The sequence below is a fragment of the Streptomyces sp. NPDC005784 genome (assembly GCF_042871525.1).
Lineage (GTDB): Bacteria > Actinomycetota > Actinomycetes > Streptomycetales > Streptomycetaceae > Streptomyces.
The window spans coordinates 1-57,671 of sequence record NZ_JBIAIQ010000041.1 but is presented as its reverse complement, the minus strand read 5'-3'; the positions used below and the strand labels follow the sequence as shown (position 1 = coordinate 57,671).

Below are 57,671 nucleotides of genomic sequence, written 5' to 3'. Positions count from 1 at the left end.
CCAGCACGTCGCGCTGCGCCGCGGAGATGCAGAAGAAGCGCTCCACGCCGCGCCACCAGCGCTGCCGGTTGACCGACAGGCTGACCGCGAGCGGCACCGTCGCCAGCCGGGAGTTCCGGTAGCAGCCGTGCCGGACGGCGGGCAGCGGCGCGGACCCGACGCACTCGGTGCACGGCAGGCCGTCCCGCTGCAGCGTGCCGGGCGGGCAGACCTGGGTGTAGTTGTGCAGGGTGGCGACGGCGGGCACGCCGGCGTCGGTGCAGGCGGCCAGCACCGCGGGCGACAGGAGCGGGAAGACGTTGTGGACATGCACCACGTCCGGCCGCTCCGTGTGCAGCCTGGCGGCGAGCTCCGCGCGGACCGCCGGGTTCCACGGTACGAGAAGGGGTATCGCGGCCTTGCCCAGCAGGGACCGGGCGGCGATGTCGTCGCTGCGCCGTTCGAACACCTCGACCCGGTGGCCGGCTCCGCGCAGCAGCTCCACCTCCTGGTCGACGACCTTGTTCTCCCCGCTCGGCTGCGCCGAGGCGTAGCGGTTGTGCACCACGAGAACGTGCATGCTCAGGTCACCTCCGATCTCTGGGCCCATCGCGGGACGCGTCTTCGGGGGACTTCGGGCGCCGGGAGGGGAGTGGCCGCGACAGGCGCCGCCAACAGCGAGGCGGCCAGGGCCAGATGCAGCAGATACGGCGAGGCGTCGCCCAGCCCGGCCTCGGTGTACGACGCGATCGCGCAGTAGCTGATCAGGAAGATCGCGCAGGCCCTCGACAGCGACGGTGGCCGCAGCAACGCGACGCCGCCCAGCACGATGATGATCGCCGCCACCAGGGCGACGCCGGTCACACCCTGCTCGTTGTAGACGGCCAGCCAGCTGTTGTCGATCGGCAGCCCGCCGAACGACTTGTCGCCCAGGCCCGCGCCGAACAGGTACTCCGAGGTGGTCCGGGGTGCCGCCAGCAGGGCGGCCCAGACCTTGGCCCGACCGGTGAGGCTGGAGAAGTTCTCCTGGCTCTGCCCGCGCAGGAACCACGCCTGCAGCGCGGAGGCGAATCCCACCGCGGCCACGGCGGCGATCAGCACCGCCCAGACGAAGAACCGGCGGGCGGCGGCGCTGGTCAGGATGAGCGAGCCGATCGCCAGCGCCAGCCCGATGAGCAGGCCGAGGGTGGCCGTCCGGGTATGGGTCAGCGCGAGCAGGACGAGTGACGGCACGATGATCACCGCCGCACTGGCCCGGTCGGTCCGGCGCCCCAGTACGAGCAGCACGGTGAGCCCGATGATCACCGCCGCGTACTGTCCGATCTGCGGCGGGGTGAGCGGCCACAACGCGCCGACCAGCCGCCCGCCGTAGAGGTCGGGCAGGGCCGCGCCCGGTGAGATGACCAGCCCGGCGGCCACCGACCCGAGCACCGCGAAGTACATCCGGATGTGATGCCGGACGAACGTCAGGCCGCCGTCCCACCAGCGGCTGAGCAGCCACAGCGTGCCGACGAAGAGAGACAGCCGGGCGCAGCGGAACAGCGCGCCGAACCCGGATTCCAGGTTCGCGCTGGAGATCACGCTCAGCACCAGGAGCAGGGTGAGCAGGAAGACGAAGGAGCTGGCCCGGATGCGCAGCCGGACGTTGACCGCGAGCGCCAGCGCGAACGCGGCGACCAGCGCGCCCATGGTGACCATCTGGATGAGGGAGCGGGGCAGCGGGACGATGGTCTTCGCCCCGGCGGAGCCGAGCGTGTTGAGGATCAGCAGCCCCCAGACGATCCCGACGATCTTCGGTGTGCCGCCAGGGCGCGGTTCGGCGCCTGGCCGCGTGTCCGCCGGGTCCGTCCCGCCCGTCGGCCCGCCGCGCAGCGTGTTTCCGTCCATCTCAACCACCGTCCCGGGGGTCGAGGGTGCTGCCGGCGTCCTGCTTCTCGGGCGTTGACTGCCACTGCCCGAAGTCGAGCACCCGGCTCGGGTCGTGGCCGACGAACCTCCATGGTCCGACGTAGACGTTGTCGTGCCAGCGGTTGTGCTGCTTGTAGGTGATCGCGTCGGCCACCCGCTTGCCCTGGTACGGCGACCAGTCCGGATAGGTGCCGTAGTTGGCCAGCAGCGCCATTCGGTCGCACTTCACCGTGCAATCGACGACGGACTTGTCCAGCACGAAGCGGTTGTCGTGGATGTCCACCCGCTGCGTCTTCCACCGGCAGTCGGAGTAGAGGGGTGATGTGGCGATCGCCGGCTTCGCGCAGCGGTGGGTGTCCCGCACCAGCAACGTGCAGTCACCGGACGAGGTGTTGGCCGGACTGTTGCAGAACCGGTCGGCGTTCTCCCACAGGGTGATCCCGGACCAGTTGTTCTCCAGCACGTTCCGAGAGATCTCGATCTTGTCGGTGCGGGCCCGGATCCGTGGTTCGCCGCCGGACTCGGACAAGTAGATGGTCGCGTACGGGAAGGTGTCGCCGCGGTCGGCTTCCCTGCGGCCCTCGACCCAGTTGTTCCGCCGGATCAGGTTGTTGCGGATGACCGCGTTGTAGCTGGTCTCGTAGATCAGCGCGGCACCGTCGTTGGCCTCCAGCACGTTGTTCTCGATGCGGAAGTCGTTGTTGTCGGTGTCCGCCCACAGCCCGGTTCCGCGGTTGTCGTGCACCCAGTTGCCGCTCACGTCGGCGCCGTCGACGGCCCAGAACTTGATGCCTCCGGTGCAGCCGCAGCCCTCCCGCCGCCGCTCCCAGTCGCCGGTGTTGTTGCCCACGATCTCGTTGCCCTCGACCACCAGGCCGGTGATGCGGCCGGTGCCCTTGTACGCGTTCATGCCGTACTGGCCGTTGTCGCGCAGGCAACTGGCGCGGACCTGCTGGCGGGCACCGGCCATCAGCCCGGCGCCGGAGTTGTCCTGGATGGTCGCGTGCTCGATCAGCCACCCGTCGGCCGAGTCATGGTTGACCACGCCCTCGTCGGGCGGTGCCACGAAACGTTGCACGGTCAGGTAGCGGATGGTGACGTCGCGGGCGCTGCCTCCGAACGCGTACTGGTTCTTCTTCCGGCCGTCGAGCACCGCTCCCGGCGCACCGAGGTAGCGGTCCCCCTTCTTGGGGATGACCTGGGCGTAGCGGTCCGGTTCGAGCCGGTGCTTGCCCGGTCGAAGCCAGAACGTGGTGTTCGGGGGGCTGTTCTTCGTCTTCGCCGCCAGGTCACCGACCACCTTGGGGTCGACCGTCACCGCGCCCGCCGGTGCCTTCGCCGGTCCTGCCGCGGGTTCGGCGCACACCCGGGCCACGGACCGGGCCGCGGTCGTGGATGGCGCGGCCTTCGGCTCCGCCCCGGCGCCCGACGTGCTCTCACAGCCGGTCGCCGTCAGCAGGGCCAGCGCCAGCGGTGCCGCCGCCAACGCCCAGTGCCGCCTCTTGATCCCCACCCGCCCCCCTAGCCGCGGAACCTGAGTACGGTGGTGAACCCCTCCGCGCCGTCGGCGAAGCCGGTGCCGACCAGCGTCGTGGCGGGTTCCTTGCGCCCGAAGCCGGCGGAGTACCAGCCGAGCGGCGGGTCACTCTCGCCGCGATGCGCCCGCCAGCTCAGCTGCCCCGGCAGGTCGAGCACCGCGGAACGGTCCTCGCCGTCCCGGGTCCAGGTGAGCAGAGCCCGGTCGCCCGTCAGGTCCGCGCCGATCGCGGGTCCGAGGTGGAACGCCAACTGCACGGCCCGGCGCGGCCCGCGCACCTCGTCGACCACCCGCAGCTCCTGGCTCGCGGCCGTCAGCTCCACCCGGCGGCGGTGCACGGAGCGCTGGTAACCGTCGTGCTCGGCACACCAGCGGGCCGTCCCCCCGCCGGAGGCGTCGGTTGTGTCCGCGGCCAGGACGCGGCTGCGGGCATGCCGGGTCCACAGGAACGGGCCGCCGGAGACGGACTGGTCACTGCCGTCCAGCCGTAGGGTGTTGTGGCCGAGGGTCGACCGGAAGTACTGCCGCCACTCGGGTTGCCCGTGGTAGCAGTACGTCCCCGGGTCGGCGAGCACGTCGACACCGTCGTGCCGTACCTCCACGGACAGCGCGTCCGCGTGGCCGTGCGCGGCGATGGAGAGGAAGCCGTGCGGACCGCCGTCGCAGCGGCACCAGATCTCCGCCGGACCGCGCAGGATGGTCATGCCGGCGTCGGCGAAATGGGCCGGTCGGCTTGCCGGGCGGGACACGGCCGGTGCGGTTTCATCGTTCGGGTACGGCCGGATGAGCGCGGCCAGCAGCGGGGTGCGCACATCGGTGCCGTTCACCGTGGGCCACCAGGCCAGCCGGCCGAACACGGCGTCCCCGGTGGCCAGCAGCGAGCCCCAGCGGTCGGTGCCCGCGCCGTCGACGACCAGGCCGTGCCCGTCGTCCGCGTCCCCCTGGCGCGGCGGCCGTAACCGGTTGTCCACGACCGCCGCGAGCGCGTCGGTCATCCGCAGCAGTACCAGGCGGATCGACGCGGGGACCGGCACTCCGGCCGCATCCGCCTCGGCCACCGCGGCCAGGCCGAGCTCCAGCACCAGTCCGTGGTACTCGGTGGCCAGCTCGCGGTTGAGGCCGGAGTCGAAGGTGTTGCCGCGCAGATGCCGCTCCAGCGACCGCAGCGCGCCGGCTCGCCAGCGCGCCGAGGAGGGGAACCACCCGAACGCGCAGGCCGCGGCGAACTGCCCGGCGGCCTCGGCGATGACGTGGTTGTTCGCCGAGGAGCCCCGGCTGGGGAAGGCGGCCAGCCAGCGCTGGTGGTGCCAGATCTGGTTCAGCGCCACCGGGTTGCCCTCGAACAGCCCGGCCGCTCCGGGCCAGCCGTCGAGCAGCCGGCGGATCCACACCCAGGACAGCAGCCGGATGCCCAGCTCGATGCCGCTGATCCAGTGCACGCCGCGCAGCGGTGGGTTGGCCGTCCACCATGACCGCAGGTGGCCGGCCACTCGCTCGGCGTACCGCTCCTCCCCGGTGATCGCGTAGGCGGCTGCGAGCACGGTGAGGTACTGGTGCCGGGACAGCTCCCAGATCTGCTTGATGTCCCCGACCGCGTCCTCGTTCCGGTAGGGCACGTCGAAGGCGTAGCCCCACGGAGCCCGGCGCCCGGTCTTCGGGTCGCACCACCAGTCGGGGTCGTCCAGGTCGTCGCGGACCACCCCGAAATACTCGGCGTGCCCGTACATCAGCCGGTCCGCCTCGGCGATGAGACGTTTCGCGGCGTCCGGAGGTATCGCGGCGATCGTCCCGGCGGGCAGTACCGAGGTGAACCGGGCGCCGGTCACGCCCGGGCAGTGCGGCCGCGCCGACCGCCACCGCCGTCTGCGCACCGTGTCGCCCACCCGGCCGCCGATCTCCCGCGGCCCCATCCGGGACAGCCGCCGCAGGTACCAGCCCGCGCTCATGGTCATCGAGCGCTCGCCAACGTCACCGGCGCGCCGCCGACCAGGCCGGCCTGCACGGCGAGCGTGGCCGACGTCGTGGCGACCAGCGACTCCAGCGGCACCGGCATCGGTCCTCCGGTCCGTACGGCCTTGATGAACGCGGCGAGTTCGGCGGACTGGCCCTTGTCCCGGGCCTTGGGCAGCCGCGAACTGACCCACCGCTTGCGGCCGGCCCCGCCGTCGGAATACACGGAGGCGCGGACGAAGTCGTCGAGCCGCAGCACCTTGCCGTCCGCGACCAGGTCCAGCGTCTCCTTGGGGAATCCGGCCGCGCCGTTGGTGACGTAGCTGATGGCGGCGGTGGATCCGTCCGGGTAGCGCAGCACGACCTGCAGGTCCTCGTTGCCGGACGGGGCGACCGCGTACACCGATACCGGGTCGGCATCGAGCAGCCAGCTCGCCGTGTCGACGAAGTGTCCGCCCTCGCCGGCGAACCGCGAGCCCTCGGTGCCCTGTTGGAGGTACCAGCTGCCGTGTCCGAGGCGGCCCGCGTTGACCAGGTAGCGCAGGCTCGCCGGCCCGGTCCGGTTGCCGAACCGCTTCCTGGCCTCCTGCAGCAGCGGCGCGAAGCGGCGGTTGAAGCCCACCTGCAGCCGGTCGTTGCCGGACTCCTCCACCGCCGCGAGCACACCGGCCAGCTCGTCCTCGGTGAGCGCCAGCGGTTTCTCCACGAACACCGTCTTGCCGGCCAGCAGTGCCCTGCGGGTCAGTTCGGCGTGCGAGCTGTGCCGGGTGACGACGAACACCGCGTCGATGGACTTGTCGCCGAGCACGGCGTCGAGATCGGTGGTCGCCTCGGCGAAGCCGAACTTCCGCTGCGCGTTGGCCGCGGACAGCGCCGTCGTGGTGACGACCGTGGACAACTCGACACCGTCGCGCTGTGTCAGATGCGGAAGCAGCATCGACGTCGCGTAGTTTCCCGCGCCGACGAACGCCAGCCGTACCGGCGCGTGGGCGGACCGGGCCGGGGTGGACGTTCCGCCGCCGCGCCGCACCGCGGGCACGGCCATCGCCGGGGCCTCCGTTTCCCCCGCGTCCTCCGAGCCCTCTTTCTGTTCGGGGTACCGGAACAGCACGGTCACGGCCTTCAGATCCCCGTCCTTCAGGCGCCGGTACGTCTCGACGGCGTCATCGAAGTCGGCGATGTGGGAGACCAACGGCTCCACATCGACGTTGCCGCGGGCGAGGAGATCGAGGAAGCACGCCAGGTTGCGGCGCTCGGTCCAGCGCACGTAGCCGATCGGGTAGTCCCGGCCTTCGAGCTCGTACTGCGGGTCGTAGCGCCCAGGTCCGTACGAGCGGGAGAACCGGACGTCGAGCTCCTTCTCGTAGTACGCGTTCCACGGCAGGTCCAGGCGGCACTTGCCGATGTCGACGACCCGGCCGCGGTCCCGGCAGAGCCTGGCGGCCAGTTCGACGGGCTGGTTGCTGCCGCCGCCGGCGGCCAGGTACACCTGGTCCACGCCGTGACCGCCGGTGAGTTCGGCGACGGCGGCTTCCACGGCCGCGGAGGCGGGATCGCCGCAGGCCGTGGCGCCCAGGCGCTCGGAGAGTTCGCAGCGCGCCGGGTCGGGGTCGACCCCGACGACACGGACCCCCGAGGCGGTGAGGAGCTGGACCACGAGCTGCCCGATCAGCCCGAGGCCGATGACCAGCGCCACCTCGCCGAGCTGCGGCTCGCCCTGGCGAACGCCCTGCATCGCGATCGACCCGACGGTGCCGAAGGCCGCGTGCCGCGGCGCGAGGCTCTCCGGCACCGGGGCGTAGAGGTTCTTCGGCACCCAGTTCAGCTCGGCGTGCAGCGCGTGCTCGTTGCCGGCGCAGGCCACGAGATCGCCGACCTTCACGTCGTCGATCCCGGTGCCGACCTGCTCGACCACCCCGCACAGGGAGTAGCCCAGCGGCGTGTAGGAGTCCAGCTTGCCCATCACCTTGCGGTAGGTGGCGGGCACCCCGTTTGTGGCCACGCTCTGCATGACCTTGGCCACCTGGTCCGGCCGGGAGCGGGCCTTGCCCAGCATCGACATCCCGGCCTCGGAAACCTTCATGAGCTCGGTCCCGGTGGAGATCAGCGAGTAGGCGCTGCGGACCAGCACGCCGCCCGGCTTGCACCCCGGCACCGGGACGTCGAGTACCGCCAGCTCGCCGCTCTTGTAGTTCTGTACAACCTGCTTCACCCGAAGTCTCCTTGTTTCTATGCCGTCTTCTACGCCGCCGAGCGAGTGTTCCGGCCGGACCCGGAGGTCGCGTCGCGGTACCAGTACTCGAGGGTCAGCACATGCCACAGATGCTTGGAGAAGTCCCGTTGTCCGGCGGCGTCCTCGGCGACCATGCGCGCCAGGGCGTCGCGGCGCAGGAATCCTGAACTGACGAGCACGCCGTCGTTGACCACCTCGCGCACCAGCGGTGCCAGATCCCGGCTCATCCAGGCCCGCAGCGGGGCGCTGAACAGGCCCTTGGGCCGGTAGACGATCTCCCGGGGCAGGACCGAGGCGGCCGCCTCCTTGAGGACGGCCTTGCCCTGCCGTCCGACGATCTTGCGATCGCCGGGCACGGCGAACGCCGCCTTGACCACCTCGACGTCCACGTACGGCACCCGCACCTCGGTCGAGGCGGCCATGCTCGACCGGTCCGTGTAGGCGAGGTTCAGGCCAGGCAGGAACATCCGGGCGTCGCCCAGGCACATGCGGTTGACGAAGTCGTCGAGGTCGTTGTCCAGGTAGATGTCCGCGTGCTCGGTCAGCACGTCCTCGACCGTCCCGGCCAGATCCGGATTGACCAGGGCGAGCAGCTGGTCCTGGTCGTACATGGTGTAGCTGCGCCGGAACGCGGTCTCCTCCGGCAGATCGGCGAAGGAGAGGAACCGCTTCGCGAAGCGCACCGACCGGTACCCCCGGCGGGCCGTGGCGACCGGCAGCCGGTCCACGGCCCTGGACAGGCCGCGCCGCAGGGGTCGAGGGATGCGCTGGTAGCGCAGCGCGATCAGGTTGGCCAGGTGCTTGCGGTAGCCGGCGAACAGCTCGTCGGCGCCCATCCCGGAGAGCATCACCTTGACCCCGGCATCCCGGGCGGCCGAGCAGATCAGGAACGTGTTGATCGCGGCGGGGTCGCCGATCGGCTCGTCCAGGTGGTACGTCATCTGCGGCAGCAGGTCGAGCACGTTCGGAGCGATCTCGATCTCGTGCAGGTCGACGCCGAACCGCTCGGCCACCTGCCGGGCATAGCGCAGGTCGTCCGGCATCGCCTCGAACCTGGCGTCCTCGGCGCGGAACCCGATCGTGTAAGCCGAGATCCCGGGTCGGTCGCGGGCCGCCAGTGCGGTCAGGTAGCTGGAGTCGAGTCCGCCGGAGAGGAAGGTCGCCACGGGTACGTCCGAGAGCAGGTGGCGCCGGGTCGACTCCTCGACGATCGCGGCCAGGTCCGGCTGCTCGCCGTCCCGGGCGCGCTCCCGGCCCTCGGCGGCGACGTCCCTCAGGTTCCAGTACCGGCCTCGCTCCACCCGGCCGTCGGGCCGGCACCGGAGCCAGCTCCCCGGCGGCAGCTTCTCCGCCTCGCGGAACGCGCACCGTGAGTCCGGCACCCAGTAGTACAGCAGCGAGGCCACCAGCGCGGCGTGGTCCACCTCCAGCGTCCCGCCGGTCACGGCGGCCAGCGCCTTGAGCTCGGAGGCGAACACCAGACCCTCGCCGCGCCGGAGCAGGAACAGCGGCTTGATGCCCAACTGGTCCCGGGCGAGCACCAGTTCACCGGTCCGCTCGTCGAATATCCCGAACGCGAACATGCCGCGCAGCCGGGGCAGGCAGTCCGTGCCCCAGCGCCGCCAGGCCTCCAGCAGCACCTCCGTGTCGGAGGTACCGCGGAAGCGCACCCCGGTGGCGGCCAGCTCGGCTCGCAGTTCGGGCGCGTTGTACAGCTCGCCGTTGTACGTCAGGACGAGGCCGCCCGAGACCATCGGCTGGGCGCCGGTCTCGGACAGGTCGACGATGGCCAGCCGACGGTGCCCGAGGTGAATCTCGCCGTCACCGAGGGGGTGGCTGTACCGGCCGGACCCGTCCGGACCGCGGTGGGCGAGGGTGTCGGTGAGCCGGTCGGTCACGGCCTTCCCGTCCGGCCATCGGTAGGTGCCTGCGATGCCACACATGTCTACCGCGCCTCCTGGTCACTGTCCGGGACGCGTGCCGCCCACATCGGCAGCCGCTCGTTCGGGCGGCGGCCCGTCCCGTTCTGCTGGGCCGGCGGCTCGCCGCGGCCGCGCAGCGCGGTGTACGGCCCGTCCCACAGCGTGCCGTCGGTCCGGTCACGCGGATCGGGGTCGATCAGCACCACACCGATCACCGCGATGCGCTGGTCCGCGAGCTGCCGCGCCACGGTGTGCAGCCATGCGGCGCTGCCGTGCCCGGCCCGTACGACGAGCACGGTCCGGGTGCCGAGGTACCGGAGGTCGGTCCACGCCGTACCGGGCGCCACCGAGCCGACGCCGAGCCGGCGCTCCTGGTGGGACACGGCCGCGGCACGTTCGCCGCTGACCACGGTCGGGTCTCCCGGTCTCGGGCGGCGCCTGGTGAGCTGCAGGCCGGGCAGATCATCGACGACGACCACCGGCTCGTCCGCCGCAAGTGCCCTGGCGAGGTCCAGGGCGATCACGCTCGTGCTGCGCGCACAGCCCAGTTCCAGCAGCGACACCGGTTCCGTGGAGCCGTGCAGCCGGGCCAGTGACGTGGTGAGCCGTTCGCGTGCCGTCCGGAACCGTCGGCGCTTCCACAACCTGGGCGACCGGCTGGGCAGTTCAGCGATGACCGAGGTGGCGAGGTTCGCCGCGATGTCCCGGCGGAGCACGGGGCGGTCCGCCACCACCGTGCCGACCGCGGCCACCGCGAGCCCGAGTGCGAGTCCGAGGACGAACCCGATCGCGGCGTTGGTGGCGGCGGCTTTGGGCAGGGAGGTTCGCACCGCGCGTGGTGCGTCCACGACCTGTGTGCCGGCGACGAGTTGGGGCGTGCCGATGCGCGCCTCCGCGGCGCGCTGGCTGAAATCGGTGATCCGTGAGGTGAGTTCGGCCCGGCTGGCGAAGAGCGACTCCAGGTTCGCCGACGCCTTCGGCCCGCCCTGCGACGACCCGTCTCCGATCGCCTTGTTGACCTGGGCGAGTTCGCCCTGCATCCGGTCACGCTGGTCGAGCAGGGCCTTGGCCTCGGCGTCGGCGGCGTCCTTGATCCGTGTCACATGGTCCGCGACGAACGCGTCGGCCAGCGCCTTGGCGCGGGCCACCGCCTGCGCGTCGGTGTCAGCCGTCACGGTGATCTGCAGCAGGTTGTTGGTCAGGCCGACAGCCCCGTAGTCCCGCATGAAGTCCTCCGGTCTTTCCGGGGACCCGAGGGACCGCAGGGCCTTGGCGGCGATCCGCGTGGTCTGCAGCAGCCCCACGTCGGTGCGGATCAGCGTTCCGGGATCGTTCGGCTGGTCCTCCTGATGCGCGACCAGCACCTTGGCCACGGCGGTCGGCGGTGGCGGCAGCAGGACCGCCACCGCCGTGCCGGCGAGCAGCCCCAGCAGCGCCATGGAGCACCAGAGGCGGCGCCGCCTGCGCACCGCCACCACCAGCGCCTGCAGGTCGAGCAGCGGAGCGGCGGCCGGCGACTCCGACGTCGTACTCGTCGTCACCCTGAACTTCCCTTCACGTCGTTGCCCACCGCGAGCACCGGCGTGGCGGCATCCCGAGTACGGCCGGCGGATTGCGTGGCACGGGCCCGGACCGCGCCGGCGAGGACGATGCCGACGACCTCGTGCTTGGCGTCCGCACAGGCCTCGGCGATACCGGCGAGCTCGGCCGCGGTCCAGGCGCCCGCGCCGAGCACGACCAGGGCACCGGACTCGTTGTCGCGGTCCGGCACCAGTGGCTGGGACGCCGATACCCCCACCACCCGCAGCATCGGATCGTTCCCGGCCTCGGCGACGAGCTGCCCGGCGGCCCGGCGGGCGATCTCGTCGCCGTCCGGGACGACGACCAACAGCCTTCGGGGGGACGGCAGTTGGTCTCGGAGACGGGAGCACACCCGTCGGTAGCGGATCTGCCGGCTCGCCTCGTCGCCGGACGTCTGCGGGGTCGGCACGTCCCACCGGATGTCGACACCCAGCAGTCGCCGGATCAGGGTCCGGGTGCCACGGCCTTCCGGCCGGTGCGCGGAGCGTCCACCAGGTACGTCGACGGTGCCCAGCAGCGTCGAGCCCAGCGCCGCGGAGATCTCCGGTTCGGTCCGCAGCCGGCGGCTCATCCGTACGGCGGTGAGATGGCCGATGACGGCGAGCAGGAAGAAGAGCAGCGCCCCGCCGGCGATGAGCTGCGTCCTCGTCGGCGGTGCCTCGCCGGTCGGCCGGGCGGCCGACCCCATGACGACCATGTTGGCCTTGTTGGCGGCCGGGCCGGCCTGGTCCAGCTTGGTGATGGCCTCCTGCAGCGAGGTGCGCAGCTTCTCGAGCTCGGTGCGGGTCTGCACGCCCTCCACGGTCCGCCCCGGATCGGCCGCGTCGGCCAGGTCGGTGATGCGGCGGTTCGTCTGCACCACCATCTGCTGCAGTGCCTCGAGCTGCCCCGCCGCTTCGGGGTCGGTGTTGTCGTCCACGATCCGCGCTGCGAATGCGACGAACTGCCGGGCCACCTCGTCGGAGAGCTGCTGTGCGCGCTCCGGGGTGTCGGCCGTGCCCGAGATCTTGATGATGTTCGCGTCGGCGGCCTTGGCGCTCACCCGATCCCGCAGCTCGCTGCCGCTGACCCCATGCCAGTGAAGCGTGGCGGCCGCGCGGTCGACCACCACGGAACTGGTCGCGATCTCCGCCTGGGTCAGCAGCTCGCGCTCCTCCCACGCACCCGGCAGCAGTACCGATGCCGACGTCGTGTAGCGCGGCGGAAACAGCAGAGAGGTGCCGTACCCGACGAGCGCACCCACCAAGGCGAGGATGGTGAGAAGCCGCCAGCGCCGACGGATAATCCGCCCGATCGTGGCCAGGCGTATCGTGTCATCGCTCAACGGTGCGGCCTCCGTCTTGCACGGTCCGGGTCGCCCGCCGACGCCGGAGCGTCGTCACGGCAGGCAGCGGCGTAGGCGGCGAGCAGCGATCGCTGGGAGTTCCGCCAGGAGAGCGCCCCGCTGATCCGCTCCTGGCCGATCTTGCCCATCAGAGCCCGCTTCTCCGGATCGTCCAGCAGCAGCGCGATGAGCCCCGCGAACTCGGCCTCGTCGTTGGCGGGTGCGTAGAGGGCGGCGTCACCGGCCGAGACTCGCGCCTCCCGGAGGTCGAACGAGACGATCGGCCGGCCCATCACCATGTACTCCAGGACCTTGTTCATGGTCGACACGTCGTTGAGGGGATTGTGCGGGTCGGGGGAGAGGCACACGTCCGCGGTGGACAGGTAGCGCACCAGATCGGCGTCCGGAATCCGCCCCGTGAACTGCACCTGCTCCGAGAGCCCGAGCTCCCGGGACAGCTCCACCATCGCGTCGAAGGTGTCGCCGGCGCCGACGAACACCGCGTGCCAGTCGGTCCGCCCGAGCTCGTCGCGAAGCTTGGCGAGCGCCCGCAAGGCGTAGTCGACGCCGTCCTGTGGGCCCATGACTCCGAGGTAACACAGCAGATGAGGCTTGCCGCGCTTCAGTTCCGGCTCGGGCGGTACGGGGTGGAACCGGTCGATGTCGGGCGCGCTGCGCACCACGAACACGTCCTCCGGCCGCCGCCCGCCACGGCGCACCGCGACATCCCGGTAGCTTTCGTTCGTGGCGAGCACGACGTCCGCGGCCCGGTAGGTCCGCCGTTCGAGCGCGCACACGGCGCGGTAGAGCAGATCCTTGCCGCGGCCGAAGCGGGAAAGGTACAGCTCGGGTACCAGGTCGTGCTGGTCGAAGACGAACCGCGCTCCCCGCCGCTTCAGCCACAGCGCCGGCAGGAACAGCAGGTCGGGCGGGTTGCAGGCGTGGACCACGTCCACCGGCCCGACCTTCCGGGCCAGGCGGACCGTATGCCACAGCGCCGATCCGTACTCCCGCAGGTAGCCGGCCGGCCCTCCCGTGGCCGCACGTAACCGGTAGCGGTGGATCCGCACCCCGTCGATCTCCGCCTCCGGCTCCATGTCCCGCTTACTGCCCTGGGGGCAGATGACGTGCACCTCCCAGCCCGCGTCGCGCAGTGTCGTGCACTCCTGCCACACCCGCCGGTCGAACGGCACCGACAGGTTCTCCACCAGGATCAGCGCGCGCCGGTCGTGCCGGTCGCCGCTGGTCGTGTTACCAAGCAAGGCCCATGTATCCCGGTTCGGCCCGGCGCGCGTCGGCGTCGGGAAGGTGGATGAGGTCGACAATCATCGGGCCGTCGTCGCCATGGGGCAGGGCCGACAGCACGGCCGGATCCCTGGTCCCGACCAGGCACACCTCGGCGTGTTCGAGCACCTCGTCGACGGAATCCGCGAGGAGCTGCGCGAGGTGCGGCAGCCGGGTCTCGACGTACTCGCGGTTCGCGCCGAGCAGCCGGGAGAGGCTCACGTTGGCGTCGTGGATCCGCAGGTCGTAACCCTTGCCGAAGAGCCTCTCCGCCAGCTCGACGAGCGGGCTCTCGCGGAGGTCGTCGGTGCCGGGCTTGAAGGACAGCCCGAACAGACCCACCCGGCGCTTGCCGGTGCGCTCGACCAGCTCCACCGCGCGCTGCAGATGGTCGGAGTTGGAGGGGAGCACATGGGCGAGGATGGGTACCGAGACATCGGCCCGCTGCGCCGCGTAGACGAGGCTGCGCAGGTCCTTGGGCAGGCAGGAACCACCGAAGGCGAAGCCGGGCCGCAGATAGGCGGGACTGATGTTCAGCTTGCGGTCGGCCAGGAACACGTCCATCACCTGGTGCGAGTCCACCCCGAGCGCCTGGCACACCGCGCCCAACTCGTTCGCGAAGCCGATCTTGAGGCCGTGGAACGCGTTGTCCGCGTATTTGATGGCCTCGGCCGTCGGGACCGGCACCCGGAACACCTCGCCGGGCAAGCCGTCGTACAACGCCATCACCGCGTCGCCGCTCGCCGGATCGAGCTCGCCGATGACGGTCTTGGGCGGGTCGAAGAAGTCCCGCACGCTCGTGCCCTCGCGCAGGAACTCGGGGTTGACCGCGACCCCGATGTCCACCCCGGCCATGCCGCCGACGTGCTTCTCCAGGATCGGCACCAGCAGGTTCAGACAGGTGCCCGGGAGCATGGTGCTGCGGAACACGATGGTGTGCCGCCCACCCCGCTCGGCCAGCGCGGCGCCGATCTGCTCGGTGACCCGCTCCAAGTACGTGGTGCACAGGCTGCCGTTGGGTTCCGACGGGGTGCCGACGCAGACCAGCGACACCTCGCTGCCCATGACCGCCTCGCGGACGTCGTCGGTGGCGCGTAACGCTCCGGTCCGCACGACCTCGGCGATGAGCTCGCCGATACGCTCCTCGACCACCGGGGCCTTGCCGTCGTTGACCAGGTCGACCTTCACCTGGTTCACGTCCACCCCGATGACCTCGTGACCCATGCTGGCCAGGCACGCGGCCGACACGCAGCCCACGTAGCCGAGCCCGAAAACGCTGACTCTCATGACCCGTTCCTCCCCCCAGGCAGGCCCTTTCGGCCTGCGGTCCGCGCGCCGGCCGGACGGCGACTCCCGCGCATCAGTAGGCCCCCTGCCCGTAGAGCACCGCACGCAGCGTCTTCCACAAGATCACCGTGTCCAGGGCGAGCGACCAGTCCTCCACGTACCGCAGGTCCAGCCGGACCGCCTCCTCCCACGACAGGTCGCTGCGTCCGCTGATCTGCCACAGGCCGGTGAGTCCGGGCTTGACCAGCAGTCGCCGACGGATCTCCGGGCCGTACGCGGCGGACTCCTCCGGTAAAGGAGGCCGCGGACCGACGAGCGACATCGAGCCGGTCAGCACGTTGAAAAGCTGCGGGAGCTCATCGATCGAGTACCGGCGCAGCACTGCTCCCACCCGGGTCACCCGCGGATCCCGGCGGAGCTTGAACAGCAGGCCGGCGCCCTCGTTGCGGTCGGCCAGCTCGGCACGTGCCCCGTCGGCCCCGGCGACCATGGTGCGGAACTTGAGAATGGTGAACTCACGGCCGTCCTTGCCGACCCTGCGCTGGCGATAGAACACCCCACCCCGGCTGTCCAGCAGCACGAGCAGTCCGACGAACACCATCAGCGGCGCGAACAGCATCAGCAGAATCGTTGCGCCTATGCGGTCGACGACCTCTTTGATCGCCCGGCGGCCCCCGGTGAAGGTCGGCATGCTGACCCGCAGCAGCGGGATCCCGAGCACCGCGTCGATGTGCAGCCGCGGGCCGGCCACCTCCATCAGCACGGGGGCCACGATCATCTCGGCATCGCTGCCTTCGAGGTTCCAGGCCAGCCGCTGCAGCCGGTCCGGTGACCAGTGCGGGTCCGGTGTGACAGCGACGACGCGGTACCCCTCGCGGTGCACGTGACCCGCGACGTCCGTCAGTCGGCCGACGACCGGCACTCCGTCCAGGTGGTCACCGTCGAGCCCGAGACCGTCCGTCGTGCACACCGCGTCCACCCGCCAGCCGAGGTGCGGGAACTTACGGGTTCGGGTGATCAGGTCGCGCACGGTGGCCAGGCTTCCGGCAGCGAGCACAGGTCTCAGGCACCGGCCCTCGTTCCGCTGCTTGTGCAGCCGGAGGCGCAGCAGATACCGCGCGGTCATGGTGGTGAGCGCGATCGCGGGGATCGCGACGAAGATCCAGAGCTTGATGTTGCGCGAGGTGAGGGCGATCCCGCCGAGCGCCAGTACGACGGTCGCCGCGAACAGTGAGCGCCCGAGTCGGCGGAATTCCTCGGCGCCCTGGCCGAGCACGGCCGGAGCCCACGACCGGCTCACCGCGAGTGCGCCCAGCACCAGCAGTTCGGTGCCGAACGCGAGAATTCCCCATTTCTCGTGCCAGTTGGCCGCGTCACGGGCCCCGAAGAAGTTGCCGATCGCCGCCACCACGAAGGCGGTCGCCACCGTATCGCTGGTGATCACGGCACGGCGGTACCGCTGCTCCCACTCGATCGCGGGCTGGTTGATCGCCCCGCTCGCCAGACGCTCGCGCGCAGACGGAATCGGGCTGACTAGTCCCCCTTGCCGCACAGAACCCCCCAGGTTCCCAGTGGTTCGACGTGTTCGCCTAACACTGTTCCGGGAGGTCCCCGCCTCCCGCGCCGCGCTGTTCCTCCCCCGGAAGGCCCCGCCTCCCGCGCATGGCATATCGGCTATTTCAGAGCAACTCGAACAACCCAACCTGGCGACAGCGGACTCGAATGCCCTGCCAGACTCTCGAAGTGCGCGGGAACCCGTCGAAACCTCGGGTGCTCCCCGCGCCCAGGGCCACTCTCGGAGTCCAGGAACTGATCACCCCCACGTCTGGCGCCGGGAACGTGAAACGGCGGCTTCCCACGGCGCTGGACTTATAGATCATTAACGGTCGCCTCATGTCCGAACAGCTGAAGCACGGTCAATCTAGACCATCGGGGCCAGTATGAAGAGAGGGATGTGTGTAATTTGTGATCGAGCTTTGAGGCTGGATGCACCGATCGGTGACCGCCTCCGGATACTTCACGCCACGGCGCGCTCCAGCGGCGCGCCCGGTCCCCCGGGTACGGCTTCGACGCCGCAGGGATCGGCGAGCCGCAGCGGGCCTTCCGCGGCACCCGGTTCGGCAACGGCTCCCCGCTGTTCGTGCACCCTGGCGTGCCGCTGTGGGTGCCCGAGGCGGGCGGGGCCATCGACCCGGACAACACTGCGTACGGCTTGATCGTGTCGGTGCTCGGCGGCATGTCCAAGGGCGGGCGCAACCGCCTCAAGAACCGGGCGCATGCCGCGAAGTCGGCCCAGGTGCTGATGGAGGGGGCGCGGACAGGAACACTCGGTGTTCGAAGAGCGGGGGGGGGGTGAGCCTGATCGATATCCGTGACGCTCATCAACTCACGGAGCCTGGCTGGAAGGCCCGAAGACAGGACCTCACCCGGGGGTTTGTTCCGCGGGGATCGGTTGCGCGTTTTCCCGAAGCCCCATCACGCGGATGGCAGTCGCCTACGCCTGAGGACCCGGCTCCGCCGGGGTGCCGATCACACTCGACACGGGTGGGTCGTCAGGGCAGATGGAGTGGCCGGCCGAGCCGCGGAGGGCAGCCGGGTTCCCCGCCGTGCCGGTGGACCACCACGGCAACAACTTCGTGGACGGCTGTCTCCCGCAGGGTTTCGCCTTCGAGTGGGAACGGCCGCGGGTGTGGGCGCGGGGAGCTTCAGGCGGATGCCGCGACGGGAAACCGGTCCTCCTGCCCCCTGATCGAGACCGATCTCCGCCTTGACCGTCCCAGCCTCGGACTTGGTGCCCTGCACCAGCACGACGAAGCCGTCGGCGTATCGCACCAGACGGTAGTTCGGCAGCCCTTTGCGCCGTCGGGCCCGCCGAGTTGCTCCAGGGTTCCTCGGTGTTCCAGATCCGCCGGAATGCCGGTCCGGACAGAGAGTGCGGAGTGTGGGAACCGCCGCCGAAATGGTCCGACGAGTGGGAGATTCTCACCTCTCTCCGTTCCGGAATCGCACCTAAGGTGGCGTTCGGCCCGTAGCGGATGCCGGGTCGACGCGACACTCATGAACACGCATCCATCAGCTGTCACTCGAAGGTTTCCCTTTCCCCGAAAGGGGCCGGCGCGACCATGGCCGGCTTTGGTTCTCCGATACGCACACCAGCCAGGTCCTCCGCGTCGGTGCGAGGCACGAACGAGGCGCCGGAGACGGTCATGCGTAGCGACGGCCAAGGCGATCCGAATCGAAATTCCCGGCCCGCGCCGCCCGCCGGCCCGGACCCTTCGCACGCCTCTCGACCTGGGCCCGTCTTCTGGGGCCCGGACCCGACGACCGAAGGAGAAGGCACATGTCTGATCAGTCCGGCGTCCCGACCGTGGGCGGAGCCGCTGGTGGCAAGCGGTCGGACCCTGTACGCGGAGAGGGACTTCCGGGGCGGGGCATGGCCGGGGCCGTCGACGTCATGGACGGGCTGATGCAGCCCCGGCCGCTCACCATCGCCCACATTCTGGAGCGTGCCGAGCGTCTCCACGCGCACAAGCACGTCACAACGGCCGGTGCCGAGCGCCTCACTTACGCTGACGTGGCCGACCAGGTTCGGCGCCTCGCCACCGCGCTGGACCGCCTCGGCGTCCCGGCAGGCGCCCGTGTCGGAACGTTCGCCGGCAACAACCGGCGCCATCTCGCGCTCTGTCTCGCGGTCCCGGCCACCAAGAGGGTGCTGCACACGATCAACATCAGGCTCTCCTCGGAGCACCTCGAATACATCGTCAACCACGCTGAGGACGATGTGGTGTTCGTCGATCGCGGGCTGCTCCCGCGGATCTGGCCCAGCGTCGACCGGCTGCCGCGGGTGCGGAACTGGGTCGTGCTGCCGGACGGGAGTGACGCGGCGATCCCCGCGGACGACCGCATCCTGGACCACGACGAGCTGATCTCCAGTGGTGAACCGTTCGCGGGCTCGTTCGAGGACGCGTTCACGCAGGCGGACGAGAACCTGGCTTCCGGACTGTGCTACACGTCCGGGACGACCGGGCCGCCCAAGGGGGTGCTTTACAGTCACCGGTCGACGGTCCTGCACTGCCTGGGAACACTGGCGGCCGGCCTCATCGGCCTCGGTGAGAGCGATGTCGTGATGCCGATCGTGCCCCTGTTCCACGCCACCGCCTGGGGCCTTCCCTACGGTGCGATGATGGCGGGCGCCTCCTTGGTCCTCCCCGGCAGCTCCGCGGAACCGGCTCACCTGCTGCGGTTGATGGAAACCGAGCGGGTGACGGTTGCCGGAGCGGTTCCCACGGTGTGGACGAGCCTGGTTCCCGAGTTGGGGTCCTACGACCTGAGCGCCACGCGGATCCTGCTCGGAGGCGGCTCCGCCGTTCCCCCGACGCTGTCCGAGGCCTACCGCGCGGCGATCGGTGTACCCATCACCCATTCATGGGGGATGACGGAGGTCAGCCCCGTCGGAGCCATCGGCGGCACGCGGACCCGGCACCGGGCGGCAACCGCGGAGCAGCAGGTCGCGGTGCGGGCCGCCCAGGGCCAGCCCATGCCGCTGGTGAACGTGCGGATCGCCGATGTCGAGACAGGCCGGGAGCTGCCGCGCGACGGACACGCCGTCGGCGAGCTGCAGGTGGCGGGCCCATGGGTGGCGGGTGGCTACTTCCGGGACGAGGGGAGGGACAGCTTCACCGGCGACGGCTGGCTGCGCACCGGCGACCTGGCCACCATCGACGCCGACGGCTACCTGCGGCTGGTGGACCGTATGAAGGACCTGATCAAGTCGGGGGGCGAGTGGATCTCCTCGATCGAGCTCGAGGCCGTCATCGCCTCACACCCCGATGTCGTCGAAGTCGCCGTGATCGCCCGCCCCGACCCGCGATGGGCGGAGCGTCCTGTCGCCTACGTCGTCCTGTGTGACGGCAGTGCCACCACGGCGGAAGAGCTCCTGCGGCACATCACGCCGATGGTCGCCAAGTGGTGGGTTCCCGACGAGTTCGTCTTGATGACCGCACTGCCCAGGACGGGCACCGGCAAGCTCTCGAAGAGCGCCCTGCGGGACTCGACGCGTACCGCCTGAGCCACGATCCGGGGCGCGCTACGCCGGGCCGCCTTCGAGACCGCGGTCACCTGCGACACCCGTACCCCGTGAGCGGCGCCACGCGGAAGGTGACCCAAACGGTGAAGCACCCCACATGACCCACGTCACCTACTAGGAGCGACAGTAGGAACATAAGGGACATGTTGCCGCGCGCGTATCGCCTCTGACCTGGGGTTTGAGATCCGGATCACAGAGAGTGCCGGGCCGCTCGATGCGACCACAACTAGTAAAAGGGGTCATTGCGGACGCTGTTTCGGCCTGTTTGTCTTGGGGACGTCGCCAGGCACCGCACCCCCCGGGGTGTCGGTGCCCACGTATGCCGGACCCGGCACCGCACGGTTCCCGGCAGGCAAGCGGCTCCCTGTCCCCGAAGAATGAGGCTCTCCGTGTCCGTCTCCGTCATTCGCCGCATCGCCAGCCCGAAGAAGGCCCTCACCGCCGCCGCCGTGGCCGCCGCCACCGCGGGCCTGGCTCTGGCCGCAGCCCCGGCCCAGGCCGCCGACGGTGCCTCCTCCTCGCCCCAGGCGATCGCGCACCAGATGATCCCGGACGCCACGCAGTACAACGCCTTCAGCAAGATCGTCGAGCACGAGAGCGGCTGGAACATCAGCGCCACGAACTCTTCTTCCGGCGCGTACGGCCTGGTCCAGGCCCTGCCCGGTTCCAAGATGGCGTCCGCCGGCTCCGACTGGAAGACCAACCCCAAGACGCAGATCAAGTGGGGTCTGGACTACATGAACTCCCGCTACGGCAGCCCGGCCGGCGCTTGGAACTTCTGGCAGGCCAACGGCTGGTACTAAAAGAGGGTCCGTCGGCGCGGAGAAAGATCGTTCCAGCGCCGAAACGGATTCCGGCGCTTGCCGGGGAACCCGGCACCCGCTGCCGGCCGACAGCGCTTCGGCGGCAGCGGACGGGGCAGCCGGACACGGTGGGCGCGGTGCCTCACGGCGAGGCGTTCGTGATCGCCCTGAGCTGGTGCAGCCTGAGTCCGAGCTGCAGTTCCAGGTCGTTCTCGCGGCGCCGGTCGAGGCCGAGGACGGTGTCGGCGCGGTCCAGTCGTTTGAGCAGTGTGTTGACGTGTACGAACAGCGCCCGCGCGGTCGCCGCGACGTTGGAGCGGTTGACGTAGTAGGCGCTGAGGGTGTCCACGAGATCGGTTCCACGCCGCTGGTCGTATGCAAGCAGCGGGCCTATGGAGTCGGAGATGAAACGGTCCAGCTCACAGACCCGTTCGGTGTCGAAGAGTAGGGCGTAGAGCGCGTATCGGCCCGTCGTGGCACCCAGGTCGGTGTGCCCGATGGCTCGCATCACAGCGCCGCAGCGGCTGGCCAGGGAGAAGGCGCGTGACCAGTCATGGTGGACGACCCGTTCCCCGATGACGGCGACGGGGCCGCCCAGCGAGCGACGCAGCCGGCGGTGGACCTCCCCGACGGTGTGGTCGTCGTCGGTGCTCGGCAGGATCACTGTGGCTCTGCCCAGATGTTCGCCGGCAAGTCCGCGGCAGTCCTGTGCGATGTCGTGAAGGTGGCGCGAGAGATCGGTCGACGACAGCGCGGGGGAGTCCGCCACGAGGACCAGATCCAGGCGGTCGGCGTCGATGTTGCGGGCCCGGGTGCGGGCGCGCTGGGCAGAGCTGATCCCTGGGCTGCCGACCATGAGCTCGGTCAGGAGCTCACCGCTCGATCGCTCGCCGGCCTCCGCGACAGCCCGTTCCTTGAGGATGAGCAGCCCCAGGATGTGCGTCGCCCGCTCGAGGGTTCGCAGGTTCGCGTCGTTCGGGACGCCCTGTCCGGCGGTTGCCTCCCGGCTCCACGCCAGCGCGCCGAGGTAGCTGTCGCCCGCCTGGATCGAAGCCAGACTGCGCGCGACTCCGACAGCGTCGACCGAGGTCGTGCAGCGGCCCGAGCGACGGGCCTTCTCGATCGCATCGGCCAGGTCGGCTTCCGATGGAGCAAGGCACGGGCTGGACGCCGAGTCGCTGTGAAAGAGAGCGTCCCCGGCTCGGTCGACGAGTGTGACGCTTCCGCCCAGTTGATCGGCGAGAAGCTGCGTGACATCGCCCGGTGTCCCACCCCCCAGGACAACCCCGGTCAGGGCTTCGTGGATCGCTTGCGCCCGCTCCACGACGGCCATGTGTTCCTCGATCTTCCGGTACGCGATCCGCAGCTCGTGCAGAGCGGTCCGGCTGGCCTCGTAGAGACGGGCATTGTCGAGGGCGACCGCGGCATGATCGGCGAATGCACGCAGGAGCGCGATCTCGTCGGCCTGGAAGGACCATTCGGAGCGGTCCGCGGCGAACAGGGCGCCCACGGCTTCACCTCGGATGACCAGTGGCACGCCGAGCAGCGCGACGAGTCCTTCGGCGGAGACCAGGCGGTCGAAGTCCGGATCGTGGTCTATGAGGGTCGTGGCGGCGTAGTCGCGCACCCAGTGCGGGCTCCGGGAGGCCAGCACCTTGCCGCCGAGCCCCACATCGGCCGGTATGCACGCCGCGAGGAAGGAGGCGGATATCGTCCCCTCCGACGCCCTGACGGACAGTCTGCCGTCCGAGCCGACCAGCGAGAGATACGTGAAGTCCGTGCGGATCAGATCGTGGGCGTGCTGGACGATCGACCGCAGTACGTCATCGAGCTCGCCCAGCGCGGTGAGCGACTTGGCCGTCGTGTACAACGACGCCAGTTCGCGCTGGCGGCGCGCGAGCGAGCGTAACCTCGCCCCTCCGCCGAGGTTGCTGACCACAGCGCCATCCCTCCTCGGCATTCTGCCGGCGCTCCAGGTGGGAAGAAGCCCCACCGAATTGACGCGAGGTGTGGGTGATGCACACCTCAACCCCACAGCAACGGCGCCTTAATGTAACCGCCATCACCTGCCTGCGCTATGGACGAAGGCGGCATCTATGGCAACTCCGCTCGCTCAGCCCGAAGGACAGTCCGGCAGCCGCCTCGGCACCGACCCGTCCGCGACCCGGCGTCGATCCTCCCGCAAGCTCATGGCCGCGGGGCTCGTCGCAAGTTCGCTCGAGTGGTACGACTTCTTCCTCTACGGCACCGCAGCCGCCCTGGTGTTCCCTCATGTGTTCTTTCCGCACGCCTCCGCTCTGACAGGGACCCTCCTGGCCTTCAGCACGTTCTGGGCGGGCTTCGTGGCGCGTCCCATCGGCGGGGTGATCGCCGGACATCTCGGTGACACCTACGGACGCAAACCGGTCGTCGTCACCTGCCTGGCGCTCATGGGCGCCGCGACCTTCCTGATCGGCTGCCTTCCCAGCGCATCGACGGTCGGTGGGCTGGCCCCGACGCTGCTGGTCATACTGCGCTTCGTGCAGGGGCTCGCGGCCGGCGGCCAGTGGGGCGGCATCATGCTCCTGCTCACCGAGTCCGCAGGCCCCAAACGGCGCGGCTTCGCCGGAACCTTCGGCCAGACCAGCGTCCCGGTCGCCGTGATCATCTCGAACCTGATCTTCGTGGCGGCCAGCGGCCTGATGCCGGACGACGCCTTCCTCAGCTGGGGCTGGCGCATCCCCTTCCTGGTCAGCGTCGTGATGTTCGTGGTGGTTCTTTACATCCAGGCCAAGGTGGAGGACACACCGGAGTTCCAGGAACTGCAGCGGAAGGTGTCGAGGTCGGAGAACACTGTGGTCCGGGCTCCGCTGGCACAGGTTGTGCGCGACAAGTGGAGAACCATCCTTCTCGGCTGCGGTCTCCTCTCGGCCACCAACAGCCTTTTCTACGTCAGCATCTCCGGACTCCTCAGCTATGGCACCCACTCGCTCGGCCTCCAGCGAAACCCCCTGCTCGCCGTCGTGCTGACCAGCTCCGTGGCGATGCTCGTGATCCTTCCCTGGTCCGGCCACATGTCGGACAAGGTGGGCCGTCGGCCGCTGATCCTGGTCGGTGGCCTGGGCGTCGCGATCTGGGCCTTCCCGTACTTCCGGCTCGTCGGCACCGCTTCGCTGCCACTGATCTTCGTCGCGGTGACCGTGGGCTTCGTGTTCCAATGCCTGACCTACGGCCCCATCGCGAGCTTCCTCGGCGAACTCTTCCCGCCCGGCGTCCGCTACTCGGGCGCGTCACTGGCCTACCAGCTCTCCGCGATCGCCGTCAGCGGGGGCACGCCGTTCCTCATGACAGCACTCATCGCAAAGACCGGAAGCACCATGCCGGTTGCCGCCTACATCATGGTCATGGGGCTGATCACCACCGCCGGTGCGTGGTTCCTGCCCGAGACGAACCCCGCCGAGGTCCGTGACGATCCGCACGCCGTCCCGGGCACGCATCTCTACCGATGACGCTGTGAAGGAGTTCCGAGTTCCACGAGGACCGAGGCCAGGACGAAGGCGAGGAGCGGTGGGAGCAGCGGAGCTCCCTGCCCACGAGAACCGGGAAGAGAGGCCAGCATGAACAGAACGTCGGCAAGCGCCGCAAGGATTCGCCGGCTCACCATGCCGACGGTCATGGTCCTGCTGGCGGGCGCGCTCCGTGTTCTGGGAGCCGGACCCGCGGCCGCGGCCACCTCGTCCGAGGCCGGACACGCGACGACCGTGCCGCAGTGCGCCGAACTGGGCCGGATGCGGATCCCGGCATCGGCCATGAGCCTGCCGACAACCGGCGGCCGCGTCGAGTCGGTCTCGGTCCTGACCAGCCTCGTCAGCGGCGTGACGATCACGTACTGCCAGGTCGACGCCGACATCTTTCCCGTCGATCCGTCAGCGCCCCATGTCAAGATGCGCGTCGACCTGCCGTACGACTGGAATCGCAAGGCCATGATGTTCGGTGGCGGCGGCTACGACGGCACGATTCCCGATCTGGCGGAGAACGTGCCGTTCGGCCCCACGGACCAGCCGGTACCTCTGGCCCGGCGCTACGCGACCTTCGCCAGTGACTCGGGCCACCAGCAGAACCCGGCAGCCCCGCCGTCACTGGACGGGTCGTTCGGCGTCAACGACGAGGCCCTGAACAACTTCGCCGCCGGTGACGCACTCAAGAAGACGCGCGACGCGAGCCTGTTCCTCATCCGGCACGCCTACGGGACGAAGCCTGCCGAGGTCTACTTCTCGGGAGGCTCGACAGGCGGTCGCGAAGGGCTGGTCGTCGCGCAACGCTGGCCGGAGGCGTTCGACGGCGTGGTCTCCGCCTTTCCCGCCTGGAACAATCTCAGCGAGGGCCTGGAACTCGGGTACCTGGCGCAGGTCCTGTCCCGCCCGGGTGCCTTTCCCGGACCGGCGAAGCAGACGCTCCTCCACGACAGCGTCATCAACGCGTGTGACGGTCTGGACGGAATCGAGGACGGCGTCGTCTCCAACCCGTCCGGCTGTCACTTCGATCCTCACAGGCTGCGCTGCACCGGAGGTGCCGACACCGGTCCGGACTGTCTGTCGGATCCTCAGATCAGTGCCGTCCTCGCCATGGCCACCCCGTTCAGGTGGCCGTACCGGATCGCCAGCGGTGAGACCGGATACCCAGGCTTCCCGTTTCTCTCGGGGGCGGACATGAGGACCCCGTTCCTCGGATTCGGCACCACCGCGCCGGCCGATCCGATGCCGGTGACCAGTGGCTACGGGCTGCAGTACTGGGAGCAGTGGGTCAAGTACTTCCTGACCCGGGACCCTCACCACAACTCCCTCGACGTGGATCCCCGGCATCCCGGTAAGTGGCTCGACCGGATCAGCTACTTGTCCACCGTCGAGGACCGCAACAACGCGGATCTCCGTCCGTTCGCCCGCTCCGGCGGCAAGCTGCTCATGCTCCATGGCGCTGCGGACGAGCTGGTCTCCTCCAGGTCGACGAGCGACTACTACGGGCGGGTACGCGACACGCTGGGACCTCAGTCGACCCGCGCGTTCATGCGGTACTACGTCGTTCCCGGGGCGAACCACGCGAACTTCGGCACGCCTTCGTTCGCGGCCAGTTGGGACTCGCTCTCCGCGCTCGAACGCTGGGCCGAAGAGGGACAGGCACCCGCGCGCCCGATCGTGGCCGACGCGCTCCACAACCGCACCCGCCCATTGTGCGAGTATCCGGACTGGCCCGGGTATCGCGACGGTGATCCGGACAGTGCCTCCAGCTTCTCCTGCACACACCTGACGGATCCCGCGACAGGCGGGCCGGGCCGCCACGATGGGGCCCGCTCCGCCCGGTCGGGCAATTCGTTCCGCAATCGGCCATGAACGTCCGCCGGCCGACCCGGCACCGGCAATGACACCGGCGCCCGCGCTCCCGGCCTGCCGCAAGCGGATGACCGGGTCGATCCGCTCCCGGCCTGCCGCAAGCGGATGTCGACCCGGATGAGCCGGCGGACCGTCTGCAGCGAGACGACCGAGATCGTGGAAGGAGATCATCGGCCACTCCCTGCTCGCCGGATCCGGTGTGTACGGTGCCCACATGTCCGCCGTCCTTCAGCAACTCCCCGCGCTCGTGGGCGTCGTGATCGGCGCCCTGGGTTCGTATCTGGCCCTCGTCCGCAGCGACCGCGAACGCTACAAACGGGATCGGGCGGACCGCTGGGAAGAACGGCGCCTCGCCGTGTACTCCGAGTACGCGCGGTCGCTGAAGAAGTCGGTGACCCTCACCTACCGTGTCGCCGCGCACATAGGCAACGACCCGCACCCGCATCCCTTGCCCCTGGCCGAGGCAGAACCATTCCTGGCCCGGGCCACCGACGACCGCGATCCTGCCGGAGAGGCCCTGATCATGCTGGGCAGCCGCGAAGTGGTGGACCGAGCCCGGGCATGGGTGACCGTGGTGATGGAGATGGAACGCTTCCAGCGCGCGGGCACTCGCGATCCACAGGCATGGCAAGCGCTCCTGGAACGCCAACGCACCGGCCGCGAAGGCTACTACGCGGCCGTGCGCGAGGACCTCCGACTACCCCCAGGACACCCCGGACGGTGGCTGACATCGCCGGATGCGTGACGCCCGGACAATCTGCCATCGCGCCCGCGTCCGGCTCGCGGCCGCCGTGATCGCCTCCCCGGGTCTGCGCAGCGCGCCTGCCACCTCATGGACATGCGTGACCAGCAAGACCGTCTCGTTCGGAGTCGTCGGGTACGACGTCGACCTGACGGCACGTATTTGTACGCAACCACGCCCCCGATGGCGCACCGTCGAGTCGCAGGTCGCATCGCACGCGGCAGCCGGGCTGTAGCGTCTGGTACCAGATCGCCCCACCCGTCACGGACCGGGCGACGCCCACCCACCACGGCCACCACGGCCATCGAGGCGGATTCGGCGCCCGCGCCCGCTCGAGGAGGAGAACGTTGGCTTCTACTGATGCCACCGATGCCACCTACGCGATCACCGGGACCTCCGGCCGGCTGGGCGGCCGTATCGCCCGCAGGCTGGCCGCCACCGGCATCACGCAGACCCTCCTGGCCCGTACCCCGTCACGCGCTCCACGGCTGCCCGGTGCGATCGCGGTACCTGGCGCCTACGACGATCACGAAGCCCTCGTACGCGGCCTGCGCGCCACCGACCGCGTCCTGATGGTCTCGGCCGCGGAGTCCCCCAACCGGCTCCGGGACCACCGCACCTTCGTCGACGCCGCATCTCAGGCCGGTGTCGCGCATCTGGTCTACATCTCCTTCTACGGGGCAGCGCCCGATGCGACCTTCACCCTGGCCCGGGACCACTGGCACACGGAACAGCACATCCGCGCCGCCGGAATCCCCTTCACCTTCCTGCGCGACAACCTCTATGCCGACTTCATGCCCGCCCTCGTAGGTGCCGACGGCGCCATCCGAGGGCCGGCCGGTGACGGCAGAGCGGCCCTCGTCGCCCAGGACGACATCGCCGACGCCGCGGTGGCGGTACTGCGGGACCCGCATCCGCACACCGGCCGCGCCTACGAGCTGACGGGACCGGAAGCACTCACCCTCACCGACGTGGCCCGGGCCCTCACCGCAGTCAGCGGCCGACCGGTCTCCTACGCTTCCGAGACGACCGCGGAGGCGTACGCTTCCCGCGCGGCCTACGGGGCGCCCGACTGGCAGCTCGACGCGTGGGTGTCCACCTATCTGGCGATCGCCGACGGATCCCTGGCCGCCGTGTCAAGCGCCATCGAGGACCTCACCGGGCACCGGGCAACATCGCTGGTCCAGGTCCTGCGAGCAGCGGCCGACGGCCCAACTTCGCCTTGACGACCGAATTTCAGCGCGGGATCACCGCGGACGATGCCACCCCCAACCACCAAATCACCGAACTGGAACAGCAGGTCCTCGGGAGGACAGTGCCCGACCGGCCCTCCAAATGGCGGGCGGGACCGGCGGAGGTAGCTGCGAATGGGGAGCCGAGGCGGGGGAGTCGCCGGTCCTTCACGCGGCAAGGCAGTGGCAGCCCTGGCGGTGTTCGTGGCGGCCCTGTTGGCATGTGCGGGCGCTACCCTCCTGGTCGGCGTGCCGAACCTGGGCTATACGGCGTGGCGGGCCGGGACCCCTGGCTTGTTCGTCGTACGCACCTGTGCCTGGGTCGGACCCACAAAGGAGCGGCACATGGCGAGTCAGTACGACGCCGAAGTGGCTTGCGCTGAGTCGGACCGCAGTTGGCAGGTGCACCTGTAGTCCAGCACGGCGCCCCGCCCAACTGTCGACGCTCACCGGTCCTCCGCGTCCTTGGCCAAGGGGGAACTCCCAGGTGGCCCAGGTGCTGCCGCGGCGGGGCTTCGATCGTACTGATCGCACTGCCCAGCGACGTCGGCATCTTCGCGAGCAGTTGGTTGCCTGCGTCGGGGCTGCGTGGGCAGGCCGCGCCCCGCACACAATCTTCCACACCCACCGCAGGTGAACGGCCTCTGACCAGGTGAATCGGTCTGGGGTCGTTCGCGTGTGCGCTGTCCGTCATGTGCCGTCGTTCCCCGTCAGTTCCCGGCCGAACGGGCACGGAAAGGGCACGGGTACCACCTCGGCAGCAGCGGGCGACCTTAGGATGGCGGACGGGGCGGAGCTGTAGCGCAGAGGTCGTCGCGCGCGGTCTCCAAAATCGCGAGGACGCCGGTTCGAATCCGGCCGGTTCTGCCTTCTCGCCGTATGCGCCGTATGCGGCGTGTCCGCCGTGTTCCGGCTGGGGCTGGGATCGGCTCGCCGCCGACGATGAATGGGAAGTCACGGGCTCGTCTTCTCCTATCCCGTCGGCAAGCCGTTCGACGGGATCAACGCAGACGAGTGGAGGCGCCGGGAGCTCCGGCACAGCTGCGTGTCCGCAGGTGTGCGCTCGTCCGCTGCCGTACGTCGGCGTTGTCACGCAGTTAGACACTCACCGCTCAACGGCCGATCCCGGCAGGTCCGTTGTCAGTGCCTGCGTCTAGGGTCCCAAGCGCGCGGTCGGCTTCCGGGGGTTCCAGCTCTGAAGGGATGGTTTCATCCCCGGCCTGTCTGGGGGCGGCCCGGAGACTTGTCCGGGACCTAACCGACGGTCGGGCTTCGTCGATGGCCACGAGGTGACCTGCCAGCGCCGGCCGCGCACCACTTCTGGCGTGAGCGTCGGTCGGCGCACGCCTTCCAACTGTGGTGGTGGGGCCTGGGGCTTCGAGCCGGGCCGTTCACCTGCGTTCATGGGCGTTCGGCCGTGCGAGCGGCCACCGGCTTCGGTCTCGTCTGAACGACCGTGAACGGTGCTGAATGAGACGGAAACTGAGACGGGCGGCGGAGCCGGGGTCGCTAGCATCGTCGCTGTTGAAGGGGGAGTCATGGCTCTGGTCCGCAGGGGATCACGACGAATCGTTGTCGACGGCACGGCTTACCGCTGGCGGCTGCGGGGCAGGCCGACGTAACTTCCAGGGGCTGGCCTGGTCGCCGTGCACGTTCGCGGTCGAGCATGCGGACACCCCGGGGACGACGCTTGTGATCACCAGCGACCAGCCACATCCGAGCAACTGGATCAGCCGCGAGGCTGAGCCTGTACTGCCGTCGCATTAGGAGTTCGATCCGCGCCCGGCGTGGTGGGGACTCGCCTCGCGCACTGGCGCTGTACATGGCCGCCGGTTGTCGCCGCCGTTCGTGCTCGTTGATGTCAACGTTGGATGTGAGCGGAACAGCCCCGGGACCGGGCAGACAGGTCGATGGTCGAATATCCGCTGTTCCCCTCACCGCTCGACGCGTCCGCCGACCGCGCACCGGCGCGCGGCTCCGCCTGCCGTGCATGGAGACGGCCCGCCCAGGGGTTCGGTCCCGAACTGAACAGGGGTGGCGTCACCACGTAACCCCGACCGGAAGTGGAGAGGGTGAGCAGCCGCGGCCATCGAGACTGCGTGAGGACTTGCTTCTTCCTTCCCTAGGTCTGGCGGGCCGGTCTTCCGCCCCTGGTCAGCAGGATGTACACCCCGACCGACCTGCGGCTGAGCGGTTGTCGACGGTCCTCGTCGGTCGTCGTCGGAGGTCCCAGAGAGGTCCCGGCTCGGGGCTCGCTTCGCGCCCCTCCACGAGTGGGGAACGCAAGACGAAGAGCAAGAAGGAGTGATCTACGGCCGCGCGGCCCTTGACCGCCGGCACCCCCGTACGTGCTCTGATCGGCCTCGACCAGCCTTCCACGGACGGACGCCCGCGATGGTGCTCGACGCGCTGCGCCCGCGGGCCACGCCGTGGCCGCACCTCGGAATCCGCCCTGAAGCCTGGTACAACCCTGGGCCCGCCGGACTTGTCCTCACAGGTAAAGGCCATGCACCCGGGCTCGTCGGCACGTTCGCGGCGCCTGCCCCGCTCTGCCCGGGCCACGGTCGATGTGACAACCGGACCGCCCGGGGCCTGTCGTCCGGCTCGTCGCGGCCTCGGCACCCGGTACAACCATGAGTCCGCCTGACGGGTCCTCTCACCTGCAGGTGACGCACGGGGTTCGCCGACGTGTTGCGGTGCCCGAGCCGCTGGGGTGCCTTGGTTCGTTCGGACGGGCCGGAGGGGGAAACATGATCAGGTGGGTCGGGTTCGGCCGGGTGTTCGCGGTGACGGCTGTCGTGTTGGGCGGGGTGCTGTTCCCGGGCGTACCGGTGGCGTCCGGCCCGCCTTCGACGGACGTGCGGCCGCTGTCCGCGGGGAGCGGTCACCTGCTCCGGGGGGAGGACACGGGACACGAGGAGTTGCTGACGATCGACCGTTTTGAACGGGAAGGCGGAGACCTCTTGCGCGAGGGGTCGACGTTCGAGGTGCGTGCCGGGTTCGAGCACAAGGGCGAACGGGTGCTGCGGAAGAGGGCGTTCTCCATCACGGTGTCCGAGCGGCTCTCGTTCGCCACGGAGTACAGCAACTGCGAGTACGGCGAGGATGTGCCGACTTCCCCGGTGAACCGGTCGTACCGTACGGCGGTGTGCTGGATCGACATGCGGATCGAGCCGGGCGAGGCCGTCGACCTCGCGCCCATCCCCCTGAAGGTGGACCGCTGGGCGAACGCCGAAAAGGTGTCCGTGGCGGATGCGGGACTGGGAAGGCACTGGGCGGCGTCGGGTGTCGTGTGGCGGGACCGGCACTGGGGCCGGGGCGGGAAGCTGACCCTCGCGAAGCGGACCGGGGACGTTCCTCCCGCCGCCCGTGTGAACGCCAGTATCGATAGGGTTGAACGTGCGCGTCGACAGCTCGTGGGACATCGAGGTGACGGGAGCCGCGCTCAAGGGCAAGAAGGGCGAGACGGTCACGGCGCACCTGGCCATGGACTTCCACGGTGCCGACGTCCAGGCCCAGCGCGACCCCGAGAACAGCATTCCGTTCGCCCGGATCCGTGTGCAGTTCCCCCGGGGCGTGACCGTGCTGAAGAGTCCGAAGCAGTGTGGGAACAGGGTGACGAAGAGGCCGTACTACCAGTGTGAGTACAACCTGTACACGAACAGCTACGACGTTCCGATGCTCCGGGACGGATACCAAGAGGCCTTCCCCTTCAGGCTGCGGATCGACGACACGTCCGAGCTCACCGGTGGCTCGATCCGTCTCGACGCCCCGGCGGAAGTGCTGCAGGAGGACGCAGACCACGCGAACAGCACCGCACGCATCACCGTAGAGGCCGTCGGCGGACCGGACCGGACGGCCTGGGCCGTCGCCGCAGGCGCTGGAGCACTTGCGGTGACCGGACTCCTCGCCGCCGCCCTCCTCCGCGCCCGTCGGCGCGCGGACTGACGGGCGCCCGGACGGGCCCGCGAGCGGAGGCGGCCCGGTACGGCCCCTTTCCCGTACGCACCGAGAACCGCGTCCGCGGACCTACGTGAACGCGTGGTGCGCGCGTTCGCTCTTTCCGATGCTCTGGAGTTCCTCAACTCACCTACACCGACGGGCACCCGCGCAAGTGTCCTACACGCCGCCTCTGAGCAGGGGCGCCGCTGTTGCTGCCTGTCGACGTCTGTCGACGTCGGCCACCCCCGGAGGGCCCAGAGACGGCCCCAGGGGCAACCTCGGGGCCATCGATTTCCCGTTGCTGCCACCTCGATGCGAACTATGGGCGCGACGGTCACTGAGGTCTGCCGGGCACGTCAGGCGGTCGCTCAGGGCCGGTGGTGGTCGGGTCTGGTCGCGATGGTGGCTGTACTTCGATGCTGTACAGCCACCTACCCTGCTGGCCGACCACCACTTTAGGAGCGAGGTTGGGTGACCCAGTGGCTGACCTGCGGTAGGAGCCATCCGACGGACTTGGGGTGCATGACCGCCAACGTCTGCGGTTCCCCGTGGCTCCCCGGCTCGTTCTGGCACGGTTGTGGCACGGCCGTGGGGGAGATCAGGACGAGGGCTTAACGGTATGGCCAAGGGCGACCAACCCGAGCCTGACCTGTCACCCGAACCTGCATCAGACCCGATCGTGTACGACGACGTGCCGGACGGGCTTCTCACGACGCTCACCTACGGCTTGTCGCTGGCCGAGCATCCGGACTGGCAGCACGGCTCGCCGGAACTCTGTCTCAGCGTGAACTCGACCAACGTGATCTGGGCCCACGCGGTGGGCTTCCTCGCCGAGCAGCTTCGTGGCACCTTCCCCTTCAGTTACGGCAGCACCATCAACTTCGGCGAGCGAATCGTGCCCGAGTCGGAGATGACGGCATTCTGCGTGTTCGCGCCGATGGTCCTCGACAGAGAGGACTACCTGGGCATCGACGTTGGCGTTCCAGGACACGAGGGTCACGACGTGATCAATATTCAAGGGATGTACCCGATCCACGAGGTGGAGCGGCAGTTCATCAACGAGCGCGGCCTTGAAGCCTTCTGGAAGAGCGATTGGGAGCCCACTGACGTGCTGCGTTGCCCCGCAATCTGATCTGGGCAGGGCAGCAACCTTGATCTGGATGGCTCTTTGACGGGCGACTGCATGGTCGGGACGGTGGGGTTCTCTTCCGGCGGGTACACCGGCGCGGTCCTGGCGGGTGCCCGGATCGACAGCGGGGCGTTGCGGGCCGTATGGGACGGGCAGACCCCGGCGCCGGAAACGCCGGAGTTTCCGGGCCTGTTGGATGCCCTTGTCGAGTCCGTTCCCGGTGAACGGCTGGCGCAGGTTCCCACGGAACTGGGGCCAGGATTGCTCGGACGACGGGGTACGCGCCGTGCTCCTCATCGGTCCGGCGATCGGCGAGATGATCACTGAGGAGAGCCTGAGGGCGGTCGAAGTGCACTCAGGCCCTCCTCAACTACGGCCTATCTGCGCGACCCTCTTCAGTCAGGACGAAGAGCGGCCTTTCAGAATGCGGAGTTGGCGAACCAGTGGGCCAGCAGTTGCTCGTCGCCTTCGTGAGTGAAGGCCTCAGAGGCGTGGGGCAGGCGGCCGTAGACGAGCAGGAGCAGGTCGGCCGCAGTTCCCCGGACAGTCGCGTCGGCGGTGTCCGCGGTGGGGCGGGTCGTGTCGAGTCCGAAGCCGTCGGGCCGCAGACGGACGAGCCAAGCTTCGGCGCCGTCGATCGTGTGGAAGCCGATGGTCTTGTCGGCGCCGCACAGGTTGGCCACCTTGGGGGCGAAAGAGGTGGCGAGGGGTAGGTTGACGAGGAACTCGTCGATCCCGTCGACCGCGACCGCTCGGTCGATCGCAGGTTCGAGGCCGAGTGCGAGTTCGGCGTCGGCACGGTGCAGCAGGGTCTCGAAGAGCATCCGGCGTGCCCAGAAGCGCGCGTGCTGGTCGGCGCCCCATGCCCACATCGGCAGGTCCGGGTCGGTGGCTGCGAAGGTGTCCGCCGCGATGGTCGCACTCTCGTCCAGCCAATCGGCGTAACCGTCTTCTTGGTCCGGGAGCCGCAGGTCCACTTCACGTGTGCGCGGAGGTTCCTGGATGCGCGCACGCAGGAGTGCGGAGAACCAGCGCTGGACGCTGCCGGTGTGCTTGACCAGGTCGGCCAGCGTCCAGCCGGGGCAGGTGGGCACTGGTGTGGCCAGGTCGGCGTGCTTGACCGCAGCGACGAACCGTGCGGTCTCCGCCGCGACCGCCGTGGGGTGGTTGACGGGGGCGTGGAAGCGGCCAAGGCCGGGGTGGTCCGAGGTCGTCATGGATGAGCTGCCTTTCGAAGACGGTACGGGATGCTGATGTCGGTGATCAGACGAGCTCGGCCTCTGCTTCCGCTTCGCCGAGCGGCGTCGTCCCGGAGCTCGTGACCTTCCTCGGCGCTGTCGTGCGAGGCGCGTGTGCCGCCTGGAGTCCGAACAGGGCAACGACCACCACCAGTAGAAACGCCACTCCTGCGATCACGAAGCTCAACGTGAACTGACCCTCTTGCGGCAGTGCCGGCATCCCCTGCGGCAGCGGAATGGTTTTGGACGCCAGCAGAGAGGTGATCACCGCGCTCGCGATGGCGCTGCCGACCGAGCGGGAGATGGAGTTGATGCCGTTGGCGATGCCGGTCTGGTGGGCCGGAACGCCGGCAACGATGAGCGCGGGCATGGAGGCGTAACCGAAACTGATCGCCAGACCGATGGCCATGCCCGCGCCGATCACCGAGGCAGGCGTGTCGTGCGCGGCACTCAGCCAGGTGAAGCCGAGCACACCGAAGCAGGCACCGGCGGCCAGCGTGCCACGCGCGCCGAGCCGGCGCACCAGAACACCGCCGAGCTGGGCGCCCACGAGGGAGACGAGGGTGGTCGGCAGCAGGTACACGACCGAAGCTCGGAGCACGGAGGCGCCGAAGCCGTAACCGGCAATGTCCTCGGGCATCTGGACGAGGTAGGAGACGCCGATGAACTGGGCGAACATCGCGAAGCCCAGGAGCAGGCCGGCCAGGTTGGTGAAGAGAACGGGAGGGTGGGCGAACATCTTCATGTCCACCATCGGTTCCTTGACCCGGCGCTCGATCATGACCCACGCGACGGCCATCACGACCGCTCCGGCGAAGGCGCCGAGCGTACGACCGGACGTCCATCCCCATGCGTGCCCCTGCGAGATGGGCACCAGAAGCAGCACCAGCAGCACTGCCAGATTGACCGCGCCCAGCCAGTCCGTCCGCCCTCCGGTCTTCGTGCGGGAGGCGGGGACCGCGAACAGCACACCTGCCAACGCCACCACCGCGAGCACCACGGCGAGCCAGAAGACCCGGTGGTAGTCGGGGTCAAGGCCCCGGGTCAGCAGCCCTGCACCGACCAGCGCGAGCCCGCTGCCGAACGCGAGTGTGCCACTGACCAGGGCCATCGCGCCGTGCAGCTTCTCCGGCCTGATCTCCTCGCGCAGGACGGAGAGGGCAAGTGGAAAGATCGCGGTTGCCGCTCCCTGCATCACCCTGCCGACGATCAGCCAGGTCAGCGAGGTCGTGGTGGCGGCGAGCACCGAGCCCGCGATCATCACGAGCAGTACGCCCACGAGGGTCGGCTTCTTGCCGTGCTGGTCGCCGAATCGCCCGAGCAGCGGGGTGAAGACGGCGGCCGACAGGAGTGTTGCCGTGGTCACCCAGCTGACGTTGGCCGTCGTGGTGTTGAGGTCGTTCTCGATGATCCCCAGGATCGGGACGACCAGGGTCTGCATCATCGAGACGACCATGGCGGCAAGCCCGAGCGCCAGGACGACCGCGGTGTCGCCTGCGGGTCGTCGGGTGACCGTGTGCTGTTGGTGGGACACGGAGAGTCTTTCATGTCTTGAGGGCCGACGGAACTACTTGAGAACGTCGATGCTTGATGACTTCAAGCAATGAGGGGACCGTAGCCATCAATATTTGAGATCGTCAAGTTTCCTGGCGTAGGGTGACGAGTGTGACCGGTACTCCCCGCAGCGACACGGCCCAGCTCATGGAACTGCTTTCGGTTTCCCTGGCTGTCTACTACGGCGATTTCACGGTCGCCGCCGCGAGCGAGAACCTCACCGCCAGCCAGGGCAAGACACTCAACGTGCTGCGCCGCGGGCCCGCCTCCATGAGCGCGCTGGCCACCACGCTGACCTGCGACGCCTCCAACATGACCGGGATCATCGACCGGCTGGAGAAGCGCGACCTGGTACGCCGCGAGCCGAGACCGTCCGACCGCCGTGTCAAGGACGTCGTCCTGACCGCGGAGGGAGAGCGGGTCATCGACGTGATCCGCGGGAAGATGCACACCACGCAAGCGGGCCTGAACAGGCTCGACGAGCAGGAGCGGGACACTCTGTACGTCCTGCTGGAGCGTGCCTTCACCTCCCAGGACGCTGCCGCCTGAACCCGTCCCTGCGTCTGCGGAGACAACTCCTCTCGAGCATTCGTGAGCGCCCACGGCTCGCGCCCGCAGAAGTGCCGGGCCCGCTGGAGCGGCCGACCGAGGTGCCCGACCCGCGAGATCCGCGCGGCGTGCGGCACACCCTGGCCGTCGTGCTCGCCCTCACCGCGTGTGCGGTACCGACCGGGGCAAGGTCACTGCCGGCGGCCGACGACCTGCGCCAACCCGCACCCCCGGGAACCCGGCAGCCGATCCGACACCACGCGCTGCATGCCCGGCGGCCGACCACACCCGGGCGCTGCAGGACGTGGCCGGCTGGGACCGACGGCAAGGTGTACGGCGGCGAGGGGTCGGTACGGGGATCCATGGCGTGGATCGGTCACGGGTGCCCGTCCCCAACTACGCGCCGGGCACGCCGTACGACCCGGCACCTGCCGGCGCGGGAAGATCACGTTCGGCGTGGAGAAGGGGACCCGGGTGGGAGAAGCCGGAGAGGTGGTCGGGACCGTCGACCGGCTGTGCCCGGGCCGCGACATCGCCCATGCGCCACACGGCCAGGTCTCACGAGCCAGGTGGGTCAGTGCTGTGCGACCGCGGACACCACAGGCGCGTTGTAGGCCTCCACCCGCAGTTCCGGCCTGCCCGAGTGGAGCGCCTTTGTCGGCCAGGACAGTGTGAGCGTGCGGGACTCCCCGGGAAGCAGCCACAGGTAATTGTCGCTGTACAGGGTCGGCAGCACCCGCTCACCGGTCGCGGAGTCGATGAGCGAGACGCGCACCATCGCCGCGACCGCCCCGCCCTTGTTGCGCAGTCGCGCGGTGAGTTCGCCGCGGTTGCCGGAGCGGTCCGTGCCGGTGACCTCGGCGGACAGTCCGGTCCGGTCGGCGCGGTTCAGCGCCTGCATGGCCTGGGCGTCGCGGTGGCGCCAGTAGGTGTTCTCGGCCAGCAGGCTGCCGTTCGAGTCCTTCAGGCGCAGCCGCAGCAGATGGAAGTCCGGCAGGTCGTTCGTCCAGCCCGCGGTGAACGCGTCCGTCGTGGCCGACGGAGCGATGTCGACGGACTTTTGCTGCCGCGCGGCCACTTCGCGCCCGGACAGGTCGAGGAACGTCGCGGTCACCGTGGCTCGGCTGACCCGGTTCGGGGTGTGGTTGACCGCGATCACCCGGCCGTCCCGCGGATCGGCCTGGACATGCAGGGCCTCGTTGGCCTTGCGGGCGCCGTAGTAGGCGCCGTTGACGTCGAAGTCGTAGTCGTACGTCTGCCAGACGGTGCTGTACCAGGCGGGGTGCGACATCCACAGCATCAGACCGGTCGCGTCGTCCCACAGCTTCGCGTTCCAGGCCTCGAACATGGCCCGGAAGTTCTCGTAGTTGACGAACTGCGCCTTGCGGCAGAAGTCGTCGAGGTCCTTGGCCGTGCCGAGCCGCGCCTCGACGGCCGCCATGTAGTTCTGCGGAGCCTGGTTACCCCGCGTGCTCCAGTCGTGGTGGTACCAGGCGTCGCTCACGGGCCACTCGGGCTCGCCGCCGACGAGCCGGCGCATGGTCTCCGCCGTCGGAAGGACGGGCATGCCTATTTCCGTGTGGAAGCCGAAACTGCCGCTGCCGTAGGTCCCCGGCGAGTAGTACTTCTCCGGCTCCACCCAGCCGTAGGGACCGCCACCGGTGACGATGCCGCCTGCCGAGTTGTTCTGGTACAGCACGTCCGGTGCTTCGGCCCGCACTGCCTTGCGCATGCCCTCGTCGACCGGTCCGGGTGGGTTGCCCTCGTTGGCGCCGCACCACACCACGACGCAGGGGTGGATGCGGTAGCGCCGCACGGTGTCCTGCGCGGCGTCGAGGAACAGCCGGTGGTTCGGCGGGTCCATGCCCCATGCGTTGGGGAAGTCGTTCCACACGAGCAGGCCGTGTTCGTCACAACTGGCGAAGAACTCCTCGCGGTTGCTGCACCCGACCCAGTTACGGATCATGGTGAAGTTCATGTCGCGGTGCATCCGCACGGCCGCGTCCATCCGCTCGGCGGGCATCCGGCGCAGCAGTTCGTCCCAGCCCCAGTTGCCGCCGCGGCAGAAGACGCGGACGCCGTTGACGCTGATCTTGAGCGGTTCGACGGAGTTGTCGACGGAGGTGACGTCCGTCCACTTCTCGCCGTCGTCCGACACCTGGATGGTGTACGTCCGCGCGTACGCCTGTTCCCAGGTGATCGCCACCCGGTCGAACCGGACCGACGAACCGAGGTCGACCTGGATCCACTGCTCGTCCTCGTAGGCCGAGGCCCAGCGGGTGTCGGGGTTGCCGTCGACGGCGTTCGCCGGCCCGTTGGAGTCCTGCTCGACGGATGACGCGGTGGCCTTCTTGCGAAGGGCGAGGTCGGCGTCGGCGGCGGTGCTGTCCACGACCGCCAGGCCCCACATCGACGAACCCCAACTGGTGGCCCGCGTGCGGCAGAACACCCGCACGTAGCGCGCCGTCTGCGCCGCGAAGTCCACGTTCTGCAGGCTCGCCGCGCCCGAGGTGTGGAACGGCAGCGGAACCGCCGTGTTGTCCACGGCCTTCGCGTCGGTCCACTTCTCGCCGTCGTCGGACACCTGGACCGTGTATGTCCGCGCGTACGCCTGCTCCCAGGTGAGGACCACCCGGTCGAACGAGAGGGAGGAGCCCAGGTCGACCTGGACCCACTGCTCGTCCTGGAACGCGGAGGACCAGCGGGTGCCGGGGTCGCCGTCCGTGACGTTGCCGGCTCCGTTGGAGTCGGTGTCGACCGTGGAGGCGGTGGCCGGCTTGTGCAGCGCGAGGTCGGTGTCGGGCGCCGCGCTCTCGGCGACGCTCAGGCTCCACAGGGAGGAACCCCACTCCGTGGCCCGGGTGTGGCACGCGACGCGCACGTAACGGGCCTTCAGCCGGGTGAAGTCCACCGTCTGCGCGTATGCGTCGCTGCCCGTCCGGAAGACCAGCGGGAGCTGGTACTCGTAGCCGAACTGGCGGATACCGAACCGCGTGGTGCGCTGGTCGCTCTCCTCGCCGTCGACCGTCGCGGCCAGTGTCAGCCTGTGCAGCGCCGGCTCGCCGTAGCCGTTGGGCCACCACAGCCTCGGGTTGCGCAGCCGGAGTCGGGGGTGGTCCGCCGGGCTGAAGACGACGTCGGCGCTCTGCCCGCCGGGGACCGTGACCGTTCTGGTCACGCGCACCTCGCCGAAGGCGGCGGAGACGGTGACGCGCCTGCTGTCCGCGTCGGCGTTGCGCACCGGAACGGTGATTGTCAGTTCGGCCGCCCGGGTGTCCGGCAGGTCCGGGAGCCGGGACTCCACACGCGGGTCGCCGATCACGGCCGCGCCGGTGGAGCGCAGCCGTACGTGGTTCCAGATGCCGGCCGCCCGGTCCCGCACTGCGGGCATCCAGTCCCAGCCCGAAGAGGCCAGATACGTGGGCGAGTTGCGGTTCATGGTGTTCGCGCCCGCGTCGACGAAGGCAAGACCCGACGGGCCCTTGTCGCCGGGGCTGCCGGGCACCGGCATCGGGCTGATCTTCACGGCGAGGGCTTGGTCGCTTTCCGTGAGCAGCTTCGTCACGTCGAAGGCACCCCGGGCGAACGGGCTCGTGACGGTGCCCACCTCGGAGCCGTTGAGCCAGACCTCGGCCTGGTGGTTGATGCCGTCGAACTCCAGCCAGACGTGCCGGCCGGGTCCCGTGCGCAGGCCCCCCGGCAGCTTGAACGCGCGGCGGTACCACCAGGAGTGGCGGGAGAGGGCCTCGGGGATGTGCAGGTTGTTGAACCCGGCCACGGGATCGGGCAGGTGACCGCGGTCCACGAGGGAGGTGAGGACCGTGCCGGGAACTGTCGCGGGCAGCCATCTGCTGGTGTCCACCGTCGGACGGGACAGCTCGGCGCCGTCCTTGCCCGCCCAGTCGTCCATCGTCAGGTCCCAGCCGGCCTCCAGCGACACGGTGCCGTCCGCACCGGCCCGCAGCGCCGGAGGCGTGCGGTGGTGGGTGCCCCAGTCGGTCCAGCCGGTGACGGACGGCCGCGCGGTGCGGCAGGTCCCGTACACCTGCAGGCCGTTGAGCCCCACGGGGTTCGCGTTGGACCGCCTGTTGACGGTCATGCGTACCCAGCGGGCGGTGACGGGCTTCTGGAACGGGATCTCCATCACCCCGCCCTTGCCCGAGTCGGTGCGGAATGCGGCCGTCCACGTGCGGTTGTCACGGGACGTCTCGACGACGAAGCCGGTCGCGCAACTGGACAGGATCTCCTGGCCGTTGGTGTCCAGGCGCGGGTTGCCGCTGGGCGAGTCGACGTACGGGGGATCGTCGAGCGTGGCCTCGAAGGTGAGCCGCAGCGATTCCACCTCGCACAGTGCCTGGAGGTCGACGGAGATCCACTGGGGGTCGCCGACCGCGGCGCGCCAGCCCGAGTTCTTCACACCGGCACCGGTCAGGCCGTCGACGGCGAACTCGGCCGGAGTGGGGGCGTAGTCGGTGGAGGACACCGACACCGGTCGGTTGGCCGCGAGTTCACCCCGGCTGGAAACAGTGCCCGGCCGACCGGTGCCGACCGCGGCGGCGGCAGCGGGCAGGGCCATGCCGACGCCGAATCCGGCGAGCAGGGTGGACCCGGCGGAGAGAACGTCACGCCGGGAAGGAAGGGAGGGCTGATTCGACATGAACCTTGGCTCCGATCAGGGATGTCGAAAGACGGGCGCTCGACTCGATGAGGGATGACAACGTTGCCAGCGCCATGACAACGTTGCCGAACACTGCCCCCGCGTACGCGCCCTGTCAAGGTTTCCCGTAGATGCCGGACGGCCTCTTCTCCTAAATTAGTAATTAATATTGACAAGGTTTCGGCCGCGGTCCAAAGTCGTCGCCGTGACGCCGAGGCCCCCGGCCCAGTGCGGCCCGTGTCACGCCCCTACTGCTTCCCAACCCCCGGGAGTGGCACGTGACTTCGCAAGCACCCGCACCGAGGCCCGGACTCCGCCGCCTCACCCGCCGTGGCGTCGCCGCCGCCGTCATGGTGGTCGTCGCCGCGACCACGGCACCCTCCGCCTCCGCCACCGCTTCCGCCTCCCAGGACCAGGGCGCGCCCGCCTTCTACGACAGCGGACTCGCCCCCACTCCCTACATGGGCTGGAACACCTACTACGGGCTGGGCGCGCCCACCGAGAAGGAGGTCCGCTCCGTCGCCGACAAGCTGGTCAGCAGCGGCCTGCGGGACAGCGGCTACGACATCGTCTGGCTCGACGGCGGCTGGCAGGCCGACAACCCCCGTGACGCGCAGGGCCAGTTGGTCGCCAGCCCCGAGCGCTTCCCCTCGGGCATCCCCGCCCTCGTCTCGTATCTGCACCAGCGCGGCCTGCGTGCGGGCATCTACACCGACGCCGGCACGTACGACGGCGGGAAGAGCTGCGGACTGGGCAGCCGCGGCCACTACGACGCCGACGCACGGCAGTTCGCCGGCTGGAGGATCGACGCCATCAAGGCCGACTTCCTCTGCGGCATCGGCGCGAAGCTCGACCCCGGCCCCGCGTTCAAGGAACTCAGCGACGCGGTCGCGAAGTCCGGCCGCCGCATGCTGCTGAACCTGTGCAACCCGCTCACCGACGACTGGAGCCTGCCCCACACCCCCGGGCAGGACGCCCACAACACCTTCGTCTACGCACCGGCCATCGCCGACTCCTGGCGCACCGGCACCGACATCGCCTGGGGCACGCCGACCCCGGGGGAGTGGCCCAACATCCTGCGCAACATGGACGCCAACGCCTGGCACCCCGAGGCACAGGGCCCCGGCCACTGGAACGACCCCGACTACCTCATCCCCATGCGCCCGACGTCCGACGGCACACCGGAGCTGACCGAGGAGGAGTCCACCACCCAGTTCGTGATGTGGGCCGAGATGGCCTCCCCGCTCGTCCTCGGCTCCGACCCGCGCACCCTGGACGCGTCGATGCTCGCCACCCTGCGCAACCCGGAGATCATCGCCGTCGACCAGGACCCCCTCGGCATCCAGGGCGTCCAGGCCGCCGCCGACGTGTACAGCAAGGTCCTCTCGGGCCGGGGCAAGCGCGCGGTCGTCCTGCTCAACCGGTCCGACAAGCCGGCCCAGCGCACCGTACGCTTCGCCGACACTGCCCTCGGCGGACCCGTCGTCGTGCGCGACCTGCGCGCCCGTGCCGACCGCGGCGTCCACACCGACTCCTACACGGTCGAAGTGCCCGCCCATGGAACCGCGTTCCTCAAGCTCACCGGCGCGGACGCGCTGCCCGGTACCGGCCTGGGGGAGCGGACCACCGCCGACCCCGCTCTCGCGCGCTCCGGTGACACCGTGCACACCTTCCTGCGCGGGCCCCACGGCACGCTGGTCCAGCACACGGACACCGGCCGCGGTGCACCGCGCACCCGGGACCTCGGCGGTCCGGTGAAGGGCGGCATCCTCGGCCAGCCCGCCGCCCACGCTTCCGCCGGTGGCCGTATCGACGTCTTCGTGCGCGGCGCCGACTCCCGTGTCTACCGGCGGGTCTACGCGGGTGGCCACTGGGGCGAATGGCAGAGCCTGGGCGGACGGATCGGCGACGCGCCGTCGGTGGCGTTCACCGACCCCGGCCACTGGACACTCGTCGCCCGTGACGGCGAAGGCCGGATCGTGCAGCGCGGCCCGTCCTCCAGCTGGTCCTCGCTCGGCACCCCCGACGGCCGTGTGACGTCCGGCAGACCGTCCGCGGCAGTCGACTCCACCGGCCGGGTGCACGTCGCCGTGCGGACCGCGTCGGACGACATCTGGACCCTCTCCCGGGACATCTCGGGCCAGTGGTCGGTGTGGAGCGCGCTCGGCGGCACGGTCAGCGGCAGCCCCACCCTCGTCACCGTCGGCGACCGGGTGCTCCTGTACGCGCGGGCCGGCGACTACACCCTCTGGCAGCAGCGGTACGAGGCGGGTGCCTGGCAGGGCTGGTCGAAGCGGCAGGAGTTCCCCAGCGCCGCGTTCGACGGGGCACTCGGAGCCGTCGCGGGTGCGAACGAGGCGGTCGACGCGGTCTACCGCGGACTCGACGGCACCGTGCACCGCATCACCTTCAAGTAGATCAGCCAATCGTCCTGACCTGGCAGGAGCCTTCCATGACCTCTCCACAGACCAGCCGGCGGCGCCTCCTCGCGGGAGCCGGCGCCGCCGGAACCGCGGCGTTGCTCAGCGGTTGCGTGACCTCCACCTCGTCCTCGTCCAAGACCTCCTCCAAGGGCGCGGTCTCCCTGCAGTCCAACCTCTCCGCGCCGCAGGCCAAGGCCGCGATGCAGGACCTGGTCGCCGCCTACAAGAAGAAGGGGAACGTCGACCTCAACACCGTCGCCGCCGAGACGTTCCGCACCCAGCTGCCGACGTACCTCACCTCCGCCAACCCGCCGGACGTCTACACCTGGTACCCCGGCTCGGTCGCGGACGCGTACGCCCGCAAGAACCTCCTGCTCGGACTGGACGAGGTGTGGACCTCGCCCGACCTGCAGCGCTACTCCAAGGCCCTGCACACACTGTGCACCTCCAGCAGCGGCAAGAAGGTCTTCGTGCCGACCACGTACTACTGGTGGGGCATGTTCTACCGCAAGTCGAACTTCGCGAAGTGGGGCGTGAGCCCGCCCACCGACTGGAACGGCTTCCTCGACCTGTGCGACAAGCTCAAGTCCAAGGGCATCGCCCCGATCGGCCTCGGCGCGGGAGGCAACACCGCCTGGGTCGCGTCCGCCTGGTTCGACTATCTCGACATCCGCATCAACGGCGCCCAGTACCACCGTGAACTCCTCGCCGGCAAGCACCGGTTCGACGACCCGGAGGTCCACAAGGTCTTCGACCGCTGGAAGGAGGTGCTCCCGTACTTCGACCCCAACGGCACCGCCGTCGCCTTCCAGGACGCCACCACCGCCCTGCTCAACGGCCGTTCGGGAATGATGCTGATCGGCACGTTCTTCGCCGACGCGGCACCGAAGGACGCCCTGGACGACATCGACTTCTTCCGCTTCCCCGTCATCGACCCCAAGATCCCGCTCGCCGAAGAGGCCCCCACCGACGGGTACTTCGCCAGCGCCCGCTCCGGCCACCGCGAGCAGGTCTTCGACCTGCTGCGCTATCTGGCCGGCGCCCAGGCGCAGGAGATCTACCTCAAGGGCTCCTCCGGCACCGCGCTGCCGTGCCACCCCGACGCCAAGGACACCGGGACCCCGCTGGTGAAGAAGGGCCGCAAACACATCGAGGAGGCCGTCGAGATCACCCAGTTCTTCAACCGCGACTCCAGTGACGCCCTTCAGCCCACCGCGGACACCGCCCTGACCAAGTTCATCGCCAAGCCCAAGGAGATCAACAGCATCCTGACGGACTGGCAGCGCGACGCCCAGAAGATCTGGGGAGCGTGACGTGGCCGTCCTGACCACGGTCGCGCGCAAGGACCCGACCCCGGCCCCGACGCCGCCCCGCGGCCGAAGGGCCGGGGGGCCGCGCCGTACCCCTCCGCTGGTCCTGGCGTTCGTGCTCGTCCCGCTGCTGGCCGAGGCGCTCTGGGTCTTCTGGCCGGCCCTGCAGGGCTTCTACCTGGCCCTCACCAGCTGGGACGGGATCTCCGCACCGCGCTTCGTCGGCCTCGGCAACTTCCGCGAGATGATCCACGACGACACCTTCCGCACCGCGGCCGCCGACACCGTGCTGTGGCTGCTGCTGTTCGGCGGACTGTCCGCGCTGCTCGGCCTCGCCACCGCCCTGCTGCTCCAGCAGGAACGCCGCGGGGTCGGCTTCTACCGCGCCGCCCTGTTCCTGCCGGTGGTGTTCTCCCTGGTCGCCACCGCCCTCGTCTGGCAGGCGATCTACCAGCCCGACGGCGTCCTCGACCAGCTCCTCCAGGCGGTCGGCCTCGGCAGCCTGCGGCACGCCTGGCTCGCCGACCAGGACACCGCCCTGTACGCCGTCATCGTGCCCGCCCTGTGGCGGCAGATCGGCTATGTCATGGTGCTGTACCTGGCAGGCCTCAAGGGCATCGACCCGGTCCTGTACGAAGCGGCCAAGGTCGACGGGGCCGGACGCTGGCAGTGCTTGCGCCACATAACGCTGCCCCAGCTGCGCGGCGTCAACGCGGTCGTCCTGTCCGTCATCGTCATCGACTCGCTGCGCTCCTTCGACGTGGTGTGGTCCCTCACCCGCGGCGGTCCCTACCACTCCTCGGAACTGCTGAGCACCTACATGTACTCCACCGCGTTCCAGTCCCTGCGGCTCGGTTACGGCTCCGCCCTGGCTGTCGTCATCTTCCTACTGGCCTTCGGGGTGATCGCCTCCTACCTCGTGCGCGCCTTCCGGGAGGCGGACTGATGACGACTCCGCACAGCTCCTCCTCCGCTGCCGCCCTGCGCCGGCGCCGGCTGTCGACCGCCGGCTTCCACGCCGGGGCCGGGGCCCTGTCCCTGCTGTGGCTGCTGCCGATCGCCCTGGTCCTGGTCACCAGCCTGCGGTCCTTCGACGACATCGCCGCGCACGGACTGGGCAGTTGGCCCCGGTCCTTCACCCTCGGCAACTTCAAGCAGGCCTGGGTCGACGGCGGCCAGCAGCGCGCCCTCATCAACAGCCTGCTCGTGACGATCCCCTGCGTCGCGGTGACCCTCGCACTGGCCGCGATGGCCGCGTTCGCGCTCAGCCGCTACGAGATGCCCTTCCGCCGCTCCCTGCTCCTGCTCATGCTCGGCGGCAACCTGCTCCCGCCGCAGATCCTGCTCATCCCGGTGTCCAGGCTGAGCGAACTCATGGGTGTGTACGACACACTGCCCGCGCTGATCGGTGTGCAGGTCGGCTTCGGTGTCGGCTTCTACGTCTTCGTCCTGCACGGCTTCATGCGGGCCATCCCCGCCGAGATCCAGCAGGCCGCGGTGGTCGACGGAGCCGGCCCCTGGCAGATCTTCTGGCGGATCATCCTCCCCCTCACCCGTCCCGCCCTCGCCGCGCTCAGCGCCCTGTCCTTCACCTGGATCTTCAACGACCTGCTGTGGGCGATCACCGTCCTGCGCAGCGACAGCAGGATGCCCGTCACCGCCGCCCTCATCGGACTCCAGGGACAGTACGTGTCCATGTGGAACGTGATCGCCGCCGGATCCGTCATCGCCGCCGCCCCCACAGTCGCCGTCTTCCTCCGCTTCCAGCGTCACTTCGTGGCCGGACTGAACCTCGGAGCCGTGAAGTGACGTCGTACGACCGCTGGACCCTGCGTACCGAGAACACCAGCTACACCGTGCGGCTGTCCCCGGACGGGCCCTGGGCCGAACTGGACGCCTGGGGCCCGCTCGGGGTCGAGGAGGGCCCGTCGGCCCTCGACTGGTCGCACCGCACCCACTTCATCACTCCCGCCGACGCCGCCCCCGCCGAGTACCTGCCCCAGGGGCAACGGCCCTTCGCCGGCGCCGACCTGATCGCCGCCCGCCCCGGACAGGAACGCGGCGTCTGGTGGGAGTTCACCGGGGCGCAGGAGGACACCGGCGGTCTCCGGCTGACCTTCACCGACGACCTCCTCGGCCTGCGCACCACCCTGTGCTACGCCGTCGTCCCCGGCACCGACGTCCTGCACCGCTGGACCGAACTGGCCTGCACCGGCAGCCAGGAACTGCGCCTCGAACGGTTCGACTCCGGCGCCGTCAACGTGCCGGTCACCGCGGGGGCGCGGCTCACCTACCTCGCCGGCCAGTGGTCCCAGGAGTTCCAGCGAGCCCAACTCGCCCTCACCCGGGGCACCTTCACCATGGGCAGCACCCAGGGCACCCCCGGGCACGCCTACGCGCCCTGGCTCGCCGTCCAGGACCTCGCCGCGGACGACGCGCCCGCCTACGGCATCGCCCTGGAGTGGCCCGGCAACTGGCACATCACCGCGCAGGCCGAAGCCGGCGGCGCCGTCCGGGTCCGCGCCGGGCGCGTGCCCCACGAGGGCGCCGTCCTCCTCGCGCCCGGCGAGACCCTCACCACACCACGCCTCGCCTGCGCGTTCAGCGCGGACGGACTCGACGGCCTGTCCCGCGTATGGCACCGCTACGAGCGCCACCTCGCCGGAGCGCGGCTGCACCGCCCCCGCAAGGTCCTCTACAACTCCTGGGAGGCGACCGGCTTCGACGTCGACGCGGCCGGACAGCTCGAACTCGCCAAGTCCGCAGCCGACATCGGCATCGAGCTGTTCGTCGTGGACGACGGCTGGTTCACAGGCCGCGCGGACGACACCGCCGGCCTCGGCGACTGGCACCCCGATCCGGCTGCCTTCCCGGGGGGCTTCGGCCGGTTCGTCGAGGACGTCCGCGCCCTCGGCATGGACTTCGGCCTGTGGATCGAACCCGAGGCCGTCAGCCCCGGCAGCCGGCTGTTGGCCGAACACCCCGACTGGGCCTACCGGATCGACGGCCGCCCCGCCCGCCTGGTCCGCAACCAACTGCTCCTGGACCTCGGCCGCGCGGACGTCCAGGACTTCGTCATCGCCACCCTGGACCGGCTGCTCACCGAACACCGCGTCGACTACCTCAAGTGGGACATGAACAGGCCCCCCACCGAACGAGGCCGGCCCGGCGACACCCCCGCCGAACGCCTCGACCTGGACGCCGCCCACGTCCACGGATACCTGCGCGTCCTCGACCACCTGCGCACCGCCCACCCCCACGTGAGTGTCGAGGGCTGCGCCGGCGGCGGAGGCCGGATCGACCACACGACCCTCGCCCGCACCGACGTCGTCTGGCCCAGCGACAACACCGCACCCCTGGACCGGCTCGCCATCCAGTACGGCTTCCTGCACGCCCATGCCCCGCACGTGATGAGCTCCTGGGTCACCGACGCCCCCGGAATCTTCGATCCCCGCCCGCGCAGCCTCGCCTTCCGCTTCGTCACCGCGATGTGCGGAGTCCTCGGCGTCGGCGCCGACCTGCGCACCTGGTCCCCGCAGCGCCGTGCCGAGGCCGGCGGGTGGATCGCCCGCTACAAGGACATACGGGACGTGATCCACCATGGCGAGGCCCACCTGCTCGGCAGCCCGGACGACGCCACCTGCGGAGTCCAGTACGACGGCACGGACGGCCGGACCGTCGTCGCCGCCCTGAACACCGGACGCCTGGACGGCGCGCCCCTCGTACCCGGACGTCCCGCCCGCCTGCGCCCGCGCGGCCTCGACCCCGGCGCCGGCTACCGCGACGCGGCCTCCGGCACCACCTACGGCGGCGCCCACCTCCTGCACTACGGGCTGCCGTTCGCGTGGACCGCGGACCACGACGCCGAACTGGTCGTCCTGACCCGGCACCCGGGCCCGCGACCGGCATAGATTCGACCCGTCCAGCCCCACGGACCCGCACTCCGTGCCCGACCCGCGAAGGAGCCGTACCCCACGATGGACCAGCCCGCACGACGCGGCGATGCCCGCTTCACCGGCCGCACGGCCGTGGTCACCGGAGCCGCATCCGGCATCGGAGCCGCCACCGCGGCACGCCTCGCCCAGGAGGGAGCCGCCGTCGTGCTCGCCGACATCGACCAGGAGCGGGGCCGCGGCGTGACGGAGGGGATCACCGGCGACGGGGGCAGGGCCCGCTTCGTCACGGCCGACGTCGCCGCCGAGGACGACTGGAGCCGCATCATCGCCGCCGCCCACTCCTTCGGACCGGTCGACGTCTTGGTCTCCAACGCCTACACCGTCGACGTCCACCCCGCCCACGAACTCTCCCTCGCCTCCTGGCACCGCCAGCTCGACGTCAACCTCACCGCCGGCTTCCTCGGCGTCCGCGCCGTCCTGCCCGACCTGCGCGACCGGGGCGGCGCGGTCGTTCTCGCCTCGTCCGTCCACGCCCACAAGGGCATCCCCGGACATCCCGCCTACGCCGCGTCCAAGGGCGCCCTGCTGTCCCTGTGCGGCCAGCTCGCCGTCGAGTACGGGCCCGAGGTCCGCGTCAACGCCGTCCTGCCGGGGCCGATCCGCACGGCCGCCTGGGACCGCGTGCCGCCCGAGGACCGCGCGCGCAGCGTCGCCGAGACGGCGGCCCGCCGTTTCGGCACTCCCGACGAAGTGGCCGCGGCCATCGCGTTCCTCGGCTCCGACGAGGCCTCCTACATCACCGGGTCGCACCTCCTCGTCGACGGCGGCTGGAGCGTCCTGAAAGCCTCCGCATGACCGCGCCCCGATCACCGAAAGGCCGTACGACATGACGCCCTACGCCCGCCGCGGCGTGCACGGTCAGACCGTGGAATTCCTCGCCCGCCGCATCCTCGGCGGCGAGATCCCCGAGGGGGCCACGCTCGACCTCGTGGCGCTGCAGCGGGAGCTGGACGTCAGCCTCACCGCGCTGCGCGAGTCGCTCAAGGTCCTCGCCGCCAAGGGCATGGTCGACGCCCGTCAGAAACGCGGCACGTTCGTGCGCGACCGCTCCGACTGGAACCTGCTCGACGCCGACGTGCTGCGCTGGCAGATCCAGGCCGCCGGCTCCACCGAGGCCGACCGCGGGCTGCTGCGCAACCTGGCCGAGGTGCGCGCCATCGTCGAACCGGCCGCCGTCCGGCTGGCCGCCGAACGCCGGACCGACGCCGACCTCGCGGCCCTGGAGGACGCCCTGACGGCGATGGGGGAGCACGGCACCGGCGCCGCCCACGCCGTCGAGTCCGACCTCGCCTTCCACCGTGCCTTGCTCGCCGCCACCCACAACGAACTCCTGGAACGCATGGAGGTGGTGATCGAGTCAGGACTCGCCCACCGCGACCGCATCGTGCACAGCTCCCCTCACAGCGAGGACCCCGTGCCTGCCCACCGCGCCGTCCTGGACGCCGTACGCGACCGGGACCCGCGGGCCGCCGAGGCGGCCATGCGCGCCCTGCTCGACCAGGCCGGACGCGACCTGGACCGGATCGACGGGCCCGACGACACGAAAGGCACCGGTGGCCGGTGAAGATCACACGCGTCGAAACCTTCCTCATTCCGCCGCGCTGGCTGTTCTGCCGCGTGGAGACCGACGAAGGTGTGGCGGGCTGGGGCGAACCCGTCGTCGAGGGCCGCGCCGAGGTGGTCAGGGCCGCCGTCGACGTCCTCGCCGAATACCTCCTCGGACAGGACCCGCTCCGTATCCAGGACCACTGGCAGGTCCTCACCAAGGGTGGCTTCTACCGCGGCGGCCCGGTCCTGTCCAGCGCCGTCGCCGGACTCGACCAGGCCCTGTGGGACATCGCGGGCAAGACCTACGGTGCCCCCGTGCACGCCCTGCTCGGCGGCCCCGTACGCGACCGGGTCCGCGTCTACGCCTGGGTCGGCGGCGACGAACCCGCCGAACTCACCGAGCAGATCACCGCGCAGGTGGAGGCGGGATTCACCGCGGTGAAGATGAACGGCGCCGGACGTGTCGGGCCGGCCGCCACCATGGCCGAGACCGCGGCGGTCGTCGCCCGCGTGGCGGCGGCCCGCGACGTCCTCGGGCCCGATCGCGACGTCGCCGTCGACTTCCACGGCCGGTTCACCGCCGCCAATGCCCGCCGCGTCCTGAACGAACTCGCCCCCCTGCACCCCCTGTTCGTCGAGGAGCCGGTCGTCCCCGAGCAGAACCACCTGCTGCCCGGTCTCGTCGCCATGAGCCCGGTGCCGCTGGCCACCGGCGAACGCCTCTACTCCCGCGCCGAGTTCCTCGCCCCACTGACCGCCGGAATCGCCGTCGCCCAGCCCGACCTGTCGCACGCCGGAGGCATCTCCGAGGTCCACCGCATCGCCTCCCTCGCCGAGACCTACGGCGCCCACCTCGCCCCGCACTGTCCGCTCGGGCCGATCGCCCTCGCGGCCAGCCTGCAAGTCGCCTTCGCCACACCGAACTTCCTCATCCAGGAGCAGAGCCGGGGCATCCACTACAACAAGGACGCCGACCTGCTCTCCTACGTCGTCGACCCCGAACCCTTCCGGTTCGTCGACGGGTACGCAGCGCGCGGGACCGCGCCCGGCCTCGGTGTCACCGTCGACGAGGCCGCCGTCCGCGCAGCCGACCGCGCCGGGCACGCCTGGCGCAACCCCGTGTGGCGGCACCCCGACGGCACGTTCGCGGAGTGGTGACCGTGCCGCTGGACATCGTCACCGACCCCGTCCACGGCGGCCGTTGGACCTCCCTCGCGGCACCCGGCCGCGAGTGGCTCTGGCACCGCCCCGACCCGAAGCGCCGCCAGGCCGCCCCCGGTGCGGCGTTCGTGGACGCGGGCGGCCTGGAGGAGTGCGTCCCGACCGTCCGCGGCACGCCGGACCACGGGGATGTCTGGTCCCGGCCCTGGATCCGAACCGGCGCCACCGAGTCCGTCCGCTGCGAGGAGTTCACCCTCCGCCGCACGATCCGCGCCACCGCCGACGGGGCCGAGGCCGACTACGTCCTCGCCGCCGATCCAGGCTTCCGCTTCGTCTGGGCCGCACACGCCCTGCTCGACCTGTCGGCCGACGCCACCCTGCACCTGCCCGACGGCGCGCCCACCCGCCTGTTCCCGGAGGCCGCCGCACTCGTCGACCGGCCCTGGCCGGACGGCGCCGCCTGGATCAGCGGCGCCTGGCCCGCTCCCTGCGGAGTGCCGCTGGACCGGCTCGGCCCCGACGACGGCACCGCGGTGGGGGCCGTCGTCGACGCCCGGCAGGCCTGCGTCCACGACGGCCCCCACCGCCTCGACCTCGCCGTGCACGCCGAAGGGCAGCCGGTCTCGGTCGCCCTGTGGCGCAACCTCGGCGGCTTCCCCCGGCACGGCCCCTACCGCAGCACCGGCGTCGAACCGATGCTCGGCCGGGTCTTCGACCTGGCCGAGGCCCGCCCCGGCGACGCCGCCCGCGTCCCCGCCTCCGGGGAGGTGCACTGGCGCCTCACCCTCAGCACCGCCTGCCACTGCACCTGAACACCGCGGCCGGGAAAGGGAGTTGCCTTCCGTGGATCTGCAAGCAGCCCTGGCCTCACGCCGATTGCTGGCCATCGTGCGCGGACGCGACGCGGACGCCGCGCTGCGCACGGTGCTGGCCCTCGCCGAAGAGGGCATCGACCTCATCGAGGTGTCCCTGAGCGCAGAGGACGCCCTCACCGTCATCGAGCGGGCCCGGCACGCCCTCGGCCCGGACGCACTGCTGGGCGCCGGGACGGTCCTGAGCACCGACGACGCCCGCGCCGCACACCGCGCGGGAGCCGCCTTCGTGGTGACACCCGGACTCGGCGACGGCGTCCGCGCGGCCCGGGACCTGGGTCTGCCCGTCCTCGCGGGAGTCCTGACCCCGACCGACGTCATCGCCGCCCGCACGCTCGGAGTCGAGGCACTGAAACTCTTCCCCGCCGCGCCCTTCGGGGGAGCGGACTATCTGAAGGCGTTGCGCGGTCCCTTCCCGGACGCGTCCTTCGTTCCCGTCGGCGGAATCGACGCCCTCGCTGCCCACGCCTGCCTCACGGCCGGCGCGATCGCGGTCGGTGTCGGCTCGCCCCTGGTCGGCGACGCCGCCGACGGAGGCAGCGTCGCCGCGCTCCGCGACCGGGCCCGCGCCTACCGTGCCATCGCAGAGGAGCCCGGACGATGAGCACCCCCGCGTACACCCCCCGCCCCGACCGCCTGGAACTCGGGGAGGGAGTCCGCTGGACGGGTCAGGAGGTCGTCCTCGTCGACCTCCTCCTGGGCCGCCTGCTCAAGGCACTGGAGGATCCGGCCGCCCCCTTGGAACCGCTGGCCCAACTGCCCTTCCCGATCGGTGCGGTGGCCCCGGTGGCCGGGCGCCCCGGCACCTGGATCGCCGCCGCGGACACCGGGGTCTGCCTGCTGACGCCCGGCGCGACCACCTGGCTCGCCCGGCCCGAGGACGGTGCGACACGCCGCATGCGCATGAACGACGCGGTCGCCGACCCCTCCGGCCGTTTCTGGGCCGGCAGCATGGGCTACGACGCCGACGAGGACGCCGGTTCGCTGTACCGGGTCGACCACGACGGCACCGTCGTCCGGGTCCTGGACGGCATCACCATCCCGAACGGGCCCGCCTTCACCCCCGACGGCAAGGGCATGTACCTGGCCGACACCGCCCGCGGAGTCATCCGGCGTCACCCGGTCGACCCGGACACCGGCGCCCTCGGCACGCCCGAGGTGTTCGCCTCGGTGGACGACGGCAGCCCCGATGGCATGACGGTCGACAGCGCGGGCGCCCTGTGGGCCGCCGTATGGGGGACCGGCACCGTACGCCGCTACCTCGCGGACGGCACTCCCGACCGCGTCCTGCGGCTGCCCGCGAGCCGGCCCGCCGGAGTGTGCCTGGAGCACGACGTCCTGCACATCACCACCGCCCGGCTGGGCCTCGCCGACCCGCGGCCCGAGGACGGTGCCGTGTTCTCCGTCCGCGTGGACGTGCCCGGTACGCCGACGCCGGCGTTCCGTCTCCACGACACGGCGACCGTGCCGCCGCTTTTGCCCGGGGAGCCCGCATGACCGTGCAATGGCGGCCCGCTCCCGGTCCCGTCGTGTGCGTCGGGGAGACGATGGCGGCCCTGGCCCCCGACCCGTCCGGCCCGCTGGAGGACGCCGAGCACCTGCGCCTGACGGTGGCCGGGGCCGAGTCGAACGTTGCGATGTACCTGGCCGACCACGGCATACCGGTGGCCTGGCTCTCCGCCCTCGGCGACGACGCGCCCGGCCGGCGCGTCCGTGCCGCCGTCGCGGCCGCCGGCGTCGACGTCACCCACGTCCGCACCGATCCGGACCGCCCGACCGGCCTGCTCCTCAAGGACCCCCACCGGACCGGAACACGCGTCCACTACTACCGGTCCGGGTCCGCGGCCTCCGCCCTCGGCCCCGGCCTGCTGGACACCGAACCCGTACGCACCGCCTCTGTCCTGCACGTCAGCGGGATCACCCCGGCCCTGTCCCCCTCCTGCCGGGACCTGGTGACCCGGGCGCTCGGCACCCCGCCCGCCGAACGGCCGTACACCGTGAGCTTCGACGTCAACCACCGCCCTGCCCTGTGGCGTGACGGCACGGCAGGTACCGTCCTGCGCGGCCTCGCCGACCGCGCGGACGTCGTCTTCGTCGGCCTGGACGAGGCGCAGGACCTGTGGGGCGCCGACCTGACGGCCATCGGTGTGCGGGAGTTGCTGCCGCACCCGCGGATCGTCGTCGTCAAGGACGGCGCCGACTGCGCGACCGCCGCCGTACTGAACGGGGAAGTCATCGCGGTTCCGGCGCTGCGCACGCCGGTGGTCGAACCCGTCGGCGCCGGCGACGCCTTCGCCGCGGGCTTCCTGGCCGGTCTGCTCCGCGGCGGGACCACGACGCGCGCCCTGCGCCTCGGCCACATCACGGCCGTCTCCGCCCTGAAGGTGACGGGGGACCACGGGCCGCTGCCCGACGCCAGGGCCGTGCGGCGGCTCCTCGCGCTGTCCGCCGAGGAGTGGACACGGGTGGCCCGCGTCGAGGACGGCCACCGCGAGGAGGCCCGCCCGATCGGTGAGCCACCGGCTTCGGGACGAGAGCGGTGAGCGCGCCGATGGCGGGACAGGCGAAGGGCCCGCTCCGGTGAAGGCTCCTGAGCCGAGCGTGCACCGATGCCGATGCCGATGCCGATGCCGATGCCGATGCCGATGCCGATGCCGATGCCGATGAGGCGCTGCGCAGGATGATCGGGACCCCACGTCAGCCCCCGAAGAACTTACGGGCTCGACCACTAAGCCGTGGGACAACCCCTGATCTGTGCTGATCTCGGGGAAATTGCGCGGTGGGCCGTGGGCGGGTCGGCAGCGTCGCGGCCGTGCTGAGTGCCGACGAGCGATGGCGAACCTGCGCGATTGGGACCGGACCCGCTGACGCGGCGCCGGCTACTACCTCAACCACCTTTCTACTGGCGTCAGTTCGGGGGATTTCGTCTGCCCGCTCCGCCCAGCCGGGTACCGATGGTGCCCGTCTGCGTTGATCGAGTGGGGTGGGAGGGGCCGATGGCCACGCGGATGTTCTCGGATGAGGAACAGGAGGGCTTACGGACCTTCCCGGCGGTCGGCAAGGTCGAGCTGATCCGCTACTTCACCCTCACCCCGGCCGACCAGGGGGCAGTGCACAGGCGCCCGCCCGTCGCGTCCTGGTTCGGTGCACTGGAGCTCCGGCGGCTGATCAGCAGCCGGGTCCATGCCCTGCGCGGCCGGGTCGTCAAGCTGGGGCAGCGCCTTCACGCCGGATCTGTAGTCCACTGGGCGGAGAGTGAAGGGGTGCCCGGCCTTGCGTCCCGGGCAGTCTCCGGCACGCTTCCGCCCACACTGCCTCTAGCGCTGCCTCCACTCATGCCTCTACAGTGGGTTCATGCCCAAGATTTCCGTTGACCTCAGCCCTGAAGAACTGGAACGTCTGAACGACTACGCCAAGGCCAAGGGCGTCTCGACCCGCTCCCTCGCGCACAGGGTGCTCGTGGCCGAGGTGGACCGGGCCGCGTTCCTGGACGCTGCGCGCGGCGCTTACTCCGTGGCGCTGGCCGCAGTCGAGGACGCTCCGGAAGGCCTTCGGTGAGCCCGATCGTCTACGTGGATCCCGGGTGGCTGCTCACGGTCCAGTCCGAGGCTGCGCCTCCCAACGTGGACATCAGCGATTGGGGGGCCCTGCACTGGACGGGCACCGCCCACCGTTACGAGCAGATCGCGGGCTCTCCGTACTACGAGGAGCCGGAGGTGCGTGCTGCGACGTTCTTCTACCTCGCGCTCACGCTGAAGCCGTTCGCCGACTACAACCTGGTCATCGGCTGGTCGGCCGCCCAGGCGTACATGCAGCTCTCCGGCCGACCGGTAGCCCCGGAGTCCAAGGCGCTGTGGGCCCTGGCCGGGGAGATCCGCGCCGGGGAGGCAGGGCTGAGGGACACCGCGGCGGCCATCCGTTTGTGGCGCACCGGCCCCGAAGGCTGACTGGTCCCGGCGCACGCCGCCGGACCGTCTTGTGTCGGCTGCTTCGCAGCGGCCCCCGGTCGTCCAGTGCCATGCTGTGACGGCGGTGATCATCTTTCAGGAGCGCTGTCCGCTGTCAGGTGCGCCTTTGCCCAGGCTTCACACGCTGGCAGCCGGATACTGCAACGGCGGGGGCGCCCCGGCCGGCCTCCAACGTCCCTGGTGTCTGACCGGGACGGTTCACCGGGGTCGGTACGCTGCGCCCGGCTGCGGTGGACGAGGAGGTCGGGCATGACGCGGAAACCGTCGATGGACGAGGCCGTGGGACTGCTTGAGGGCGAACTGGGGTCAGGGCAGCGAGCGCTTGACGATCTGGTCACGGAAGACCTCTGGCTTGGCTTCCTCCGCTTCGGCCGACGGCTGTTCGACGTCCCGAACACACCCGACGTTGACGGTCTTCTGTTCCAGTACGGGACCCACGCGTTCGACGGTCCTCCCGCGTTCACGCTGGACCTCACGCGGCAGTTCGAGATCTCCGACAGTGACGGTGATCACGACCAATACGTGCAGGTCCACTGCGAGCTCAAATACGAACTCGCACCCGCGTTGGAGGCTCTCGGAAGCTTCGACTCGTGGTTCTTCCACGATGCCGGAGACGATCTCGAAGTGTGGGCTCAAGGACTGACCGAGCGAGCAGCCTGGGCAACGATCCACAGACTCAAGCCGACCGAGGTCACCGTGTATCAGGAGCAGGTGTAGTCGTTCAGGCCGTCATCGTGGTGGGACGCCCTCCCCCATCGGACACCCGTTCACGGCGAAGCTCCTCGACGACGAGGGCCCATCGTGCCTCGAGCAGGCGCTCATCATGTGAGAGCGCGCCCTCGAAGGCGAGCGCCCGTCGGTGCCGTGCCCGTCGCTCATCATGACAAGCCGCCAACTGGCCGCAGAGATGAGGCGCCGGTACGCATCCGAGCCTGCCGATCAGGGTCACCTCGCGCAGCTTCAATGACCTCGGACAGGTCGTACCTGGCTTCCTGCCACAGTGACTCACCGTATCGGGCAGCGTCGACATCCTGGGGGGGGGTGCCCCTATCTGTTTCGTCAACCCTGGCGTGGGTGGTCCGTAAGGGTTCGTGCTGGTTTTCGGGAGCGTCCCGCGAAGCGGGACGCTC

At 70.3% G+C, this 57,671-nt stretch carries 41 protein-coding genes, 1 tRNA gene and 1 pseudogene (1 of these 43 running past the window's edge); 27 read left to right on the top strand and 16 right to left on the bottom strand.

Annotation, left to right across the window (positions count from 1 at the left end; all coding sequences use genetic code 11):
• From ACFYR3_RS38265 to ACFYR3_RS38215, 11 genes are all read right to left on the bottom strand, one after another.
• Positions 1-559: the start of a glycosyltransferase gene (locus ACFYR3_RS38265; protein WP_389286653.1), read on the bottom strand. The gene continues 713 nt to the left of window position 1, outside the view; only the first 559 of its 1,272 coding nucleotides appear in the window; the start codon lies at positions 557-559; its stop codon lies beyond the left edge, outside the window.
• A gap of 2 nt (positions 560-561) precedes the next feature.
• Entirely contained in the window at positions 562-1,866 is a 1,305-nt protein-coding gene (locus tag ACFYR3_RS38260) for an O-antigen ligase domain-containing protein (RefSeq protein WP_389286651.1), read from the bottom strand.
• A 1-nt stretch (position 1,867) separates the two neighbouring features.
• Positions 1,868-3,400 (bottom strand): right-handed parallel beta-helix repeat-containing protein, encoded by a 1,533-nt coding sequence (locus ACFYR3_RS38255; RefSeq protein WP_389286649.1) that lies wholly within the window; start codon positions 3,398-3,400, stop codon positions 1,868-1,870.
• 8 nt (positions 3,401-3,408) lie between these two features.
• The gene (locus ACFYR3_RS38250; RefSeq protein WP_389286647.1) at positions 3,409-5,376 is read right to left on the bottom strand and encodes an alginate lyase family protein; all 1,968 of its coding nucleotides are present in this window, start codon (positions 5,374-5,376) and stop codon (positions 3,409-3,411) included.
• Entirely contained in the window at positions 5,373-7,586 is a 2,214-nt protein-coding gene (locus ACFYR3_RS38245) for a bi-domain-containing oxidoreductase (RefSeq protein WP_389286645.1), read from the bottom strand. The genes ACFYR3_RS38250 and ACFYR3_RS38245 overlap by 4 nt, the downstream gene beginning before the upstream one ends.
• 29 nt (positions 7,587-7,615) lie before the next feature.
• Positions 7,616-9,550: an asparagine synthase (glutamine-hydrolyzing) gene (gene asnB, locus ACFYR3_RS38240; RefSeq protein WP_355856170.1), complete on the bottom strand. Its 1,935-nt coding sequence runs from the start codon at positions 9,548-9,550 to the stop codon at positions 7,616-7,618.
• 2 nt (positions 9,551-9,552) lie between these two features.
• Positions 9,553-11,070: a Wzz/FepE/Etk N-terminal domain-containing protein gene (locus ACFYR3_RS38235; protein ID WP_355856173.1), complete on the bottom strand. Its 1,518-nt coding sequence runs from the start codon at positions 11,068-11,070 to the stop codon at positions 9,553-9,555.
• On the bottom strand, positions 11,067-12,434 hold the full coding sequence (locus tag ACFYR3_RS38230; RefSeq protein ID WP_355856176.1) for a Wzz/FepE/Etk N-terminal domain-containing protein: 1,368 nt from the start codon (positions 12,432-12,434) through the stop codon (positions 11,067-11,069). The genes ACFYR3_RS38235 and ACFYR3_RS38230 overlap by 4 nt, the downstream gene beginning before the upstream one ends.
• Complete coding sequence (locus tag ACFYR3_RS38225; RefSeq protein WP_355856179.1) at positions 12,431-13,696, bottom strand: glycosyltransferase family 4 protein; 1,266 nt, start codon at positions 13,694-13,696, stop codon at positions 12,431-12,433. The genes ACFYR3_RS38230 and ACFYR3_RS38225 overlap by 4 nt, the downstream gene beginning before the upstream one ends.
• On the bottom strand, positions 13,686-15,005 hold the full coding sequence (locus ACFYR3_RS38220; protein ID WP_355856182.1) for a nucleotide sugar dehydrogenase: 1,320 nt from the start codon (positions 15,003-15,005) through the stop codon (positions 13,686-13,688). The genes ACFYR3_RS38225 and ACFYR3_RS38220 overlap by 11 nt, the downstream gene beginning before the upstream one ends.
• A 73-nt stretch (positions 15,006-15,078) precedes the next feature.
• Positions 15,079-16,557 carry a sugar transferase gene (locus ACFYR3_RS38215; protein WP_355856185.1) on the bottom strand — a complete coding sequence of 493 codons (1,479 nt, stop codon included), beginning with the start codon at positions 16,555-16,557 and terminating at the stop codon, positions 15,079-15,081.
• A 1,788-nt stretch (positions 16,558-18,345) separates the two neighbouring features.
• Between ACFYR3_RS38215 and ACFYR3_RS38210 the strand changes: the two genes are divergently transcribed.
• Together ACFYR3_RS38210 and ACFYR3_RS38205 are read left to right on the top strand one after the other, a co-directional pair.
• Positions 18,346-20,073: a long-chain fatty acid--CoA ligase gene (locus tag ACFYR3_RS38210; RefSeq protein WP_355856188.1), complete on the top strand. Its 1,728-nt coding sequence runs from the start codon at positions 18,346-18,348 to the stop codon at positions 20,071-20,073.
• A 407-nt stretch (positions 20,074-20,480) separates the two neighbouring features.
• On the top strand, positions 20,481-20,894 hold the full coding sequence (locus tag ACFYR3_RS38205) for a transglycosylase SLT domain-containing protein (protein ID WP_355856191.1): 414 nt from the start codon (positions 20,481-20,483) through the stop codon (positions 20,892-20,894).
• A gap of 142 nt (positions 20,895-21,036) precedes the next feature.
• Here the strand turns inward: ACFYR3_RS38205 and ACFYR3_RS38200 are convergent, their stop codons facing one another.
• Complete coding sequence (locus ACFYR3_RS38200; RefSeq protein ID WP_389286641.1) at positions 21,037-22,833, bottom strand: helix-turn-helix domain-containing protein; 1,797 nt, start codon at positions 22,831-22,833, stop codon at positions 21,037-21,039.
• Positions 22,834-22,990: 157 nt separating this feature from the next.
• Between ACFYR3_RS38200 and ACFYR3_RS38195 the strand changes: the two genes are divergently transcribed.
• The 7 genes and pseudogenes from ACFYR3_RS38195 to ACFYR3_RS38165 form a co-directional block, all read left to right on the top strand.
• Positions 22,991-24,382 (top strand): MFS transporter, encoded by a 1,392-nt coding sequence (locus ACFYR3_RS38195; RefSeq protein WP_389286639.1) that lies wholly within the window; start codon positions 22,991-22,993, stop codon positions 24,380-24,382.
• 153 nt (positions 24,383-24,535) lie between these two features.
• Complete coding sequence (locus tag ACFYR3_RS38190) at positions 24,536-26,260, top strand: tannase/feruloyl esterase family alpha/beta hydrolase (protein ID WP_355856200.1); 1,725 nt, start codon at positions 24,536-24,538, stop codon at positions 26,258-26,260.
• 214 nt (positions 26,261-26,474) lie between these two features.
• On the top strand, positions 26,475-27,005 hold the full coding sequence (locus tag ACFYR3_RS38185; RefSeq protein ID WP_389286637.1) for a hypothetical protein: 531 nt from the start codon (positions 26,475-26,477) through the stop codon (positions 27,003-27,005).
• A gap of 97 nt (positions 27,006-27,102) precedes the next feature.
• Positions 27,103-27,237: a hypothetical protein gene (locus tag ACFYR3_RS38180; RefSeq protein WP_389286635.1), complete on the top strand. Its 135-nt coding sequence runs from the start codon at positions 27,103-27,105 to the stop codon at positions 27,235-27,237.
• A gap of 112 nt (positions 27,238-27,349) precedes the next feature.
• The gene (locus ACFYR3_RS38175) at positions 27,350-28,228 is read left to right on the top strand and encodes an SDR family oxidoreductase (protein WP_356784840.1); all 879 of its coding nucleotides are present in this window, start codon (positions 27,350-27,352) and stop codon (positions 28,226-28,228) included.
• Positions 28,229-29,026: 798 nt separating this feature from the next.
• Positions 29,027-29,101: transfer RNA gene (locus ACFYR3_RS38170), tRNA-Trp, on the top strand.
• Positions 29,102-29,151: 50 nt separating this feature from the next.
• A pseudogene (locus ACFYR3_RS38165) lies at positions 29,152-29,285 on the top strand (site-specific integrase); the annotation flags it as partial.
• 1,833 nt (positions 29,286-31,118) lie between these two features.
• Here the strand turns inward: ACFYR3_RS38165 and ACFYR3_RS38160 are convergent.
• On the bottom strand, positions 31,119-31,436 hold the full coding sequence (locus ACFYR3_RS38160; protein WP_389286633.1) for a hypothetical protein: 318 nt from the start codon (positions 31,434-31,436) through the stop codon (positions 31,119-31,121).
• A 197-nt stretch (positions 31,437-31,633) separates the two neighbouring features.
• Between ACFYR3_RS38160 and ACFYR3_RS38155 the strand changes: the two genes are divergently transcribed.
• Both ACFYR3_RS38155 and ACFYR3_RS38150 read left to right on the top strand, forming a co-directional pair.
• Positions 31,634-32,182 (top strand): hypothetical protein, encoded by a 549-nt coding sequence (locus ACFYR3_RS38155; RefSeq protein WP_389286631.1) that lies wholly within the window; start codon positions 31,634-31,636, stop codon positions 32,180-32,182.
• A gap of 613 nt (positions 32,183-32,795) precedes the next feature.
• Positions 32,796-33,308: a suppressor of fused domain protein gene (locus ACFYR3_RS38150; RefSeq protein ID WP_355857893.1), complete on the top strand. Its 513-nt coding sequence runs from the start codon at positions 32,796-32,798 to the stop codon at positions 33,306-33,308.
• A 416-nt stretch (positions 33,309-33,724) separates the two neighbouring features.
• Here ACFYR3_RS38150 and ACFYR3_RS38145 read toward each other — a convergent pair whose 3' ends face one another.
• Positions 33,725-34,522 carry a maleylpyruvate isomerase family mycothiol-dependent enzyme gene (locus ACFYR3_RS38145; RefSeq protein WP_389286629.1) on the bottom strand — a complete coding sequence of 266 codons (798 nt, stop codon included), beginning with the start codon at positions 34,520-34,522 and terminating at the stop codon, positions 33,725-33,727.
• A 46-nt stretch (positions 34,523-34,568) separates the two neighbouring features.
• Positions 34,569-36,077 carry an MFS transporter gene (locus ACFYR3_RS38140; protein WP_355857887.1) on the bottom strand — a complete coding sequence of 503 codons (1,509 nt, stop codon included), beginning with the start codon at positions 36,075-36,077 and terminating at the stop codon, positions 34,569-34,571.
• A gap of 167 nt (positions 36,078-36,244) precedes the next feature.
• Between ACFYR3_RS38140 and ACFYR3_RS38135 the strand changes: the two genes are divergently transcribed.
• Positions 36,245-36,646 (top strand): MarR family transcriptional regulator, encoded by a 402-nt coding sequence (locus ACFYR3_RS38135; protein ID WP_355857902.1) that lies wholly within the window; start codon positions 36,245-36,247, stop codon positions 36,644-36,646.
• 574 nt (positions 36,647-37,220) lie between these two features.
• Here the strand turns inward: ACFYR3_RS38135 and ACFYR3_RS38130 are convergent.
• A complete protein-coding gene (locus ACFYR3_RS38130) occupies positions 37,221-41,303 on the bottom strand; it encodes a discoidin domain-containing protein (protein WP_389286627.1) in 4,083 nt (1,360 codons plus the stop codon).
• A 278-nt stretch (positions 41,304-41,581) separates the two neighbouring features.
• Between ACFYR3_RS38130 and ACFYR3_RS38125 the strand changes: the two genes are divergently transcribed.
• From ACFYR3_RS38125 to ACFYR3_RS38055, 15 genes are all read left to right on the top strand, one after another.
• The gene (locus tag ACFYR3_RS38125; protein ID WP_389286625.1) at positions 41,582-43,720 is read left to right on the top strand and encodes a glycoside hydrolase family 27 protein; all 2,139 of its coding nucleotides are present in this window, start codon (positions 41,582-41,584) and stop codon (positions 43,718-43,720) included.
• Positions 43,721-43,755: 35 nt separating this feature from the next.
• Entirely contained in the window at positions 43,756-45,039 is a 1,284-nt protein-coding gene (locus tag ACFYR3_RS38120) for an extracellular solute-binding protein (protein WP_355857878.1), read from the top strand.
• A 1-nt stretch (position 45,040) separates the two neighbouring features.
• Positions 45,041-45,982, top strand: a complete 942-nt coding sequence (locus ACFYR3_RS38115; RefSeq protein ID WP_355857876.1) for a sugar ABC transporter permease — start codon at positions 45,041-45,043, stop codon at positions 45,980-45,982.
• Positions 45,982-46,845: a carbohydrate ABC transporter permease gene (locus ACFYR3_RS38110; protein ID WP_355857873.1), complete on the top strand. Its 864-nt coding sequence runs from the start codon at positions 45,982-45,984 to the stop codon at positions 46,843-46,845. Before ACFYR3_RS38115 ends, ACFYR3_RS38110 begins: the two co-directional genes overlap by 1 nt.
• Positions 46,842-48,947, top strand: a complete 2,106-nt coding sequence (locus tag ACFYR3_RS38105; protein ID WP_389286622.1) for an alpha-galactosidase — start codon at positions 46,842-46,844, stop codon at positions 48,945-48,947. The genes ACFYR3_RS38110 and ACFYR3_RS38105 overlap by 4 nt, the downstream gene beginning before the upstream one ends.
• A gap of 66 nt (positions 48,948-49,013) precedes the next feature.
• Positions 49,014-49,787: an SDR family NAD(P)-dependent oxidoreductase gene (locus ACFYR3_RS38100; protein ID WP_389286620.1), complete on the top strand. Its 774-nt coding sequence runs from the start codon at positions 49,014-49,016 to the stop codon at positions 49,785-49,787.
• 31 nt (positions 49,788-49,818) lie between these two features.
• Complete coding sequence (locus ACFYR3_RS38095; RefSeq protein WP_356784820.1) at positions 49,819-50,556, top strand: FadR/GntR family transcriptional regulator; 738 nt, start codon at positions 49,819-49,821, stop codon at positions 50,554-50,556.
• Positions 50,553-51,698, top strand: a complete 1,146-nt coding sequence (gene dgoD / locus ACFYR3_RS38090) for a galactonate dehydratase (RefSeq protein ID WP_389286618.1) — start codon at positions 50,553-50,555, stop codon at positions 51,696-51,698. Before ACFYR3_RS38095 ends, dgoD begins: the two co-directional genes overlap by 4 nt.
• The gene (locus tag ACFYR3_RS38085; protein ID WP_389286667.1) at positions 51,695-52,513 is read left to right on the top strand and encodes a hypothetical protein; all 819 of its coding nucleotides are present in this window, start codon (positions 51,695-51,697) and stop codon (positions 52,511-52,513) included. The genes dgoD and ACFYR3_RS38085 overlap by 4 nt, the downstream gene beginning before the upstream one ends.
• A gap of 31 nt (positions 52,514-52,544) precedes the next feature.
• Complete coding sequence (locus tag ACFYR3_RS38080) at positions 52,545-53,177, top strand: bifunctional 4-hydroxy-2-oxoglutarate aldolase/2-dehydro-3-deoxy-phosphogluconate aldolase (RefSeq protein ID WP_355852086.1); 633 nt, start codon at positions 52,545-52,547, stop codon at positions 53,175-53,177.
• A complete protein-coding gene (locus ACFYR3_RS38075; protein WP_389286616.1) occupies positions 53,174-54,070 on the top strand; it encodes an SMP-30/gluconolactonase/LRE family protein in 897 nt (298 codons plus the stop codon). The genes ACFYR3_RS38080 and ACFYR3_RS38075 overlap by 4 nt, the downstream gene beginning before the upstream one ends.
• Positions 54,067-55,116, top strand: a complete 1,050-nt coding sequence (locus tag ACFYR3_RS38070) for a sugar kinase (protein WP_355852092.1) — start codon at positions 54,067-54,069, stop codon at positions 55,114-55,116. Before ACFYR3_RS38075 ends, ACFYR3_RS38070 begins: the two co-directional genes overlap by 4 nt.
• An 811-nt stretch (positions 55,117-55,927) precedes the next feature.
• The gene (locus tag ACFYR3_RS38065) at positions 55,928-56,131 is read left to right on the top strand and encodes a hypothetical protein (RefSeq protein ID WP_355852095.1); all 204 of its coding nucleotides are present in this window, start codon (positions 55,928-55,930) and stop codon (positions 56,129-56,131) included.
• Complete coding sequence (locus ACFYR3_RS38060) at positions 56,128-56,520, top strand: hypothetical protein (RefSeq protein ID WP_356784812.1); 393 nt, start codon at positions 56,128-56,130, stop codon at positions 56,518-56,520. The genes ACFYR3_RS38065 and ACFYR3_RS38060 overlap by 4 nt, the downstream gene beginning before the upstream one ends.
• Positions 56,521-56,790: 270 nt before the next feature.
• Positions 56,791-57,258, top strand: a complete 468-nt coding sequence (locus tag ACFYR3_RS38055) for a hypothetical protein (RefSeq protein WP_389286614.1) — start codon at positions 56,791-56,793, stop codon at positions 57,256-57,258.
• The last annotated feature ends 413 nt before the right edge of the window (positions 57,259-57,671 follow it).

Bases quoted from the DNA above. Each gene is read 5' to 3' on its own strand.
- ACFYR3_RS38075 (WP_389286616.1), top strand. From the start codon at position 53,174: ATGAGCACCCCCGCGTACACCCCCCGCCCCGACCGCCTGGAACTCGGG.
- ACFYR3_RS38120 (WP_355857878.1), top strand. From the start codon at position 43,756: ATGACCTCTCCACAGACCAGCCGGCGGCGCCTCCTCGCGGGAGCCGGC.
- ACFYR3_RS38160 (WP_389286633.1), bottom strand. From the start codon at position 31,436: ATGGGCGCGAGGTCGACGGCCTCGCCCGGCTCGATCCGCATGTCGATC.
- ACFYR3_RS38055 (WP_389286614.1), top strand. From the start codon at position 56,791: ATGACGCGGAAACCGTCGATGGACGAGGCCGTGGGACTGCTTGAGGGC.
- ACFYR3_RS38210 (WP_355856188.1), top strand. From the start codon at position 18,346: ATGTCTGATCAGTCCGGCGTCCCGACCGTGGGCGGAGCCGCTGGTGGC.
- asnB (WP_355856170.1), bottom strand. From the start codon at position 9,550: ATGTGTGGCATCGCAGGCACCTACCGATGGCCGGACGGGAAGGCCGTG.
- ACFYR3_RS38195 (WP_389286639.1), top strand. From the start codon at position 22,991: ATGGCAACTCCGCTCGCTCAGCCCGAAGGACAGTCCGGCAGCCGCCTC.
- ACFYR3_RS38185 (WP_389286637.1), top strand. From the start codon at position 26,475: ATGTCCGCCGTCCTTCAGCAACTCCCCGCGCTCGTGGGCGTCGTGATC.
- ACFYR3_RS38070 (WP_355852092.1), top strand. From the start codon at position 54,067: ATGACCGTGCAATGGCGGCCCGCTCCCGGTCCCGTCGTGTGCGTCGGG.
- ACFYR3_RS38220 (WP_355856182.1), bottom strand. From the start codon at position 15,005: ATGAGAGTCAGCGTTTTCGGGCTCGGCTACGTGGGCTGCGTGTCGGCC.
- ACFYR3_RS38260 (WP_389286651.1), bottom strand. From the start codon at position 1,866: ATGGACGGAAACACGCTGCGCGGCGGGCCGACGGGCGGGACGGACCCG.
- ACFYR3_RS38135 (WP_355857902.1), top strand. From the start codon at position 36,245: ATGGAACTGCTTTCGGTTTCCCTGGCTGTCTACTACGGCGATTTCACG.
- ACFYR3_RS38130 (WP_389286627.1), bottom strand. From the start codon at position 41,303: ATGTCGAATCAGCCCTCCCTTCCTTCCCGGCGTGACGTTCTCTCCGCC.
- ACFYR3_RS38190 (WP_355856200.1), top strand. From the start codon at position 24,536: ATGCCGACGGTCATGGTCCTGCTGGCGGGCGCGCTCCGTGTTCTGGGA.
- ACFYR3_RS38250 (WP_389286647.1), bottom strand. From the start codon at position 5,376: ATGACCATGAGCGCGGGCTGGTACCTGCGGCGGCTGTCCCGGATGGGG.
- ACFYR3_RS38110 (WP_355857873.1), top strand. From the start codon at position 45,982: ATGACGACTCCGCACAGCTCCTCCTCCGCTGCCGCCCTGCGCCGGCGC.
- ACFYR3_RS38065 (WP_355852095.1), top strand. From the start codon at position 55,928: ATGCCCAAGATTTCCGTTGACCTCAGCCCTGAAGAACTGGAACGTCTG.
- ACFYR3_RS38145 (WP_389286629.1), bottom strand. From the start codon at position 34,522: ATGACGACCTCGGACCACCCCGGCCTTGGCCGCTTCCACGCCCCCGTC.
- ACFYR3_RS38150 (WP_355857893.1), top strand. From the start codon at position 32,796: ATGGCCAAGGGCGACCAACCCGAGCCTGACCTGTCACCCGAACCTGCA.
- ACFYR3_RS38100 (WP_389286620.1), top strand. From the start codon at position 49,014: ATGGACCAGCCCGCACGACGCGGCGATGCCCGCTTCACCGGCCGCACG.
- ACFYR3_RS38095 (WP_356784820.1), top strand. From the start codon at position 49,819: ATGACGCCCTACGCCCGCCGCGGCGTGCACGGTCAGACCGTGGAATTC.